Origin of the sequence: Endozoicomonas sp. ALB032 (assembly GCF_049310125.1) — a bacterium.
GTDB lineage: Bacteria > Pseudomonadota > Gammaproteobacteria > Pseudomonadales > Endozoicomonadaceae > Endozoicomonas_A.
In genome coordinates this window covers 6,895,188-6,952,858 of record NZ_JBLYNW010000001.1, presented here as the reverse complement: position 1 = coordinate 6,952,858, position 57,671 = coordinate 6,895,188, and the positions used below count along the sequence as shown (strand labels likewise).

The window sequence follows — 57,671 nt, the reverse complement described above, 5'->3', positions numbered from 1 at the left end:
TTTACGATCTGCTCGTGGCCGAATTGGGCGGGCAGCGTAAGCGTTATGATCTGGCGCTGGGATATTATCTCAAACAGGCTCATAAGACGCAGGACAAGGGGGTTGCCAAACGGGCCTATCAAATCAGTCAGGTGGTTGGGGCTCGCCAGGCATCTCTGGATGCGGCGTTACTCTGGGCCAAGCTGGATGATAAAAATGCTGCCGCATTGCAAGCTGGTGCTATTGAACTGATCAGGGCGGGTCAACTGGATCGAGCCGTTGAGCAGATGAGAGACGTTCTGGCTTTGGAAGGTGAGGCTAATTTTGATTTCCTCGCAGCCAGTGCCCTGGAGCTTCCTGAAGATGAAAGGGTGCAATTGCTGAGCACCTTTGACAGCATTCTTAAGGATTATCCCGGTCATCGGTCGCTGAAGCTGGGTAAGGCCATTTTGTTGCTTCAGGATAATCAGTTGCAAGCAGCGATCAAGATCTGTGATCAGCTTCTTGCTAAGGAGCCGGACTACGTCAAGGCTATCATACTCAAGGGTCGCATCCTCAATAAGATGGACAAAGGTGATGAGGCTGAGAAAATGCTGGCTGATGCCGTCAAAAAGTATCCGGATATTCCTCGTCTGCGTCTGATTTATGCCAGTGTACTGGTGCATCTGGATAAGCTTGGCGAGGCTCGCGAACAGTTTCAGGTGCTCCTGAATCAGTCACCCTTCGATGTTGAGATGTTGTTGTCTCTGGCTCTGATTTCACTTGAGAGCGGGATGGTGGCAGAGTCTGAAAGCTATTTTAAACAGCTATTGGCTCTGGGACAGAGAAAAAGTACCGCTCATTATTATCTGGGATGGATATCAGAACAGAAAGGGCATTATGAACAGGCCCGGAAGTCTTTTCTGAACGTGATGCCAGGTAAGGAGTTCATGATGTCACGGGTCGCGCTTATCCAGATGCTGCTCAAGCAGGGTAAAATGGCAGAGGCCCGACAGCAATTGGAAGAAGACCGCAACCGATTCCCGGTACATGCTGTTCAGCTTTATTTGCTCGAGACAGAAATTCTGGTGAATGCCGGAGAACTTGACGATGCTCTGAAGCTGTTTTCAGGCGCCGTATTGCGCTACCCCGAGAATGTTAACCTGCTCTATGGTCGGGCCATGGTGTTTGAGAAAATGGGAAGAATCAAGGATCTTGAGTCAGATCTGCGTGCCATTATCAAGTTTCAGCCCGAAAATGCGGCCGCTCTGAATGCGCTTGGCTACACCCTGGCGGATCGTACTGATCGCTTTGAAGAGGCAAGAGAGTTGATCGAGAAGGCTTATGTCCTGGATGAAGATGATCCTGCCATTATGGACAGCATGGGTTGGGTACAATATCGTCTGGGTAACTATCAGGCTGCTCTTGTTTATCTCAAAAACGCCTATGATAAGTATCCCGATCATGAGGTAGCGGCTCATCTGGGCGAGGTGCTTTGGGCCCTTGGGCGGAAAGAAGATGCACGAGCTTTGTGGGACGAGGCTTTGCAGATGACTCCGGACAGTGACGTTCTGAAAGAGACCCGAGAGCGATTGGAAAAGCAGCATAAAGAGGCCGATGCTTTAGCGGACCCCAAGGTTTCCATCGTCAAGTAAGCCTGCTGGATTATCTATCATAACGGGCCTGGCGGCCCGTTCACTCAACGCAAAAACTGGCAAGTTGTATGCAGATACCGTTTTCAACTTCATACCTGACTGACTCTTCATTAACAACAAAACTGTCTATTCTTGTGATTTTTGCCCTGCTTCTCTCTGGTTGCGCCACGGCTCCCAAACCGGAAAAAGGGCTTTCAGAAGCTCAGCGTCAGTCATTGTGGAAAGCTCATCAACAGCAGCTCTCAGAACTGGATTATTGGCACTTGACAGGGCGACTGGGGTTGAGAGTCCCTGGAGACTCCGGAACCTTATCTCTGGAATGGCAACAGAGTAAAGAGAACTATCTTATCTATCTGGATGGTCCCCTGGGACAGACAGTGGCAAAAATTAATGGTCAACCGGGCTCAGTAGAACTGGAAGCCTCAGGTAAGCGTTATCCAGGCCAGAGTCCTGAGAAATTGCTGTTTGAGCTGACCGGTTGGGATTTACCTGTCAGTCTGCTGCGATATTGGGTCATGGGGCTGCCCAGTCCTGATACCAGAGCCACTATCCGGTTAAATAATCAGGGTTATCCTGTGCTGATTACACAGCAGGGGTGGCAGGTTGAATATTTGCAGTACGAGGACTTCTCCGGAATAACCTTGCCTGTCAGGATAAAAGTCCGACAGGGTGAGGTGCAGGCAACTCTGTTTGCCAGAAGATGGCAGCTAAAATAGGCTTTCATCTTTAATTTCTCTTCTGCTATCGGGCAGAAGTTGCTTGATAGTTCATGATCGCAATTTCAGGATGGTTCGTTGATGTCGTCTTCAACTCTGGTTTTGCCTGCTCCGGCCAAGCTAAATCTTTTCTTGCACATAATCGGACGTCGAGAAGATGGTTATCATCAGCTCCAGACCGTTTTCCAGTTTTTGGATTTTGCCGATGAGCTGACCTTCGAAAATCATGACGAGTTATTACTGGATTGTAACCTTCCAGAGCTGGTCGCTGATGACAATCTCGTTCTCAAGGCTGCCCGTCTTTTACAAACTCATACAGGCTGTGAAAAAGGCGTCAGAATTACGCTCCTTAAACGTCTGCCCATGGGCGGTGGAATTGGGGGCGGCAGCTCCGATGCGGCTACAACACTCCATGGTCTGAATCTATTGTGGGGGTTGGGACTGGACGAAGACACACTGGCAGAGCTGGGACTGAAATTGGGAGCTGATGTTCCGGTATTTGTTCGGGGTCATGCTGCTTTTGCTGAGGGGGTTGGCGAGAAGCTTACTCCTGTCAGTCCTGAGGAGAATTGGTACCTGGTTCTCAAACCTGACTGCCATGTCAACACTACCGAAATGTTCCGTCATCAGGAATTGACAAGAGATACTCGTCCCATTAAAGTTTCCGCCGCATTGAACCGGCTGCATGGAAATGAGCTGACCAATGACTTTCAGCCATTGGTTCGAAGGCTTTATCCGGAAGTTGATAAATGTTTAGTGCTGTTGGATAATTCCGGAAATTCGAGCGTGGGGCAGGCCATGATGAGCGGTTCGGGTGCCTGTGTGTTTATGCCGTTTGCCAGTCGTAAAGAGGCGGAAGCGACTCTGGCAGAAATCGACTCTGACGTTGATGGTTTCGTTGCCAGTGGTGTCAATACATCTCCGCTTCACAACTCGATCAGTCAACTGCGATCATGTGTGAATTAAACTCCATTATCCCGCTTACAGTGACTGTAAATTATGTTACTGGGGTGTCGCCAAGCGGTAAGGCAGCAGGTTTTGATCCTGCCATGCGGGGGTTCGAATCCCTCCACCCCAGCCACTGTTTAGAATCCTATCTTACAGATAGCTCTCTCCACTGTTTTATGAGACGTAACGCTCAGGACAAAACATTCACCTTCGAAACATTCGATGGTAATGGTTCCAATCCAGGCAGACAAAAACAGGATGTGACGCTCATTGCTGTCGGCGATGAGCGGTCAGCTCCTTTGGTGAAGAGCTACATCCACCCACGACTACGACCAGAGCAAGGTATTTATCCGTGTCCAAAATGATGGTGTTTGCCGGCAACTCAAATCCGGAGCTGGTGCACAAGGTTGTCAATCACCTGCATATTCCCCTGGGCAAGGCCTATGTTGGCCGTTTCAGTGACGGCGAAATTGCAGTAGAAATTCAGGAAAACGTCCGTGGTCGTGATGTTTTTATCATCCAGTCCACCTGCGCCCCTACCAACGACAACCTGATGGAGTTGTTGGTTATGGCAGACGCCATGCGTCGCTCCTCTGCGGTTCGCATCACAGCGGTGCTGCCTTACTTTGGTTACGCTCGTCAGGATCGTCGTCCGCGCTCTTCCCGTGTACCAATCAGTGCCAAAGTCGTCGCTGACATGATTGCCGGAGTGGGTGTGGATCGTGTCCTGACAGTCGACCTGCACGCTGACCAGATTCAGGGCTTCTTCGACATTCCTGTGGACAACGTTTACGGTTCTCCTATTCTGCTGGATGATATGGAGCGTCAGGGTTACGAGAACCTGATGGTGGTATCACCCGATCACGGTGGTGTAGTTCGTGCCCGTGCTGTGGCCAAGCGCCTGAATACCGATCTGGCGATCATCGACAAGCGTCGCCCTGAAGCCAATAAATCTGAAGTAATGAACATTATCGGTGATGTTAGCGGCCGTACCTCTGTGCTGGTCGATGATATGGTCGACACGGCCGGTACCCTGTGCGCTGCTGCAGCTGCGCTGAAGTCCAAAGGCGCTACCAAGGTGATTGCCTACTGTACTCATCCTGTTCTGTCTGGCCGTGCTCTGGAAAATGTGGCTAACTCCGAGCTGGACGAACTGGTAGTGACCAACACGATTCCTCTGAGCCCCGCTGCCCAGGCTTTGGGTCGGATTCGCCAGCTGGATATGTCGCCTCTGCTGGCTGAGTCTGTTCGCAGAATCAGTAACGCTGAATCCATCAGTGCGATGTTCCAGTAATTTCAGGGAATTGGCAAAAGCGCAGTAAGCCCTCGCCCAGGTGAGGGTATCGCAAGGCTCTAGCAGCCAGTTCAACGGACATTCAGTGCTTCGTCACGGTAGCGCAAGAATGGTTCCAGAAAAAATGCCAGCAGTCGGCGTCTACCGGTTTTCACCTCGGCAGAGACCATCATATCTACATGCAAAGGTTCATTCTGACCGTTAACATTGACAAATTGCTGGTTCAATCGGATGTATACCGGATACATCAATCCCTGCTCGCCCTGGTTCCGGGCATCTTTGGAAACCAGCTCAACTACGCCGTGTAAATAGCCAAAAAATGTATAGGGAAACGTTTCTATTTTGATATCGGCCGCCATCTGCGCCTTCACAAAACCGATGTCCTTGTTTTCCACCATAACTTCGGCCTGCAGCTCCGCTTTGTCCGGAACCAACGACATCAAAGTCACAGCCGGCTGGATCACCGAGCCGTGACCCAGCGCCGAAAACTGTTGTATCGTACCGTCTTCCGGTGCCCGGATATAACAATTCTGGTTGTGTTCCCTGGCTTTGATAATGCTGTTTTGTAGTTCAGTGATCTTATCACTGAACTCATTAAGTTTTTCCATGCGTTCATGACGAAATGCTTTTTGTCTACTTTCTTTTTCACTGACAAGCGCTGCCAGCTCTGCCTTTGCTTCATTCTGGCGACTCTGTTGGACCTGCAGCTGCTGGCTGGTATCCAGCTGTTTTTCCCTGGTGGCCAGCCACTCCAGTCGTGACACAAGACCTTTGTCTAATAATTGCCGGGTCGCTTTTTCATTTTCCAGATGCAGGGGGTTAAGTATCTGCAGTCGGTCAATTTCGGCCTGAATCGCCATAACCTTTGCCCGACGCTGATCGATTTGCTGCACTACGGATTGATTGCTGCTCTGATAATGCTGGTAGTCATAATCCAGTAACTGTTGCTGGCGAAACCACTGGTCAGGGCTTGGCTTTCCCGAGAGCGGCAGCTTAGCCTGGCTAATCCATTGCTGCAGGTTGGGAGGTGGCGCCAGAGGCGTTTCCGTTGCCGATTCAAGCAACAATTGCAATCGCCTGACATTGAGTTGGTTTTGCAGCAACATGGCTTCAATCTGGCGAATATCAGCTTCTGGCTCGGTGGGGTTCAGCTTGATCAGTAATTGGTTTTTATAAACATGCTCACCTTCTGTGACATAGATGGTATCCACTCGGCCAGCAATCAGTGATTGTACTTCCTTGACCTTGCCCACTGGTATTATTCTGCCGTTGGCGGTGACTTCGGTGTCAATAAAGCTGAACCAGCTCCAGAGCAAAACAAAGGTCAGCAGGGCACAAATCAGCAACATCAGGACATGAGCGAACGGTGACGGTGGTGATTCGAGAATTTCAACAGCGGCCGGCAGAAACTCCAGCTCATCTTTTTTGCGCCTGACCCGAGGATGTTTTTTCTCATGGTGCAGGCTGTCTCTGATCAGCGTGAGAATGCGTCCCAATTGTTTAAACTCTTTGTGTTACATCAATTTGTGAAGACCACAGCTGGGCATAGCGTCCCTGCTGTTGAACCAGCTCATCATGGCTGCCATCTTCTTCAATAACCCCTTTTTCGATCACTATAATCCGATCACAACGACGGATAGTTGAGAGTCGATGGGCGATGATGATGACGGTGCGGCCTTTGCTGATAGCCCGCATGTTGTCCTGAATAATTTTTTCTGACTCATAATCCAGAGCCGATGTCGCTTCATCAAAAATCAGGATATTGGGCTGGGTGGCCAGTGCTCTTGCTATGGCCAGGCGTTGAAGCTGACCGCCGGACAGCCCTGCGCCGCGCTCACCCAGCTCAGAATTGTAGCCATGGGGCATTTCGATAATGAAATCATGAGCTCCGGCCAGTTGGGCTGAAGCGATGACCGACTCCATATCCAGGGTTGGATTCCCAAGAGCAATATTGTCTCGAATGGTGCCATTAAAGAGCACGCTGTCCTGAAGGACGACACCAATCTGGCGTCGGATCCAGGCTGGGTTTAATAGTGAAAGGTTGGCACCATCAATATAAACTTTGCCACTTTCTGGTATGAAGAGCCGCTGGATCAGCTTGGTCAGTGTTGACTTACCAGAGCCTGAACGGCCAGCAATGCCGATCACCTGTCCTGCAGGAATGTCCAGGTCAATGCGGTTCAGTACTGCGGGGTTTGCAGGGCTGTAGCGAAAAACAACATTCTCAAGCCTGATGGCTCCTTTCATTACCGGAGGTGAGGATTGACTTAAATGACTCTGGGGTTCGGTAGGAGCATTGATGATGTCACCGAGGCGGTCGATAGCAATGCGAAATTGCTGAAAGTCCTGCCAGAGCTGGGCTAGCCTCAGGATGGGGGCAGAAATCTGTCCTGAAATCATATTGAAGGCGATCAGTTCGCCTACCGTCATATGCCCGTGAATGACCTCCAGAGATCCTTGCCACATCAACAGAGCGGTGACCAGCTTGCTCACCAGCTGCACCGACTGACTGCCGTACATGCCGGTCACCACCGAGCGAAAAGAAGCCTGAGCAAAACCGGCCAGCTGATGTTCCCAGCGCTGGCGCATCTGGGGTTCGATGGCCATGGATTTAAGGGTCTCTACCCCGGTCAGGGTTTCGGTCAAAAATGCCTGGTTGATGGCACTGCGGTGAAACAATTCCTCGGTTCTCTGGCGCAGGCGGGGAGTAATCAAAATAGAAATGATAATATAGATCGGAATTGAGCCAATCACGATCCAGGCCAGCCGACTGGAATAGAAGAACATGACAACAATAAACAACAGGCTGAAAAACAGGTCTATGACCAGGGTGAGAGCGCTGCTGGTGAGGAAATTACGCACGTTTTCCAGCTCACGCACACGAGCCACAACCTGACCCACTGGTCGACTCTGAAAGAAAGCAACAGGAAGTTTCAGCAGGTGCCGGAATAACCGGGTACCCAGTTCAACATCAACCCGGTTGGTGGTATGTGAAAAAACATAGGTTCTCAAGCCATCCAGCATAACCTCAAACAGGGAAATAGCCAGCAGCGCTACAACCAGTACATTCAGAGTCATTTCTGCCCGGTGAACCAGCACTTTGTCCATCACCACCTGAAAAATAAGCGGTGTCAGCAGGGCGAATAGCTGCATGAAAAAAGAAGCAACCAATATGTCCCTGAACAGTTTTCGAAACTTGACGATAGCCGGTATAAACCAGCTGATATCGAAGTGTTGATTTTTGCCTGGCAGAATACTTCGATCAGTAATTAAAATGGCCTGGCCATGCCAATGACTCCAGAGTTTATCCAAAGAAACTGACTCAGGTCTCATTCCCTCCCGTTGAATCAATGCTTTGCCATCGCTGATGGCGGCAATAATGAAAAACTGCTCGTTTTTGTCTATGGCAATAAACGGGCAGTGTATTTTAGTTAATCGCTGCCGCCTGATTCTGACTTGTCTGGCTCTTAGTTTCAGTTGTTTGAAGGCCCTGAGCATCGTCAGTGGGGTCAGGTCATCTCCCTCGGGGCAGAACTCATGTTTAATGACATTAATGTCAATGGTTTTCTTCAGGTATTGCATCATCAACAAAAAGCAAAACAAGCCACTCCCGGCAGATGGCTCGGTATCGGCATCTATAGAGTCCATTGGCAATATCCTTGATCCTGATTGTGTTGCTAAACGACAGTTCAACCTGAAGATGCAATCCTCTAATACGACAGCTGCTCAGTTGAGTCTCACAGTGTAGACTTCTCCGTTGGTTCCGTTACAAATTTTTTGCAAATCACAAAAAACTGTCTTCAGAGCACAGACTGGCGTTCTTTTGCAGGCAGATTCTCATTTAAGCGTGCTACTTTATCGAATGAGCGTAAATTCCGTCGTTTGAAAGGGTGTCAACTTGAATACTGATATTGTACGTAAAGTTTCTGCCTGCTTTGCGGCTCTCGTGGGCCGCACCTGCTGTACTGTTATTTTTCTTGTTCTTGGGATGCCTTCACTCGGGCTTGGACTGACATTGATTGACAATGTGTTGTTGCGTGAAACCTACCAGTTTGCAAATGAGACCCAATGGTTTGGTGCGCCTGCGGGCATTGCATTATTTGCCAAAAAAAACAATGTGATAGTGGTTGTTATTAATGACAGGGGGCTTTGTCTTGCGTTCCAATGTTCAGAGGATTCTGACCAGTGTGTTGTGCAAACGACGACCCAGATATCACCCAACTCAAGACAACATCGAAGTCTGGTTAAAAATAAAAACTGTTTCTATGTATCCAGCGATTCGGGTCAAGAGGGAGGAAGTATTGGCAGCTTCAGTTGGGAACAGGGGCAGCTGACCACGGGCCCTTTAGTGGCGTTTGCTGGTGTTTCATCTCTAGGGGTGAGCCCGGATGGAAAATGGCTCGCCGCTTGCTCTCTGCTCATGGGTGAGTTGCGGGTTTATCAGCAGGAAAAAAACTGTCAAACGGGATCATTCCAACGCTTTGGTGGACAAAGTCACTATCTTTTTCGCCAGGGCTGCTCCTCTGCCAGTTTCAATAAGGACAGCACGCAATTGTGTGTCAGTTGGGCGTTTGACAACCAGATAGCCTGCTTTGAGCAATTGGCTGAAGACTGGCGGCCTGTCACCATACTGACACCGGCTATTGGTGAGGTTGTTATTGACCAACCTGTAGGGGCTATCTTCGCAGATGCATACTTGTTGCTTATCCATAGGGGTGGAGAGATAGTTTTATGCCCTCCTGAGGTTGTTAATCAATTCACTGACACTGGTCCTGCTCACTATTCCTATCAGGCCCTTGGTTGTCGACTGTATTCCCATCAATGCCAAACCGCTACCGGCAAGCAGGCAACGACCCAACAGGTTTGCTCGTTAAGTGCGTGTGAGAATGCCATTTTTTCATCGGACGGGGAAGGCGTCGAGAATACCATCGAGTCAAGCTGGCCAGACTTGGGAAAACTGGATGAAATCCGGCAATACGACAATAATACTTTTTTGATTGCTGGCGAGCGGGGCTTGCACGTTGTTCGGTTTGACAATGGTAGCCTCTGTTATCAAACAACTCTGACCAGTCGCCAAGGAAGTGACGGTTGGCCAGGAAACCGAATTACCTTTGACTTCAGCAGTGGCCTGCTGGTGTTCGGCAATCGCTTTGATCGTTCCGTCCATCTCCTGAGGATTCATCAAGCGGGTCTGCCCCTTGAATCGTCTTCACCATTACTTGTCGCTTCGATGGTGCCGCTTCTTACCACGTTGTTTAACGCTGTTGCTATTTTGCGATGTTGGTGACTCACTTTCTGTTGCAAAACGATGATGGCTCGTTATCCGTTTTTGTAGGGCGGGGAATACCTCGTATGCCGAACCTGGGATTCCCACATTGCTTATTGACTTAGTCCATAGGTGAGCCAGGATCATCAGTATCACGGCCCCTTTCGATAGAACTGCTTGCAGGGAAATCGCTAAGGGGTTTTTTATTGCCTTAAAATCAGGCACCACATGAGATCAGTGCTCTTTTGTTTTGTTATTTTTGATATCAACACCAAAGTATTTAAAATAAATTTGCAGTCCTCGTTGGTTAGGATATGTGTTTCCAGGACCCTTCGGTATTCTGAGAGCATGATGTGGAATAGTTGGCTCCCCATATCCATATGCGCGATCTACAGAGGCATCTGCAGTGGTCGTATTTGTAGCTTCAGGGTCATCTGCAGTGGTCGTATTTGTAGCTTCAGAGGCATCTGCAGTGGTTGTATTCATAACTTCAAGAGGATCTGCAGAAGTCGTATTCATAACATCAGGGGCATCTGCAGTAGTCGTATCTATAACTTCAGGAGCATCTGCAGTGGTCATATCTATAACTTCAGGGGCAGGCCAAGACAGGGATAAGCTTAAACTGGAGCCTGTATCACCTGGTGCCGGGTGCACCAGCGTTTGGGTTAATCCATTTGATTCAGGATCAAAGTGAACCATTAAACCGGCTGGCGGAGCTGGTTGATCATTGCTTTCAGGGCGATCAGAGATATTTTCTGTGTTATCGTCGGATGGATCTTCTTGATTGAGTTCATAGTTTCTCATCCTTGATCTGTAACATTTAATCAGGCCGTAACCACCCAGGCCTGCTACGCCCAACGCTGGCAACACACCAGCGAACACCCGTTTCAGTAATCGGGAGGTGTAATCAGCTGGTTTTACGCTGACCACTGTTCGTATTTGACTGAACTGCTTGTGTGGGTTAGTTGCTGTTACCGTCAGGGGCCATCTTTCTGAGAGTGCCCAACCTCCGCTCTTTTTACTCAAAGGGGTATCACTCTCTGGGTTGACCACTAAACTTTTGTTTTGCCAAATGAATGGGCAATTGCCTTCATGGCCTTCACAGTCAACCCTGACGATCAATTGAGAATAATTCTCGTTGTCTGACTGATTGGGGTCCGTCACATTCATAAGCCCTACTACGAACTGGTTATTTTCCATATTGGATTCATCGTAGTCATATTCAGGAGGGTCCTGCCATTCTGCGAATAAAGGGGGAGAGATGAGTTTCAGGGTATGGAGGCTACCTCGTCTGCCAATCACGGCTATTTTTCTGCCATCCGGGCTGGAGGCTATGCTGGTGAGTGCCTGAGGCATGTTTCGAAGGCCAATAAGTTGAGCCTCCTGAGTTTCCCACTGATCTTCCTTGTTTAAAACCACCAGATGGACGAACCGGTCGGTAGAGGCAATAAAGGCGGTGATGGAGTCACGGGGTAGTCTGGCAATGGTTACATCGTGCACTCCAAACCAGCTGTCAACTTTCTCAAGATCTTCCGGGTTGGAGACTGATTGCATCAGATGCAATTGTCCCTGGTCGTATCGAAAAATCAGCAGGGTTTGGGTTTCGGCAGCGACTACTGCAAGGAACTGTCCATCCGGTGACAGTGTCATACTAACAATGTCTTTCAGAGCCGGAATGTCTGAAGATGAAGCGAGAGTGCGATTCCGCCATTGATTCTCCTGCCAGTCTTTGTCCACTTTAATCAGCGAGCTCATTATGGCTATACCATTGTTGCCTTCCTGTATGTCATTCAGAGCTGCAATGTATGTCAGGTTTGACTGTGGCACAGGAACCACAGAGCCTGCTTTTTGAGCCAGGTATTCGGCTAACGGCTCGCTGAAGAGAGAGTCTTGCTCGGGAGGTGAAGTGGCAAGAACATCTGACCATTTTTGAACAACGTTAAGGTTATTGAAATCAACTAAAAAGCGAGATCTGGAATCAGTAGCATTATTAACAGTCAGCAGAATATGGGAAGTGTTATAGAACGAAACAGAACCCTCATAGATATTCAAGGTTTCCTCCCTGGCAGCCAGCCCGCTGGAATTCATTAATAGCAGGCGATGTTGCCGGGTTTCTTCCGCTGCAGCGGAGCTGGCAATCCATGCAATAGCAATGAACATAAGAGCAAAGATGGGGAAAGACGCCTTTGTTCTTATATTTTCAGATCTCATAATTAAAAACACTAGAGGGTCAGCGCAGACTTGATTCGTATCGCGGTCTTTTCGATAGATACGACGAGTTCGGTAGTTCATAGGCAATGCCCCCCTTAATCATGTCATCAGCCAGAAAATAAAACACATCGGCTGGCAAATTAAACCCTGTTGTACTGTAATCAATCACCAATAAGGTTGCCGTAATATCCGGATTACATAGCATCAGGCAAAGGTTCCTGGCCCTCGGGAATGATAGCAGAGATTCATATCAACCTGAGTAACTCATAAAAATAAGCCTATTGCCGTATATATTTTGTCTTATTCAGCATGGCAATCCCTATCACGAAAACGTAAAAGGGCTATCGCAAAGGGTTTTCAAAAATGTCTGGTAAGAATGCTAAACGTCCTCAAGTATCAGAGCCTGATTTCAGCCAGTTTCTGGAAATGGCCGACAACGGGCTTTCCCTGGAAGATCGCAAAACGTTTCATTACCGCAAGTTAATGGAGAGTTATAGTGTTTTCGATTCCATCCAGGAGAAAAATTCCGCTAAAGGCTGGCTGGCTGCCAGCCAGATAGAAACCTGGGCGAAGGAGTACCTGCAGCAGGAACCCTTTAAGAAAGACTGGGTAGCCTCAGTGTTATCTCCCGTTCAGGCTTTTCTCAACCGCACCCTTGAAGAACCCCCCAAAACCATTCACCTGTTATTGCTCCAGCCACTGGACAGGGTTGGCCTGGATTATTTGAAAGCCTGGATCAGGGCTAACCCCGATTATCAAATCCATCTCTGGCAGGACTACAGGGTTTCTCTGGCTTCTCTGATGCGAAAATACATCATAGAGTGGGCGCACGCCGATGTTGCCAATGCCCGGGACCTTGAGCCATTTGCCGGACAACTGATCCGTCGAATAATCGATACCCAGCGCCGTGCCGTCAGTCATGTTCTCAATAGTTTCAATAAGGGGGCTTCCATTGACCGGGCAGTGCAGAATTTTCTGGTTTCCTATACCAATGCTTCTGCCAAAGAACTGGCCGCTGAGAAGGCGCGTTTTAATCAGCAGATTCTCTATGCCAGGGAAGAGTTGAGCCGGTTAAGTGACCATGGGAATCAGGCGCACCGGGTTAACGTTCGGGATATTGCGTCACTGTGGCCAGAAGGGAACATTCTGACCAGTGATTACTTCAATGAGCTGCTGCGAGGAAATATTAACGGAGCGGAAAATCTGGCCCGTTTTCAGATCCTGTTCAGTGCGGGTGGCTTTATTGTCAGGCCAGATAGCCTGCCCGGCATCAATCGGGATTGGTTAACGGGGATTGAACTGGATGGCCTGCCAGAGGAAATGCTGGAAGCCGGTATTGTCCAGGCGATTTTGGAGAGCCATCCGGACGACTTCCCTCACCGCCTGGACAAACTCCGGCAACCGCTTCGCAGTGGCTACATTGACAGCCTCAAGCTGCTGGATGATCTCAGGCCGGGGGTTCGTCAGCAACTGCTGGCGGCAGCCAGAGAGACCCGGCAACCCTTTCGGTCAATTAACCAGACGGGTTTGATTCCCGGTACTGTTCAGGCCGGACAATCCCGTGGGCGTCTGTCCGCCAGCATGATGGCCGCCGGTAAGGAGTCGCCTGTCGCACAACGGGTGTTGGCTTTGATGGTAAAAAGGTACCGGTTTTTAGACAATGCCCTGGGGGGAGCTGAACCCTACAACTGGCAGGAGACCCGACGGTTTTATTTCAGCCAGCTGGATGCGGCGAAGGATCAGGGTTTTCCCCTGCATCTGGCCCGCATTGGTACTTACCGGTTGGGACTGCTGCGCGGGGATGAAAGCCTTAACCTGTTTCTCAATGGCGATGAGTTGCTCAGGGAGGCGATGACCGACTATATTCAATCGCTGGGCGAACAGCCCGTGCCCCCGGAGCAGCACCCGATAGGGAAACAGCTGGCCAGCTGGGGGACTTTGTCCACCGAAGAACACCTGGCTCTGGCGGTAGATCCACAGCAAAACAGCCTGTCATTTCATCTTGAAAAGAACAACAGCAAGCTGAAGCAATATGTTCTTCCCCTGGGTCAGGATGACGACATTCAGGCCATCGCCGGATTCCTCCATCGCAGTTACCCTCAGGCGACACAGCGGCTGTCAGCGCTTTCCCCGGATGCTGATCATGCCCTGGATTTTTTTACTGAGCCGCCATCATCTGGGCTGTTGGTTTTGGTTGGCCGATTGACAGCAGATGGTCGTTTATCAGGCTTTTCCGGGTCAGACCTGGCGGCCGGTCTTGCCAGCCAATGGCTGCGTCAGTCAAGCCACCGAATAAAGATCTACTGTCTTGCCGATCCCGCATTGGGTAATGAGCGCATTGTCGGATTTTTCCGGGAGGTGCTGGCCGCCCTGCCAGAAGGGCAGGCGAGATTGAATACTCTGGAAGTGGCACGGGAGCTGACCCAGATTGATGATCTTGGCCAGCCCTGGGTCGCTGCTGTTGATGATCGTGGAAAGTTGCTATGGCAGCAGGGGAATGGACAGCACTGGGCCTGTTACAGAACCCCCGGGGGGCACTGGAAAATCCAGTCCTCAGATTTTGCCCCGGGAGAAACGGAAGTTCTTCCACGCAATGATATTTCCCGAGCCATTGACCTCACCAGAGAGCATTATCGTAAGGTGTTGCGTGAGCTTGGATATGATAATGAAAGCGGTTATGTATTCAGTAAGTTGATAAACAAAGGCAAACTGTCTATTCAGTTGCTGCTGGATACCGTGACGGCAGATCGCAGCAGCCAGTCTGAGTACTTTTTATCATCCAGGGACATTCGCCAGATCGAAAGGGACGTCAATCTGGCATTTACCCAATTGCTTGGTTATTCCGGCTTACCGGATGACATGACTGACCGTTTCACGGTGCTGGTGTCTCTGAGTCCCTGGGTAAAAAATGGACTCTATTTTACCAACGAGGGGGTCAAGCTGGTTCTGGGTGGCAGCTTCCTGGACTCTGATCTTTCCCCGTTTCAGTCCACCGCTCTGGCAGAACTGGCTCCAGCCAGCGACCGGGGTAGCTTGATTCTCCTTCATTATTTGTCCATGGTCATTTATGAGCGACTGCAACCGGAGGCGTTCTGGAAGGATTTCAGCATCTTTCACCGCGATGCAACAGGTTGTCAGCCGCTTGGGGAGTTGACGCCTGCTCCCGACACTATTATGGATGACACTCAGGCTGTGTCGCCGCTGGCACGTCAATCCAGACTCCATTTTGTTACTAAGGATGACACTAAGGCTGTGTCGCCGCTGGCACGCCAATCCAGACTCCATTTTGTTGCGGAGTCACTGGCGGCTCTTATACAAAACCAGATTTTACCTCGGGCTTCATTCTCAGCTCTGAATACGCTGCTTTACCGACAACTCCCCGGCAATGACTTAGCAGGCGATCGTCGTCTTTTTCTGTACCAGGGTTGGAGCCATCGCTTTCAAGTGATTGCCACGGCCATCAAACAGCAACAGGAAATCGCCGATTTACAAATCAGTCAGGCGAAGGCTGAAGGTTGGAATCACAGCGGCGAGCGCGAAGTTCTGGTGAATGCTTCAGGCCAATGGTTTCAGTTGACCCGCACCCGATATTTCACCCTGCTCCAGGATTACCCGACGGGTGCCATCCTTGAATTCTCACGCCATGACCCGATAGCCGAGAGTCTCCGGCAAAGTGACAGACAGCGTCGCGCGCCCCAGGAGCCGGAACCGTCGGAAGTACGTCCGGTCTCCCTGGAGCAGTGGGCGGGAAAGCTGATCCAGGGTGACCAGGCTTTTGCAGCTTCTGGTGTACCGCAAGCCCTTTGGGAAGGATTCAGGGAAATTGCCCGGAAAAACCAGGCACTGATTGCCATCAGGCCCATTAATCCAGATGCCTCCGACCTGCTCAATCATGGTCTGGGTGACGGTATCAAAATTGCCACAAAAGGTTTAAGTGTCAAGGGCAAAAGTGCGGACTGGGGAATACAGGCGGGATTGATTCCCTTCGATTCCGCTTTGTCTAAGGTCTTTGGCAAAGGCGGTCTGGAACATCGGTCGCAGATCGAAAAGGGGGACTACCAGAATGTCCATTCAACCCACTTGCCGGGCATGGCCGCCGTTCAGCTGCAACTGGACTGGAGCGCCATTGAGCGTCGGCTGGAACAGGGCAAGCTGGGTTCGCTGACGCCACTGGAGGATGGCGGTTATCTGGCAACGGTAACTCGTTCCATTGAATCCAGTGATGGCAGAGCCGGTGAGCGCCCGGTGGTGTTTCAGTATCGTTTGACCCGGCAGTCTAATGACCTCTGGAAAGTCGAGTATAAAAGTGAAGACTATGGCATTGGGCATCCGGAATATAATGCTTTCCGTCCCCTGATGGTCATGGCTGAAGTCAATGACGATGGCTCCCGTCGATTGTTTACGGCAGACATTGACCTGTTTGCCCTGTTCAAGCGGTTGGACACATCTTCAAGCGACCTTATGACTGGCGTGAGGGAAGAGGCGGATCGAATTGGGCGGTTATCATCAGCGAACAAGGGCGCGGGTCAGTTTTCCAGCGAACTGGCCAGGGCTCGCTGGCTGTCTGCCTATCGTCGTGTTACCGAAGCATTGGGTACGCGTGAGCGACGCAGGTTTGATCCCGATAAGGGAACCTTGACTCATTTTCAGGAAAACATCATTGACCAGATCAATGAAGCGGCGGCGAAAAAGGGGTTGCCTAAAGTCTGTCACCATGGCACAGAACAGGACAACATCAAATACCCCGAGCGGGATGACAAAATTTTATTTATTGATCCTGAAGGTCGGGTTTATCAAACGGATACCTTTGAACAGGTGTCAAGTATCGAGAAGTACTACGATGTTGTGGATGGCTTCCTGACCTATCGAAATCGTTCATACAAGCGTATTGATGAAACACCAACGGAGATCAGTAACAGGCTGGGAGCCGGCAGCCGGATTAGTTTTCGTGAACGGTTTAGTCTGGCCCCGCTGTTGCAAATCCTTGAGTCGGGACAGCTCAATGAACCTGAGCGCCCAGCTATTCCAGACAAGGCTCCGGTGTTAATCATAGGAGAGGAAGAACTTTCCTATCAGAAGTTTGGTGCAGGTTATCTGACAGAAAAAATTCCGGGAGGACTGGGTATCCTTTTGTATCTGGAAGAGAGATTTGACCTTCCTGCCCGATATATCGCCGTGGAGTTTGATATTGCCGAGTATGACAGGGGGGTTCGAAATAACGATTTTCCCGCTTCACGGCTTCAGGATGATATCAGCAAAGTAACCGACTTGTTTTTGAAAGGGCGGTTAAATGACCAGCTCAGGGAATTGGGCAAAACCGCAAAAAGTATCCGCTATACCAGTGAGGAACAGGTTCGTGTCCTGGTTCATCCGGATAAACCTCTGTTTGAGAGTCATGTCGTTATCCCCGAAGGCGGCAAACCGGTTATTGAAATAGGTACAAAGGGTATTGAGAGCATACCCGATTCAACGCTTCGGGAAGCCGTTTCCGGTTTGTTTGGTTCGGCGCTGTTAAGGTCTATCCAGTTAGCAGGCAAAGATGATCTGGGGCCGGCAGGGAATATCTGGAAATACAGCAATAGCCAGTTAATGAGCCTGGGTCTCTACTATGGGTTGGATGAGAGCTTCAGGCTGGCCCCTCTGTATAATCTTCCCGACGCATCGCTTTATAGTGATTTAGTCGCCAAGGGACCAGACTATATCAGAATCCGGTCCGAACCTCATTCCGATATGTTTCGGGCGGTAAGAGCCGTTTATCAGTCTGGAAGGCTGCATGCAAGGATTGAACACATTCATAAAAATCAGGCTCGGTATTCACCGCTTGAGTTGTCTGATTTTGCCGGAGCGATTTCTGATTACTATGACACCATCAAATCACCGGATGACCAAAAGACATTCAGGCTGGCTCTGGGTGTCTATCGTGTCAGATGGCTGGAATCCCTGGATAAAACCAGAGCTAAATTCAAACGCCTTGACGTTGATGCTAAGCAGGATATTGCCCTCATCAAAAATCGGGCGGTCAGTAAACTGGAAGACGTGGCCGGGAAGTTGCAGCATGATGTGCGTCACTCTCTGATCATTGACCCGGCCCTTCTTGCTGGTCTTCCGGTGTCGTCAATGGAAAAGTACCAGGACGTCATTTTGCGGCAGGCAAAGAAAGAGGTTGATTTAGGCAAAGTCCTCCACAAAAAATCCAACAGGGTAGAGCAGGCCCTGCAGAAGATCTATCAAACGCTTGAGAAAGAGGATGCCATTCATATAGCTCGGGAAAGAATGACCCGGCTGTTATCTGAATACATATTAAAGGACGATAATATTGTACCCAGCCTGATGAAAATAGGGCTTCAGAAAAATACCGTTGGTCTCAAAAAACTCTTCGACACCCTGGTGCTTAAATACGGAAATATCTTCAAAGAAACGCTCGGCTTTACCATGCCATCATTAACCCTTGAAATAGATCTTTCAGGTAATGAGGGCAAAGCAAAACCCGTTTACCATGACGGAAAGATAACCTGGTTTAGCCGCAACAAGGCCAGTAATCAAAAAGAACAGCTGGAGGCTAACAAGGCATTTTTGAATGCCATTGCTGACGGTCTGTCGCAACATGCACAACACACCCTGTCAACTCAATGGCGTGACCAGATCCCGGAAAAATTAAATATTCAGGGCGGGGTAAGAGTATTCAAGGCCGGAAATCAACTTTATGCGGTGGCTTCGACGGATAAGAGTCCTCAGCAACCGTCTGGTGACGAGTCGGTTGACTTGACCGGCAAAGGCAGTCAACCACCGCTGGCATTGTCTATCAGAAACCCTGAGTCCGGGCACTCTTTTTTAATACGACAGTTGCCGGAAGGTTTTTTGAAAGCTGTTCGCCCGCAAGCGGTACGGGATATCACCGCTTCACGCCCCTTAGCCATGGGGATCACTGATGTCCAGACTGAGCGAATCAGTGCGGACCTGAAGGATATTTTTCAGTCTCTGGATCATCGTTCTGACCAGAGTGGGTTGCTGGTTCGGGATTACAGGAATCTCCATGAGCTTCCCGGAACTGCTCGAATACCCGGCCAGCCGGATGAGAACGACTATACCGGCCTTTATCCTTTCAGAAGGTTGAGCCAGGATGTGGATGGTCTGGGTAATCTGGTTGTCGTCTGGGTTTCACCGGAATACCAGAAAGCTGTCGTTGATTCCGGCGGCAATGTCAGGGACGAACTGAAAAAGCTGAATACCCTGGCCAGCCGTTTTGCGGATTGTCCGGAGCCTTTTCGGCAATACTCCCGGCTGCTGTCTGCTGCTACTGATCCTAGCAAACCAGTCACTCTGGCTGAGCTGGTCCAGTCGGGATTGATGGCAGGCGACTCGCACCGTGAAGCGAAGATAGCAATCCCTCAGGAAGCAAGGCAGCTGATTGTCCTGCAGCACTCAAGCCAGAGTAGTGAAAGCCAGAGTAGTGGAAAACCACTCAATCAGGCGGTGCCCTTTGACCGGCAAGCTGCCGATGATCGTCAGGGGTCACTCAGTATTATTCACGTTGACCCCGGTTATGCCAGTGAGAGGGGCATGACCGACAACTGGTTGTCACAACATACCCGGCTGTTCTCTGAATGGACGGCTTCAGCTTTCCAGGTCGCAGGCAAGTCATCGGCTTTTCCAGAGCAACGGCGAGCAGAACAGCAGGCGCTGATCAGAAAAACGCTGGGTTTCCAGGCATTGAACCGCAAACCTTTGTCATCAGACCTGTTGCCTGTGCCCAAAACAAGTGCCCGGGGTGTCCAGTGGTTTGAGGATGTTATTCAGGGAATTTCCCTGACCAGCGAACCGGGGGAGGGTTACCAGCGGCTGCTCACGGCTGCGGTCGATACTGGCGAAACCACGAACATCCGCTTCGGATTAAAAGCTGAACCGGGTGATAACGGAGGGAAAATTATTCTGGTCGTTCCGGCCAGCCAAGTGGCTGATAAGGGCTACCAGCAGGCCAGACAGCTGCTACTCAGCAGTTTTCGCACTATAAGACTGAAGCCGTATAAATCCCTAAGCAGGGTGATTTCCGATTACAACCAGAAGCTGAAAGAGGCAACAGGGAATGATCAGTCTCCCTACCGGCTGGGAAATATCATTGGCACCGACATCGCTATACAACCTTATGAATGGCATCCGCTCAGTTATGTTCCGACCAGCTATGTAGAAACCCGTTATGAAAACCTGGCCGATTCATTTTCGGTTCTTGGCCGATTGAACACGTCATTAATACAACAGGATCTGTTGTTAAGAGCAAAAACCATTGCGACAGGATTGGCTCGTGACATCAGTGGCAAGACGCCGGGCCGTTCCCTCACTGCCTTTTTAATGCACTTTTTACTGACTGAGTACTATTTCACTCTGGAAAAAGTAAGCCCCAGAACGGATGGCCTTGGGCTTATGGTGTCGCCTACCGATGCCTTGGTGTCAGTTTTGCCAGAGAGCGATATCGAGACGATTAAAAGCTATTTGGACAAGGGAAAGCTGACGGATCTTACCGGGCAACTGTCAAAGGCGTTGGATGAACTCTCTCTGGGTCGCTTTGATCAACTGCCTGCCGGGCATTCAGTAAGGCGGAATTTTGATACGGCGGTTGCTGAGGTGTTTGACCATGCCCTCAGTCTCAGGTACCGGGATGGAAAGGTGCTCCCTGCCTTTCAGCTGGCCGTTACCCATACCGGTAGCCCCTGGCAGCCGGTGACGCCGGGAAGCGCGGAACTGGTGCTTCACAGAATGATGCCCCAGACATCGCGGCAGCCAGTCATTGGGGCTACCGCTTCGTCCGCCAATATATTGATGCAGTTTTGGGGTGAGGGCAGTCCGTTAAATCAACGCTCTGGCACCGGGATTTTGCCTGACGACTTACTGCCACAACTTTCTGCCCTGAAGGAGGGTATCAAACCGGGAAGTGGGCCGGATCAGAACCGGCTGTTTCTTGAGCAGGTTGACCGAACCTATAAGCGCCTTGCGGAATCAAAAGAAAGTTTTAGTGTTGAGCTGAGCAATGTGATTTCAGGGCTTGACCAGGAGAGCCTGGAAAGCCTGGGCAGAGAACTGCTGAGAGTGGTCAGCGCTGACCAGGACGGGGTGAATAATCGTCCGGGGATGAAAAAGCTGGCTCACAGAATGGTAAAACCCCTTGCCAAGTTTGTTGTCGGGCAACGGGCTGGCAACAGGGTGACCAGGGAATCGCTGGAACCCTTAGCCCGCCTGATGGAGCTGTCTGCTTCGCGGAGCCTGACGGTTAAGTCACAGGATAACTTAACCGTCAACAGGGTTGTTCTGCGCACAGACCTGCCACTGGGTACCATTGACTTTGCGCGGGGGGCACCAGGCCAGCCTGACACGCTGGGAATCGGGGCCCTTGACCGGTTTGGCATCAAGCCCGGAGGTGGCTACCTCATTGAGCCATCACAGGGCACCCCCTCCAGCGTCCTTGTTACGGGCAGTGCTGACGATGCCATGGTATTCCCGAAAACGCGGATTACCTGGGATTCGGGTATTTATAAAGAAAAGGCTATTTCCCCGGGGTGGTCCGGTTCGTTACAGGACGATATCAGCGCCCTGATTAAATTGAATGGTCCCGGGGAGCTGGGTGGAAAACGTCGCCTGGCCCAGTATCTGGCCCATGAGCACAGGATTGACTTAACCACTGGTCGGAACATTGAGATCGTTCTGCGCCCGGATCTGAAGCTGGAGCAAAGCCAGATTATTGCCCCGGCTGCTGACCGCCCAGGGGAGCCTCCGGTGATCGTGCGACTGGGGATGGCAGACAGAAAGCAGTTAACTGAAAAAAAGGTATTTGGCAGCACCGTCAGCCGCTTGTTCGGGTTGGCCGCCACTCATAGTTCAAAACTCGCGACGCTACCTTTCCAGAGTCAGGGCGACCCCATGAAGGCCATTCATTCTGTGGGGGAAAAATCTAAACTGTCGTCTGATTATCAGTCGGTGGTGTTGACCAATGATCAAATTCCTCCGGTAGATCAACCACCGGCCAGCCCGATTGGCAGAGTCCTGAACGATCAGATTTATGGTTCAACGGATGACCGTCGTGACATTGATCTGTCCACGAAATTACTTCTTGAAGAAGCCGTTAGAAAAGGCAACTCGGAAAAGATCACACTGGACGGGACCGGTGGCAGGCTTAAGGGGTATTTTCATCATGGCAATGGTGGCCCGGCAGCGGATAAAAAGGTCGTGCTGTTTCTCCATGGAACTCATTTATCCTGTGAAACCCAGGTCAAAACCACCTGGATGCATTACCGTAATCAGGGTATGGATCTTCTGGCGGTCAACGGACGGGGGTTTGGCAAGAGTGATGGCTCCCCCAGTATGAAAGGGCTGACGGACGATGCCTGGACCATGCTGTCGTACCTGATTAAGGATCGAAATATAGACCCCAGTCGTATTGTGATTCACGGCTATTCCATGGGAGCGGCTGTCGGAGCGCATCTGGCCAGGACGGCTGCGGTCCGGCAACAGTTGCCAGCGGGGTTTATTCTTGATCGTCCCATGGCCAGTCTTGGGGCGGCTGTCGTGGCTCATGGCCTGGGTGTTGTTCCCGGTTCTGGCCGTATGATCAACAGGCTGGCAAAACGGTTTAATATCAGAGAAAACCTGCGCAAGGTGTCCACCAAGCTGCCATTGATGTTGTTTTCAGATAACGAAAATCTGGGTACACACGCTGAAAAACTCAGAAAACAATTGCAACAGGATGGTTTTCGAGTGGTTGGTGAGGCTGCCAATGTGGAGCATGAAGACATCAACCGATTGATGGCTCGTTACAAGGACCAAATTGGTTTATTCGTTCGCTCCTCTACTGAAAACCCCAGACCTGAGAATAGAACCCCGCCTGAGCGGAAGCCTTCCTATGAGGGACCTCAGAGCCTGATTCAGGAGGTTTGGGGTGAGGAACCGCGCGATTTTGATGAGCTGGGGTCACGGATTGGCTTATTCAGTGATTTGAAGCCAACGGCCTTGCCCGATGAACAGGATAACCGCTTATACCAAACCCTGGTGGCTGAAGCACCCCATGACCTGAAAATGCTCAATGGTGACAATACCGGCTTTAAGGCTGCCCTGAACTGGCTTTTGCGAGAATATCCCTCTACCAGTGCCAGTAAAGCAGTCGGTCAGATTCTTGAATACATCAGACAACATCCCGGGGACAGCGCCATCACTGAGTGGGCCAGGTTTTTGCTGGTTCACTACGATGGGACGGCCGCCTGGGATAAGCAGAATTTCAGTGTCGCTCTCGGTAAGGAACTCTGGCAGGAACTGTCCAAGACTCAGCTGGATCAGCCTGCCCGGCAACGTATGGCTAAAATGGCTGAGTTGGCAGCGAAGGGCGAGCGCAAAGGGGACCTGGTAAAAGCGGACGGTCTGGGAGACCTTGTCGCTGACAAGTCAGGAAATCCCCATACCATCCTTGACCCCTCGGAAACAGACTTTGAGCCTGTGGTCAGAACACGATCCCGGGCGATTGTTCGCAGTGATTCGAGGAAGGATTTTTTTCTAGTCAACGGTGAGGACTACCAGCGTTCCGGCACGAAAATCATCCGTGCAGACGATGGTAAAGATTCTGTTGGCATCATCCTTTCCAAAACCTGCAAAAGAGTGGTGGGAGCTTCCTGTTCAATGCGGGTTCTGCTCTCTGACCAACCGATAGAACGGCGGGTTATTGATGTATCGCCGGACATGGTTGGAAAGGATGAATCTGCCCGGTTCCAGCTTTACCGCTATGGGGCTTTCAACGGTGAAATTTACCAGATCATCAATGAGAGTGACTCACTCATCAAGGGACGCCGGGTAGTCGGTGCGGACTCGGTGGTTGCTACTCATCGCCAGATAGAACAGAAAAAGCGCGATGGCGGCTTAGGGCGTCCCATCTCGATACCGGTCGGCTCTGTTGAGATTAAGGATATTCTGGTAGAGAAAGAAACAGGCCTGATATTTCAATGGGAAAAGGAATACGCAAAAGCCATCCAGCTGGCGGATGCTGACCCGATACTGAAACTGGAGACCGTTTCCGGCCAGAGTGTTGACCTGGTTCGAAGTGAAAGGCCTGACCGCCTCCTTCCTGATACCCCGGAATCCGCAGATATTTCTCCTTGGGTCATGGAAAAACTGAAATTCATTGAAGACGTTCAGCGACGTGTGCAGGCAGATAATGGCGAGTCTCTTCCAGCCGTTTTGCCGGGGTACGATCAACAGGCGATTAAAAAAGCGATTACGGCCAATATAAGGGAAACGCTGATCGGCTCGATTTCTGCAAAAATTCTGGATAATTTTATGCTCCCTCCCGCTTTAGCAAACGAGGCTGAGGCTAACAGGTTGGCATCACTGTTTGTGGACTCCTTGCTGGAAGGCAGTTTGCCAAAAAGAGGGGTATTGATTTCCGATATGGAACGTTTGGGATTACGTTTCGATGCAGGCGACCAAAGCAACGCAGCATTTTGGTATGGAAAACGCCGCGATCATTTGCCTGATTATAAAAAAATGGTCGAAAGGCACACAAATCAGAAAGTCGTTATTGATTTGGATTTGAATGGTTTGGCCTGGCTACATTCAATGGGTTCCGAATTTTGGAAATTAAGCAGGGGGGCGTACCCAGAAAAAACTAAAGATATGCTTTATAAGTTATTTAACAGAAATACTGCCATTACGAGCTCTTTTTATGCTGCGGGTGTTCAAGGTAGAGTTTATGTTTTTGCAGAGGGTGGGCTGAGGTACGACAATTATTTCTGGAATGGTGTGCTGCCGGTTTTGAGGGACTTGCAAAAGGAGGAAAGGGTTACCGATATTCGGGTAATGACTGACCTAACGCCGCCATCAACCGGCCAGCCGCTGGGACAGGGTTTGATCGACGGTATCACCATGAAGGCTCGTTATGGCAGCCTGAATGCTGAGTTAAAAAGCAGACTGCCCTCTGGACGGGTTTATAAAGACAATGAATTTGTCGATGTGCCGGTTAAGACCGATCTGGTTGAACGGGTATTGCGGAAAAAAATACCCTTCTATCTGCTGCGCTCAGAGCTGAATATCATTGTCGTAAAAGAGGCTGACGGGTTCAGGGTCAGCTCCTGGGCAGATGATGGGGGAGCGAGAAAAATAATTAAGGTGGATGATCCGAATGATCCGAAAAAAATATCAGCGATCCAGAATTTTATCCTGGCAAATTATGAACGATTTGATCGGCTTCCTGATCAAATCGAGCTAACCGGTAATAAGATTTTTACTATTGATGGCAATGACAGGACATCCGTTGCGCTAAAACAGGATGACCGATGGGTTTACTTAAAACAGCCCGACGGGCTCCATTCATTTGGTGTCAGGATTAATACTGGAGACGCCAGCGATGTTGTCCTGTTCGATTCCGGGCAAACCCCCGATGCTCTTTTAAAAGCAGCTGAAGCCGCCAGTGATTTTGATTCAAGAAGTGATTCAGAAAAAATATCTTACCTGGCTGTCATTGAGGAAAGTGGCGGCACGATTGGCATACTGGCCAATTCACCTGAATTTACAGACAGTGATAAGTATGATGATTTTGTTGACCGGTTCACAGACAAGCTGATTTATTATTTAAGCAATAATGAGATCGGCAAACGTTTCAATCAATACCTTCAAAACTTGACAGGGAGGCTGGCTCATCCTGAAAAGTTAAGTGACCTGGATCCCGGTCTGCCTGAGATACGTTTTCCAGAAGAACTCAAGTTAATACTGGTTCTTGAGACTCCGGAAAGCCTTGCCAAGTTGCAGTCCGGGGAAAGGAAAAGACGAGTATTACCCTTCGACCCTAAGGCTGGACAAGGCAACAAGCCGGGCGTATCTGGTTCAATTACCCGCTTGCTGGTCGACCCAACGCTGGGTAAAGCATTTGGTCAATTGAACTATAGCTACAACTTCCCCAAAGTCGCTATGGAAATAATGGCCGCGACTGCCCCTGTCGCCGGTAAAGGTATAGGCAGCAGAGGCCTGGAAGAAGTTGCCAAAGAGGTACTCAATAGCCGTGAAAACCTGAGCCCCATTGATATCAGAAACGAAATACTCCGGAATTATTACCTTTATTTTGACGATATTCCTAAATCTTTCGCGCAGGTGTATGGAGAACTAAAAGCCAAGGCCGTTATTGCTCCTGTTGCCAGGGATAACCAACCCAACCGGATTGGCTTTGAGCGAGAGTATCTCAATATACACGTCCTTAATGAACAAGATGGTTCCCTCCTGGACGCAGACAAACGAAGGAGCCTCGCCTATTCGAAATTAGGTTCTTGGGGCTACCCTCTTCTCAATATTTCAACGGATACCCATCTTGGTGGAGCGATCATTGAGGTCGTCACCGCGCCTCTGACCCTTGATCAGTATAATGAGAAAACCTACTACCGGGTTATGGCAAAGCTGAAAAAAAGCTTCAAGGCGATTCCCCAGGACGGAGCGGAGTCGGTGCAGGGATTTGTTGACCGGTTTAATAAAAGCCTGGAGTCATTAGGTGATGAGGCCGCAGATTACAAGCTTCGTCCTAATCCTTATTTTTCTGGCGATACCCCACTTGAAAACATAAGGTTCACTCGTAACGAACAACGGGAACAGTGGACTGTCAGAGACCAGGGAACATTAAATGCCAATTATCGAGCCATTGGTGACCCGTTTACCATGATGGCCGATCTTATTTATCCAGACGGCCTAAAATCAGTGCTCCCCGATTTCCTGAATGCCCAGGTCCTGGCTCATGAATACGCAAAACGCATTGATACGGGTCAGGTCACCGAGAATATAAGGTCTTTCCTTGTCCATTTGTTCTTCGAAGGACGTATCGTCCATGGAGCGCCTGATCCTAAGGAAACAAAAAAAACGAGAGTGAATTTGCTGTTCAGGTTTGGGGAAGTCGAGGCAATTACCTCCATTCTAAGTAAAAAGGAAGTCGACACACTGGATCGTTATTTTTCCCGGGAGACTATTGAAAACCTGACGGATAAGATACATCAGGATATTGTGTCGGGATTTTCCGAGGAAATAACCTTTCCAGATCTGAAAAAAACCATGCTACAGGAGCGGCTCGAAAGCGTTTTGGAAGCCATTGTGATAAGAAAGAAATATGGCGCTTTTCGGGTTCCGATTCCCTCTTCGGATATTTTAAGTAGCCGCCGTGTTTTTCCTATCGGGAAAGGCACAAGTGAGCTGATCAATATCGGAACGCTTAACCCAGGCTCCAGACTACCGATTGTGAAGACGGCTGATGGTCAACATCACGTTAAAATAGAAATCAGGCATACTCAATCGCAGATACTCTCACTGATCCGGCAATCACCGGAAAGTTCCGGCATGGCCGGCTGGCTGGCACTGATGATGAATCCCGATGCCCTGGGTACTAAGCCCGAGGCAACCCGGGACTTTATTTTAGGCCTGGCGGACACAGCGGTGAATTACAACGGGATTAATCAGGCCGATTTTTTTCATGAAATTCTGCGGGACAAAGTTGTCGGCCTGACGGATGAGCGCATCCAGCAAGTGGAAGACATTTTCATTGACCTGAGCCGGAAACAAGACCCTGGCTTTATCGGTGATGCCAGCAGGCAAGATTTGCTGGCTGAGCTGATCAAGCGCCGGGCCCGTGAGTTACACTCCGATCTGCTTTATGGTCAGCAAGATACCGGTGAACAGGTTATCAGGCTGGCGCAACTCCACGCGCTTTCTAAAACGCCTCCTGCCGGGTTTGATACTGCTGACGGGAAGACCATCGGGCTGGAATTTGATGCCCAGAGGTCCATGAGGGATTTTGAGCGGAAAGATCAGAACGGTCTGAAAACCCTGACGGTGGGTGTAAGGGACGACCTTGCCTATGACAGGGACAAGAGCAACTACCGGGTAACCTATGATGGCCCTGACCTTAATGAGATCAAAATAACAAGGGAAGCTCTCCTGCCCAAAACGATTCTGGTGATTGATAAAAACCGTTACAGGCAGGCACTGTTATCTGGAAGCCTGATCAAGCATCAGTTGCAGTTGGATATTGACGAGATTGTCCGCCAGTTTTCAGAAAGGGGGATAGCGGAAAAACTGGAGGCATTGGGCATAAAAGCCGGGGAAAACCTTGGTTTGAATGTTGGCAGGGGTATCCGCATTGAATTGATGCCAGAGTGGTCGCCGGTTGAGAGCAGGGTACTTATGTATGACCGGGATGACCCGGCCCGGCCAGTGCGAGTGCAGTTGGGAACCCTCCGAGCCCAGGGAGAGAACCTTCCTGGCCTCGTTAAAACCCTTTACCCGCTAGCCCTGGCCGCCAGTTACACTGACGGGCAACCGTCAGAACAAGCCACCACTGACCCCAGAAGAGTTCTGGTTAATACTATCTGGAATCAAAATAACCGATTTCTGGATAAGCTCGGCGATACCGTTGGCTTAACCGCTCTTTATGACCCGTTGCCGGTATTGAGGTCAACGGCAGACAGCCTTTATCACAAGATGCTGGTCGGTCAGGAACACGACTGGCAAATTCGCCCCGGCACGGTTGCTGATTTCAGGGATGTCTTTAACCGTTTACCGTCAGCAGAGCTCAGGCAGGTGTTTGCCCAGGCCTTTCAATACTTTGGTGAGATGCCGGAACAGGAGCGTGCCCGCTTTATTTTTGCGGTTACCAGTACTTATGAAGCCCTGAATCACCCGGTTAATGGCGACCGGGAAAAAGTAGACGCCTTGTTAAAAGCCATAGGTCCTGAGCATCTGACCCGAATGAAAGACTACGGGGTTTCAGGCCAGGAAAAAACGCTTATAGCCATGACAGGCGCATTGAACTCAGTGCTAAGGCAGGTCAGAGGAAATGATGGCCTGGCGCGGGTTGAATTTCCATCGTCCGGCCAGTCAGTGCTGGTTCTCGATCCTTCCGAGTTTGAATACAGCGGCAGGCAACCTCTTGAATTCGCCATCAGTCATTATGACGGTAAACAGATACAGCCTGTTTTCAGGAGTGAACCCGCCGCTTACGAGCGGCTAGGGTTTAAGCTGCTGATTGACAATGCCAATGCTGAGTTCAGGCTGGTCAGGACGGATGCTGATTCAGGCACTGACCGCCTGGTTTTGAACCTTGATAAAGCCGCCTTGGTACGGTCTCAGCTCAGCCCCTTATTGCAAAACCTCCAAAATATAAAGACAACGGAAGTCGTCAATTCGGGAGAGAACCAGCGTTTCTGGCTGGTCAGGATGAAAGACAGTGGTCAGTACGGGGTTCTTCTACAAAATGCTAAAAGTGATGGCGAGCAACCGGATGTAAGTAGTGTGCCAAAGAATGTGCGGATCGTGCCTTTCGGTGAGACAACCACCGTCAGTCACATTCAGGACGCTGTAGCAATAGACAGCAAACTGAATCCCTCAACAGGGGAGCCGGAGGCAGGCCGGTTATTCACTGCTTCTGATCCGGAACTGAGGTTCATTCTCTTTCACCTTCCCCCAGGATCGGCTGACCAGGAAGCTGATGGCCTTCGGGTATTAAAAAAAATGCGTCATTCGCTGGCGCTTTTTTTCAAAAGTACCGATGAAGGAAAGGCATTAAAAAAACGCTTAACCCCACTGGTCACTGATCTGGCCCGGCCTGTTTCTTTGAGTGACCTCCCGCAGATTTCCCAGGCAGCCGGAGGTAAAGTTTCCCGCGTTATTCCCGATCAGGCCAGGGTTCTGATGACGCTGGACAGCACCAGCGACCAGAATCTACGCCTTGAGCGTTACCAGGGACAAAACGGGTTTGTGACAATAAAAATAGACCCGTCAACCATGAGGCCCGGAGCTGAAGTCAGTGATAGCACCCAGCTGTTTCCCAGACTGGCCAGTATGTTTCCGGAGGTGTTGCCTGCCGGCGGGGAGCTTGAGTATGAAAACCGCATCAGGGAGAGTCTGGGCCTACCCGCCATTGAGCCAAAAACCTCGGACGCCATCGCTAAGGGAGATGAGCAACTCGTCGTTCGATCCATTGAGGTAGCCCAGGGACTGCGCCTGACCATTAATGAACAGGGGGCTTATGACCAATTCAAACGACAGGTTGTTGTTGCTGAAATGCCTCCGGGTAAGAGTGGCAAGCCTTATGCGCGGCTGGTGATGGATGCTGTGGACTCCCTGCGGTTGGAAATCAGTGATCCTGAGTCGTTTAAGGCCGTTTCTGGTCTGGATGAGGAAACAATCAGCCGGGTGTTAACCGAAGCGCTGCGTGATGACCAGGCGAACGGTCGCTACCTGGTTCAAAACCTTGAGCGTGTTAATCAAGTACTGGCGGAACGGGCTTCAGGCGAACTGCCGCCTTTCAAAGTGGTGAACAATGAGCTGATTGAAAAAATTAAGACTTCCGTATCTGATTTTGTCAATGTTGAACCAACGTCCCCTGATGGCTCACCGGGCAAGCAGCGGGAGTTCGTCAACTTACAGACCTGGGGAAGCCCGCTGTCCGGCCTGGATCGCCTGATGTCCAGTGAAAGTGAGCAACGGTTTCTTGCCAAGTGTCGTTCAGAAGCAGAGAAGCTGGTGCTGAAATACACGACTGTTGATAGCCAATACCGGTCTCATATTAAGTCCCTGTTTACCAACTTCCTTTTTCAAAGCATTACGAAAATTGCCAGACAGATGACGCCTGATTTTTCTGCAGGGTTCTTGCCCCTGACGGGTGTCAGTGACGCAGTAGCCGGTGAGTTACCGCAAAATGCGGCAAAAGAACTGAACGAGGCAGTGAATAAAAACCGGCTTGACTCTTTCACCGCCACTATTAAGGCGGCTGCGCGTCGCATTACTGATTTTGCCAATATTGATAAAAATGCTCTAAAGGGTCATCTGTTTGATAAAACCGTGTACAGCGTTTTTGCGGAAACTCTGTCCCTCAGGGTGTCAAAAGGAGAGGCGTTCCAGTTACCTGTTGTGCCCATGTCGCTAAGCCCGCGAACCAGCGACTCTGTCATTGACCCGGTAGCCATTAACGAAGAGCAACGCCAGCCACTGGTAAAAAGTGGTGACCAGGTGTTTGGCATGGTGAGTGTCGATATCGAGCGAGTGGCCGCCTGGCAAAACCTTGAGTCAGGGGAAGTGGATGGGATATTGCAATTAACCCGGCAGTCGGGCATTGGTGGCTCAGATTTGGAAACCCTGGCCTTTATTAAGAATCTGGAAACGGTTTTCAGCGATGTTGCCGAACCCCCGCAGTCCCTGTCTGAAGACATTGCCAGACGAGTCGGTGCGCTTGCTCCCAATGATCGGAATCGACTTGGGCAGGCATTGATTGATCGGGTCAGTGATGAGCAAAAAACAGACATTGTTGCTGATCGTAACCAATGGCAGGCGCGTTCTGAACTTGCTCGTGAGCTGCTGAAACTTGAGCTCAGTGATATTGCCGGACAGTTGGCAGCGGATGAACGCCTTGAAGACGTTCAGTGCCGGCGGGTGGACGCTTTAAGCAGGCTGACTAATGTAGAGATTTTGTCGTTGGATTTCCGGGGCACCCGGGTTGAAGTGGAGTTAAATCCGACGCTGACTCTGGATGCCTCCTGGGTGGATACCCGGCAAAACCGGATGGTTATTGGCACCACAAAGACGCAGGGGCTGGTGGCAGTAGGAGCCTTAACGCTGTTTAAGGTGCTGGACAAAGCGATTGGCGGAGAACACACCGGCAGCGACCTGGTAGCTCTCGGGGTTCGAAATAATCCTGAAGGTCTCGCGATCAACGACCCGGGCAGGGTCAGGGTAATGCCAGCCCGCCTGGACGTGGCGGCCAAACTGGATCGTCTGGAAACAGCCGCCGGGTTAGTAAGAGAATTGGACGCATTTGGCAGTAGTGACAGTGCAGACAGTGCGCGGTTACTGAAACAGAAAATTTCGAACAGCGTTGAATTACTGAATCAGAGAATTTCAAACAGCGTTAAATTACTGCAAACCATGTCCGGCGATGAGAGCGACTGGAATATCGGCCAGGAGCCTTTTCGCAAACGGCTTAATGCTTTTAGCAGAACACTGAACCTGCCCAAGCCGGAGCCGGATATAGCCAAGGTTATTTGTCGCAGGGCTACGGGTGAGAGCTGTGGTCGCTCTGCCATCCAAACCCTCGATCAGGTGGATGATGAGCTGGATAAAGCCCTGACCAGCAGGGAGTTGGAGGCGCTAAAACAGCAACTGATGGCATCGGGTACTGAGGGTAAGGCGGCAGAGCTGCTGAAAACCATTAATCTCTTTGCCAACCAGAGATTTGCTGCCGTTTCGGGAGTCAGCCCTGCGGATGATAGCAAACTCCAGCAGAAGGTGATGACGAAGCTGGTGGAGTTGTTGTCGACGGGTAAAGCCAGTTCTGTGGACGCGGCTATAGACAGTGTTCTGGAGATATACAGCAAGGAAGGTTTTGCCAGCAAGGAAGTTTTTGCGGAAGACATCAGCGACTTGAGGGAGGCTATCAGGGGAAGCGACGAATTCAAGGCCATTGTTGAGTCCATGGTGGATCAAAAAGGCAGCCATGAAAGCAGTGATGCCCTGAAACAGGCTGGAGCTTTGCGGGAAAACATGATTGACCGCTGGCTCAGGAAACACAAGGTTGACCAATCCCTGACCCTGAAAAAATTTCAGAACGTTCAGGCAAAACTGTCCGCCAAGCCCTGGTTTGGCAAGGGTCAGATGGCGTTCGGTGTGGGTATGGGGATAACCGGCCTGGCCCAAAGCTCGGTGTCGCTGTACAACTTGAATAAATATCGGGACTATCTGTCACCAGAAACCTATGCCACGGGGATTGCCGGGGTGGCACTGGGATACACTGGCAGCATTTACGCTTTGTCCAGAACAGCGCACTCGGCACTGTCCAAAGCTGCCGGCTTTGCCGATGAAGGGCTGGGTCTTGCCGGTGCGGCCATTGAAAATGCGCCAAGGCTGGTAGGGAAAAGCGCCATCAAATTATCGGCGAAAACCACATCCCGTTTGGCCAGATTTGTTCCCATGGTGGGAGGCTTTGTTGCCGTGGCGGCAGGTGCGGCCGCCCTGGCTTCCAGTGTCATGGCTGCGAAGGATGCCAGTGAGGCAGGCAATAGTGCCCAGGTGGCATTTTATGCAGTGAATGCTGCACTGGACTGCATTGGTCTTGCTTTGGATGCGGTCAGTACTGTTATGGAAGCCTCGGTGATTCTGGCACCGGTTGGTTTTTTACTGGATATCATTTCCACCCTGCTTGGACTGGTTCAGACCATCATCGGTCTTTTTATCCCGCCCACCAATGCCCGTCAGGACTTTGATGCCCTGATGACGAGTAAGGCGTTTACAGACTTTATCGATAAGTTGGCCGGGGACGCAGCAGAGGAAGGCTATAGCCGATTTGCCTGGAGGGAAACGGCAGATCAGCATCTTAAAGATCGCTTTAAAACCTATGAAGTGGATTTGCGAACTTTACGACACCAGGTCGTCAGGGATCTAGAGAGCAGCGGTGAAAAAGGCATCAAAATCTGGGATATGGATGCACTGTCCAAAAAGCTGTTGGCGCGCACCACGGATAAAGACGACTATGTGGTGGCAAAAGGCGATAAAGAAGTTCATGGACTGGGGGGCGAAGATAAGATTTTCCTCGAGATGCACCAGGGGAAAGCCTTCGGTGGCGCTGGTAATGACCTGCTGGTGGGGGGAGTGTTTCAGAGTGGGGGTGCCGGTGATGACAGGCTCGTGCATACTCTCGGTAAAGTAGTTCAGGAGGGAGGGAAAGGTAACGATGAAATAAGCCCCGGTACCGGGTTTGCTGTTATTGACGGTGAGGCCGGTAAGGACACTCTGGTCTTGCCCAGCCCTGTGTTTGAGACCCATTTTAAGGGCATGTACCAGGTACAGTGCCTGAAAACTGATTTGGGGGTACGGAAGATTGATGATTTCTCAAAGCTCCAATATCACTGCGTCTTCTGCTATGAAAAAGCGACCTTTAGTTCTTCTGGTGTGGTTGCCAAGTTTAATCAGGAAGCGCTGAAAACGGGGCAGGATGGTTTCCCCTATCTGTTTGAGGTAGATCTCTCAAAACAAACGTTCACCAACCGGTTGGTTGAACTGTTAGAGCGGAAAAAGCAGGAGGGCAATGACTTCGGTATCTTGAAGGACCTGTATGGTTTGCAGAAGAAAGGTAAAGATAGCCTGCGGGTTCACGATTCAGGTATTAACTTTATCAATTATGCGGGTGACCCCACGACCTTCCTGGTTCATAGTTATTCCAGTCTGAAAAACTGCAAAGGTAAAACTGACATATCCCGAAGTCGTTCAGGTTGCCCTGATGATGAGGATGTGGTGCCGTTCAGTGAAATTGGTACTGATATTCAACCTTTCAAAGAACTCCCTGCAAAAGAAGTTTATAAAGTGGGTGATGTTGTTATCGCCCTTCTTCGCAGAGAGGAAGTTAAGCACTGGGAAGCTAAAGAGCACAAAAAGCTTTATAAGTCCCAGTCTAAAAAAGACATCTTTGCCCTGAATGTGGATAAGCATCGTCATCATTCTTACAACAGCCTGAAGGCTGATGCAAAAGGACGAATTTATGGGGTTGTAAATGAAAAAAAAATGCCCGGTGGCGGTTGTCAGTTGCTTCATCAAAAGACCCGTTGTGCAGACAGTTCAGCATATAAAACTCTTGAAAATTGCTGTGTTTTTTATGGAGTGGCGGGCATTGATTATATTAAAGAAAACCAAGTGTACGAGGGAGCTCTGTATATACATACCAAGGGGCTCAAGGAGGAGAAGAAGGATCGTTCAATCACTATGTACTTTTTGAGTGATAAAGAGGATCGCCTGATTGAGTTTAATCATACACAGTTGCTTGAATATGCCAACCTTAAATCCTTTTACGATAAGAGTAATAGCAGGCGTTACACTCACCTTAATAACCCGGTGGTTCGATTTTACGCGGGTCTTATGGATTTTATCGGAACCCAGGGGGAGGTCAAAAATATTGAAAACGTAGTTGGCAGTGCTTACAGCACCAAAATAATCGGAGATGACCAGAACAATCTGATGGTAGGTAAGAGTGGCCGTAATTTCTTCAAGGGATCATCTGGCGATGACCAGATTGTCACCGGGAGTGAGTTTGATGAAGTCTATGGCGGAGCCGGGCGGGATACCATATCTATTAAGGCCTCAGAGAAAAGCCGGAAATACGTCGACGGCGGCCCAGGTGTTGACAGGGTCTCATATGCACAAAGTAACCAGCGAGTGACCATCGACCTCACCAGAGATAAAAGCCAATTGTCGTATGGTGATGTGTATGTCAATGTCGAAATCTTTGAGGGATCAAATCACGACGATATCATGAAGGGGAATGATGAAAGCACTACCTTTATTCCCCGGGCTGGCGATAACATAGTGTATACCTACGGGGGTGATGACACCGTACTGGCTGATGGTGGAACCACGACAATGCGGTTGCATGAAGGGAGTAATAAGGTTTTCCTGAAGGCTGGGCATCATACTGTCGAGGGTGGCAAAGGCAATGATGAAATTTATTTTTCTGATACCACTCACACCCAGCATCTGATTAAGGGTGGAGGAGGCAGGGATCAGCTAATCAGTACTCTGAGGCCCATTGTTACGTTGAAATTCAAACGGCTGTCGACTTCTGTCGTTGTTCCGAGTACACAGCCAACAACGAAGTCTCCAGTGTTGTCATTCTTAGAATCTATTTTACTTGAACATTTTGTTAAACCGACATCGTTGCCCCTGACGAAATTCCAGTGCTTGGATTTTGCACCTGTCCGCCTGGTGGTGGATCTTGCGAATAATGTATTAAAGCTAAAAGTTTCAGGTGTCTACGATGCCGTCAAAGGCGAGACAAGAATAAAGCGTGAAGACAAGTTTTCCAAGGACAGCGGCTTTCAGTTGTCATTTGATTCAGCTGGGAAGCAGATAGTAAAAAAAGTAGCACTGGGTGACTTCATAAAAGGAGAGGCAACGATAAGCTGGGGAAGCATTGTTCAGGGTGTATCAATGGACTCAAGTTTGGAGTCGTTTATTTCTAGTGCCGTCGTTGATGTTGATCTGAAGTGGGCACCTGAATACAAAACAAAAGTGATCACTAAAGATGGAAAAATAACAGAGCAGGTAACGACAACGTATAAGGAAAAATGCCAGCCTACTCAATGGTCGGTCGAATTCTCAACGATTGATTCGCCATCAGTGACCATCGATTTAACCTACAAAAAAGATGGGCGCTTGCAGGTGCAAGATGTAACGACCCTGGTCGCTCAGGACGGTGATGACAGGATTACCGGAAACCCCGATGAAAATAATAGAATTATCGGAGGCAGCGGTAATAATCGTTTAATTGATATGGGCGGAGATAACCAGTTCTCCACAGGAATGGGAAGTAACACCATTACCGCCGGTCCCGGATACGACACGCTTTTGTATCAGGTGGCGACCCGGACCTGGCTGAAAGGTCGGCCCTTCATTCCCTACACGCTGGATGCTATTTCGGTGGATATGGCCAGCGGAAGAGTTCTTCATACATGGAAAGCCAATAACAGACAATCTCCAGACAAATCATTTTCAGATCAGTTTACCGGAATTGACCATATTGTTGGTACTGGCAATAGCGATCATTATTCCGGATCGGACGATAACGAGCAATATACCACGGGCGGTGGCGACGACACTGTGGATATGGGCGGAGGCGATGATCTGGTTATTGTTCTGGATTCCGGGCAGGAGGCGGTAAAACCCAGCCTCAATGGTGGTAACGGCATCGATACCCTGGTGTTTGAAACTCGACAGGGCGTCTGGTTAGATCTGGAAGCGGGCAAGGCCAGGGTTGGAACCGGGGAGCTATTTCATGTCGCGGGATTTGAGCGGATCACCGGCAGTGTGAGTAGCGATACTCTTTACGGCGATGAGCTTGATAATGTTTTCACTCCCCGGGCAGGCGACAACCAGGAAGTCCATGGCAGGGAAGGCAACGATCGCTTTCTACTGTTTGAGGGAACCCACCTGGTTTCTGGCGGCAATGGCACGGATACCGTCGATTATCAGGCCCTGGTATTACCCCCCGGTACCACGGGTATTATGATTTTACAGGATTATCAGGCACTGTCAGACGGTCAGGGCGGGTTTAATGGCACCCACTGGTTTGACCCGGATTGGTCAGACTATGTCGAACAGGCCGGCTTGCCTTGTCCAAATGACGACACCCTTGGCAGGTCAGCCAATGTTTCGGTCACTTGTCGTTCAGGCTTTGTCGTCTTTCGTTATGAGGAGAGTTCGACTTTACCCAGATCGCGAGGCATCAAAGATCAGTTATACGACATTGAAAACCTGTTTGGCAGCCAGGGTGACGATGTCCTTTTCCTGACGTTGGCCGAACATTTAGCCAATGGGGCTGATGGCAATGACCGCCTGGTGGATCTATCAGAGGGAGCAACCCTGAACGGTGGCAAAGGCGATGACATACTCCATGCCAGCCTTCGTAACGATAGCCTGGGCACTACCACCGTGGGTGGGCCAGGTTCCGATGTTCATTATGGCGGCCCTGGCGATGATAAAATGATTGCGGATCAGGGTCCTGACCGGTTGATGGGCGATAAAGGCAAGGATTTTTATCTCATCGACTGGCAAGCCAGGGGGTCAGAGATTGCTGACCCGGATAATGGCAATATGCTGATGCTCAGAGGCAAAGGGGCCACCTCTAAGAATATTGGGCTGGTACTGAATGGGAATTTCAGTCAGCTGGCCTTTCAAGACCAGGGACAGTACTGGGTAAACATCACCATGGACGCTGTGCCAAGAAGGGTTCGTCCTGATGGCAGCCTGGACACCGGGCATTTTGTCGAAGCACTCCATCAGCATTTTCCTTATCTGCGCATTGAGGATACTGAAAAAGGCAACAAAACGTCTGCGGCTCCCCTGACCAAGCAAGATTTAAAGCTTTTTTATCAGGACCGGTTGATAAAGGATCCCCGTCTGGACAACATCCTGATTGCAGAGGCTGACGATCCGGTGCTTCATGCAGGCATCGGCAATGATGACCTGATGGCACTGGGCTGCCGGAAACCCAACCAGACGGAAGGAGTTTCTGGCTGCCACTACAAGCTCTTCGGTGAAGAGGGGCACGATACTTTCCTGGTTCGCAATGCGACAGCGGATGTCTACCCGGGGCCCGGCCATAACCAGCTTGCTGTGGGTGAAGGGGCCAGGGTTTTTGTCAGTTTTGATCCGGGTCAATCACAAACCTTCGGGCTCTCTTTGCCATCTCCGCCAGAACAGCTCAGGTCCATTTCCTGGCAGTCCGTTGAGCCAGGGCAACTGGTCAGCCATGGCGGGCCCCTCTCTGGTGAAAATAGTGCAGGCTTCAAAAATGCACGGAAGTTAACTGAAAGAAGTCAATGGCTGGAAATACCGGGCTTATTGACGGGTGGAGCCATGACACTGTCCTTGCAGTTGCGGGTTTCTGGTCTGGATCAGGCCTTGCTTCCCATTATTTATTTTGCTGATGACGTTGGTCGTCATGGCATCAGGGTAGATAAAACGGGCCGTGATGATCTGGAACTGACCCTTTCCGACGCTGCTGCTGAAACCAGCTTTCATGGGCGGGTATCTGATTTTTTTCAGGATGGCCAGTGGCTGCATTTGGCGCTGCGGGTGAATCGTGAGGGCCTGGTGGGCATTTATAAAGATGGGAAAAACGTTTTGGAAGGCGTCAGGGTTGATGTGCCAAAACGGATGATCAGGCCCGTGAATTTTCTGGGTCGGGAAGCGCTGGCGGTGAGCACTCAGAATCCCAGTAACGCAACCTTGACCGTTGCCGGGCTGATGGTGGTCGATCATCCGATGGCTGATGAGGCCATTAGTCAGCTGGCCAAATCCCCCAGCGGAAACCTGGTGAAGCTGTCGTCTGAGTGTGATTCAGTTGAAGTGGCTCTGACTCATTATCCTGACTATCTGGAGTTGGGTGCCAGGTACTACCTTGATGGTCAGGATACGGTTCGTGACTGGCTCCAGTCTATTGAACGTTTGCCGGGTATGATTCCTGAACCGGATGGACGACAGGTCTTTGTTGCGGATAAAAACAGCAAAAAAGGGTTGTTTCAGCAGGGCGATGGTTACAGTGAGATTGTCGAGGCGCCGGGGCGCGCCGATTTGTTGGTGGTGAACGTTAATCAAGATAGTCAGGTTGTCTTTCGTAAAGAGAATGATGACCTGATGATTTATCTTTTCAAGGATGGCGAAAGCCTGAAAACGACTTCTTTGACCAGCGTTTCGGATCGGAGACGATATCAGAATTATTTTAATAGCAACCATTCGGATCGGGTTGAGCGCATTGAGCTGGATCATAGAGTTTTGCGGTTGGAAGACATTTGGTCGCTCACCCGCGATTTTCCACAACCCTCACAAATCCTCAACAAGGCAAGACTTGAGGAGGTCAGGGTGCTGGAACGCCAGGGACAGTTGCTGCTGTTCTTTGGCGGGAACCATTTTCCCCTGGGAATGACGCTGGGCCAGTTGTGGCCGGTTGTCTGGGATAATTATGAGAATGATCCGCTGGTCACATTAAGCTGCCCAACCGTTCAGCCCACCAGAGGGACAAAGGCAATATGTTCCCTGTCGGCCATGGATTGGCGCGGGTTGGCCCGGGCCTACGGACAGGTGTTGCTTTCCGGGTCAAACAAGGACATCAGTGATGAGCACTTGCTGCAGCTTAGTGCCCGTAATGTGTTTGAGAAAACGGCTGGGTTCTGCCCATTGACTGACATTGCTGCGTCCTCGTCAGATTGTATAGTACGTCTGGGTACTCCGGGTGCTGACAAGTGGCACTCATCAGGGGAGACAGGTGCCTTTTTTGGGCTGGGCGGTGATGATCAGTTCACGGTAACGGATTTACGCTGGGGTTATCTCGGAGGCGGTGAGGGCTATGATTCGCTGGTGCTTGCCCCCAAAGTCTCCGTCGGTACGTCGTTTATTGTTGATGGCAACCAACAGCACATTGCTGTGGATGGGCAGGTAAAAGGCTCAGTGTCCGGATTCGAGTCTATCCACTGGCAGGTATCCGGTTCTGGCCAATTTATCCCATCACCGGAGGTGAAACAGTTAACGGTTACCTTGGGAGATGTGCAGGTTAAAACCGGGGCCAGGCTTGAAACCATTGTCGTTGGTGACACCGGAACTGTGCGACTGCTGGATACCGGTTGGAACTCGGTGACTATCTCCTGCAAGGAAGATGGAACCGGGCTTGAGAACGTCCATTTTAACTATCCGGGCATCAAGTTGTCCGACCTGATGGTGCAAAAGTTTGAGCCAGCAACAACGTTTGAGAATATTCTGACGGGGGGACAGATGACACTGTCCTGTTTTGTCAGTCCTGGTGTGTCTGGAGATGTGTCTGGATCTGCCGAGGTTGAGTTGTTTGATTTTTCTGACTTGACGGACAGCGACAAGGGGGCAATGACCCTGCTGGTCAGTCAGGGGAAGGATCTGGTTATAAGGGTATTGTCGTCTGAAGGGAAAGAACGAAGGATTGACGCCAATGACTTTTTCCCACCGGGCAAAAAAACGCACCTGCTGGTGTCCCAGAATCAGAACGATTTGATGATTTATCAAAATGGCCAGCTTATCCAGTCTGAAGTGCTTGCTCCTTTGCCCAGGGCTTTACGCAGCAGAACGCAGATTGGGGACAGTGCCAGAGGTTGGCTGGACGCGGTGGTTTTGGTGGCTGGCAGAGTTAACGCCAGAACCGCAGCTTTGCTGGCAGAAACACCCAGCGGAAAGTTGACTCGGTTAAAACGAATCGATTCCCCTGAGCTGGGTGTGGTGGTCAAGGGGGGCGGGCCAAAGACTGTCACCGTGGGTCAGCAGCGCTTAACTCTGGATCATACCGACTTTGTTGAGAACCAAAGTATGGAATCTTTGGAAAACTTCCGGAAGGATGCTGAATTAACGGAGCCAAAGGTTAGCCCCAATGCTACGGGTTCAGTGACCACCATCGCTCCGGTACCTGCAACTGCAAAGCCTGCGGCTACTGTCGAAAATCGACTTACCCCCACAAAAAATACTCAGTTTACTCAGGTAACACCGACTCCTACCCAATTAAAGCCAAGTGTTCAGCCCCTTGTGTTTCCTAATACTTCATTGACTGTTCTTAAGGAGGAGGCGCCTGAATTAACCAAGATACCGGGGGGGGAAGATCTGCTTGCCAGGGCAAACAACTCCACTGAGCCTGAGTTCAAAGAGCTTGAATCCCTCCCATGTTTTTCCAGTGGCTCACCTGCAGGCAGTGGGAGGGATTCGAGTACCAGTAATAAACGTCAGTTTTCGTACAATGGACTTCAGTGCAATGAAAGTTCTGTCGAGTTGCTTGATTATCACCAGGCACCGCAACTGCAGGTTCCTCTGGGTGATCAATGGTCGGTATTGGGAAACTGCTCTGCGCTTTGCTTGCCTCTGGTGCCTACTGGTGCCTCTCCTATCCCGACTGTTTCTTCTTCTTTGCTCAACCAGACTGAATGCTTTTTGCCTTGTAATGTAACAGGTTTAGTATGGGATACCGAAGGGGGCAAAAATTACAATATAACCGAGTTAACACCCTTTTCTTATGGAGAAGCCATTAACTGTTACACGCCATGCCAGGGCCCGGCGGCCGCAATGGCAACCGAGTACAATCAGACAGTTAAGGTCGATCTTGATCTTGATCCGCAACAGGTTACCTCTGGTCAGACTTTGAACGTGCTTCTTAAAGAGATCAGGGATTTTAAATGGAACAGTAAGACTGATGTTTTATTAAAGGGAGATGACCTTGATAACACCTTTGAGCTGGGCTCATCCGCCTTAAATGGGCGGGTTGAATCGGGGGCTGGGGATGACCATATAAGGCATCGGTCCCGGGGGACAATGGTTTATCAATACGAACAATGGGGCGGCATAGACCTTATACAGGTATTGGGAGAGGGCAATCTGGAGTTGGATTTTGGCGATGTAGCTATCAATGACATCACTTTAACGGAAAGTCTTGGCGTTGTTCAAGTTGGAGTCAAATTCAAACATGAGGGTAAGGAAGTAGAAGACCTGTTTTATATCACCGGGAAATCCAAATCAGGAAAAGACAGTTTTGACCAGCCGCGCCTGACCGGTATTCGTTATAGAGATGGCAGCATTCAACAGGATGACCTGAATATTCTTATTCAGAGTATTAACCAGTTTGAAAATAAGTTTCAAACGTCGGTTTCTCCATCAATCTCACCGACTGCCACCCGGAGTGTGCCGCTGGTTTCGACTTCCTTTGCCGGGTGAGTAGTCGAACTTACGCAGGTAAGCCGAGCTGGTCAAAGAAAGCCCGGTTCCTCTCTTTTGCTGATTGCAGCAGGCGATCATAAGAAACGACTTCAATGTAAGCATTTCGAGGCTTGTTATAACCAAAGAAACCCATTCCATCATAGGTTTCGGTCAGGCTCGCCAGCTCGCATCGTTCTACCATGGTTGGGGTCAGGTCGCTAATGACGTAGACATAGCCGGGTATTTCCTGACTGTTCCTGATAGGTCTGCCTGATGTGGTTTTTACCTTACCTTCACGGATGCGCTTCAGGTAGCCAAGAGCCTGCTCAATAGGGTTTTTATCTTCTCCCTCTGAGGCATCATTCCTCATAGGTCGCTTGATCTCAACCACTGTCAGAGAGGCTAAGGGCATTGATTTTTTTTCAGAAACCAGAATGGGATTGTCGTTAATGTTCAGTGCACACAAGTCAGGCTCTTTCGCAGAGCTATCATCCGTAATCGGCATGGAACGAAGTGATTTATCGGAGGCCAGAAAATCATGGAAAGTCAGTCTTTTATCAATAAGCCAGAGGTTGAGGCATCTGTGGAGACTTCTTCAGAGGTTTTCCGCATGGGCATAATAAGCTGATGAATCAGCTCTTCATGAACATATTTCCCGTTGTCCATTTGTCCAATATATTTCTCTAACAAATCAAGAATAACACGTCGATGAGAGACATAGCTGGCCAGGTCTGACTTCTTAAAATCCTCTGCTTTTTTGAGGTATGCTTTCAGTTTCTTCTGATATAAGTCCATGTCACTTTCAATGGCCGGATTCTCTCACGACCGGCCTTCAGGTTTTCACTTAGATAATTGTTCAGGTACTGCTTGCTTCTGGCCAGAACATGACGTTGCATATCTTTGAAACTGACTTCGACATCTTCAAGAATACCCCCTATATCATCAGCTATATCAAATGCAGTGCGCTCCGGACGAACATGGTCGTCCAGATAGTCGGATGAAACGTAGCAGGTGTAGATGAACTCACCAGCCTCATCCGATATTTTGCCAAACAGCCCCGGGATTTAATGACTAATGGGAATTTCCTGCTCCAGCCTGTTAGCCGTGCAAAGGGCGAGAGAGTGCTTCTTTTTGGTCGAAGCATGAAATTTTATATGGGTCAGCCTGAACGCATAGCCTTTTATATCAATACATTCTTTACTGGCTTTGCTATGCATGTACTGATCAAACAAGTTTTCCAGGGCAATAGTTTCTGTCCCATCCTTTATAGTTATGCGGGGTACAGAATCTTCTCTGACAAAATACCAAAGACAATGTTCTAATAAAGCATTAGCGATGCTGGTCGCCGTTTTTGGGCAGGCATCACGATACTTTTTATCGAAGCCAGATAATGTGAGGATAGAGAAAGGCCCTTCGCCATTCGGGTCAGGCTCAGGATCCTGAGTCTTTATCCCTTGAGCGGCACTGAACGAGAATTGCCGTTTAACGATACCTGACGAGTTTGATTTGAAGGCACTGGTAACATCCGCTCTATCGAATGCTTTGAGCCACAGTAAACGACCCACTCCCCGGCACCCTTTTCCTATCTTATGATCAGAGTCAAGGGTTTCAAACGATGCCATGTTTTCTTCGTTGAAGCCTATGCCATTATCATGGATTTCAAAGCCGACTATTTCTGAGCAGTGCCCAGAGTCGTCAAGTTCAGAGGAAGCCTGCTGACTACGTAGTATTTTTAGTGTCACAGTGCCGCCTGTGAGCAAATTGTTGTTTTCTTCAAGAGCTTGCAGAGAGTTCACAACGGCTTCAAAAACCGGGAAAAGTCCATGGCTCTTGCGCAGATTGGTATTCCTTAACCTTCCTGCCAGATTGGTATGCAGGCTCATTATAAATAGGCTCCTCAGGCAGGAAGTGCTTTTTACCAAAATTCAGCGAACTGGAATATTTTATACAAATAGCCAGAGGGCTGCTGACTTTATTATTGCTCAGGCATTGTGGAGCTTCCCGGTGCTGGTCGGAATTAACGCTTTTTAGTTGATAGCTAGTGCAGCTAAGCTCTGATATCCATACACCCCTCGTTCCCACGCAACAGAGGGTGTCGCAAAACCCGTTCCCCTCCCGCCATTTCCGGCCTCACTCCCGTCATTCCCGGCTTCATTCTCGTCATTCCCGGCTTCACTCCCGTCATTCCCGCGAAGGCGGGAATCCACACTGACTCACCACCAGAACCATACTGCCCGGTGCCCCCCTGGCCTTTTCATCCGCGAGAAGGCAGAGACCCGCTGTTGGCGCTGGATTCCCGCCTTCGCGGGAATGACGACCTCAGAGTATCGGAACGAGTGGCCTGTATGGATATCAAGGCTTGGCTGCACTAGTACACGGTTTCAATGTAATTGATGGGTTCCCTCTATTAATGACACTCAAGCTCCGTTCACCCTGAGCGGAGATTGTTCACATCAAACTCATTGAAACTATGTGCTAGTTAATCAGCATCAAAGAAGCCTTTGGCCCAGTTTAACCCTTTATTGAGCAGTGGGCTTGCATGCTCTATAACTGAAAGTGTGCTGTCCAGTGCCCCGAGGTTCAACAGTTGAGAACTGAATTAATCTCAAGGCCGTTAGTGGCGTTAGCATCATCAGTGTATATATCAGGCGTATACGCAGCAGTCAGTCGTTCGAGGCCCGCTTTGTACTGATCGGTTTTTTTGAACTCTTCATTGACAAATGTGGTGATGACTCGAGGGTCTAATGTCTTTTCACCAAATTTATTGCGCCAATCCCGATTATTGGCCAGAGAGGTCAGGCGATTCAGAATGAATTCTGTACCCTTAATAGCCTGCTCGGCCAAAGTGGTCACAACAAATCGCTCCACCCTCGGATCAAATAACAGCGGGCTCGAGAGTTCACTGAGTCCGGCTCTCAAGTCAATCAGAACCAAATCCGCTTGAAGTTGATTTCCCAGCTTTTGTAGCATATCGGTACAACGCCAGGGTTGCTCGTAGGTTCGGGCAAGGTGTTCTGGTCGGACAGAAATGTTGATTAATTGAGCCATTCCCGATTTGCTTTCACTGTGTTTTTCAATATCTGCTTCGCTATCGGAAAAGGCAGGGAGCAGGCAGTATTCAAAACCGGCTTCACTTTTTGTATAACGATCAAGCTCTTTGGCAAAAGTAGCAATCGTGGTTGACTCATCAACCGCAGGGTAGTGACTGGCTTCCAGAAACTGAATCCATGATACATCCGGTTTGTCGCTGTCTTTGAACAAATAGGTCAGCCCCGGCGCTTTAATATCAGCATCGACAAGCAACACTTTTAATTTCCCACGATTGCTTTCACGATGGTGGAAATTCACCTGAAGCGCCTTAAACCATGTCAATAATGAAGTGGTGCGGCCAACACCTCCTTTAAAGGAGTGAAAGGCTGCAAGCCTGCACTTCCCTTCGAAAGGTTCAGGGCTTTTTGGCAGTATTGACGTTGCTCCATCATAACCAAGGTCTTGCCAAAGCGGTCTTGGATGGCGTGGGTTCTGTTCTTCACAGTCCGTGATGATTTCAACATCTATCGAGCTTTGTGAGCCATAAGCCAGCTCAATTTTTCGTTCATCATGATGCCAGTTATTTCCAAATACTGTTTTTACAAAATCGAAGGCAAGGGTTTGATCGTCACCTTCAAGGTCTATTTCGATCGCTTCACTATAAGCACGGATGTCGGCTATACCCTCAGGAAAGTGTGTGAAGTTCTGAGTTTTGGATGCCAGCAGTCGTTCGGCATCCAGCCAGCTATAGAGGTTCATTAATACTGCTCCTTAACCCAATGACAGATATTCTCGAGGGTTTGAGTGATATGTGTATGATCTGCCTGATTTTTAATTTTAACGCCATACCGCCAAACCTGGTTCAACTTACTCTGGTCGGTATCACGGTGAGTATTCGGTTTGCTCGTATCAAGAGATATATTCACAGGTAGCCTCAGCTTTTTTCCACAGCGAAGATGACTCAACATCTTGTTAATGTTGTGTTCAAACCCGTAATGATCGATACCCTCAGAAGTTTGATGCCTTTCACGCTCAATAATAAGTGATTTCAAGCCACACTCAACAGCGTAAAAAAGGCAAACCAGTTTGGAAGGGTTACACGATGATGGTAGGTGACGTGTCGCCTCATGGTGGCTTCTGAATGCACGATCCATTTCTCTTTGAGTAATTTCAATCTTGGACATAATGAACAAAATCCAGCCCGGCTTTGTTAGCACAAACTATGGCTGTCAATACCCCCAATCCTCATACTGCACCGGCAAGCTATTCAGCTCATCCCGATAAGACCGCCAGTTCAGCATATAATGCGTCATCAATTGCTTAAAGCGTTCATTGTAGAAGGGGTCCAGCAAGTGCACCACCTCATGCACCACCTCATGCACCACAATGTACTCCATCCTTCAGGGGCGGGTAGTTCACTGTACTTGCCAAACACCTCAAGGCTGGTGGACGGGTCAGTTCTACTTTGACTCAGCTGTTTGCATGACAGAGCCTCAGTCCTCTGCTTCTATTACCAATGCGACTTTCAGTAACAACCCGGTTTCCACTTCATCAGCGGGTACAACCCCAGTGACCAATGCTTTGGGGGTCATAGCCTCGCTGGCCATATTGTTGAATCTATAGCCTGAGCTGATTCCTCGGTTAATATCCGTCGGAAAGTGAACATTGGTTTTTACGACGATGAGGAGGCTAAAGATGAGCCCGTGTGGGCATCTAGTTCAGCAGCTACACGGGTTAGTCTCTTTGCACGACGTTTATCATCTAATTCTGCGCAACTCGAAAGTATGTTCAGCCCATTGGAGGGTGTCGCAAAACTTCAACAGCTCGTTCTCACGCTCTGAAGTCGTCATTCCCGCGAAGGCGGGAATCCAGCGCCAACGGTGGATCTCTGCCTTCTCGGGGATGACAAGGCCAGGGGGACACCGGGCAGTATGGTTCTGGTGGAGAGTCAGTGTGGATTCCTGCCTTCGCGGGAATGACGAGATGAAGCCGGGTATGACGAACTCAGAGCATAGGAACGAGCTGTTGGAGTTTTGCGACACCCTCATTGTTGAGGAGACAGTGGAAGCATGGTCTTGACTCGTCTCAGAGAGGTTAAGCCCAGTATAGAATTTGTGACTAAGTGATAGCCGATTGGGCGAGGGTTGACGACGATTTTGCTAAATTTCCTTTGTGTCGTTTTTTGTCTTTGGAATTTTATGGGTTTGAGGATAATTGAAAAGCACTGCCCTGATAAGTGACTATAATTTTCGCTGCGAACGAATAGTGTTAGCTCTTTCTCTTTACTCTGTTTTTGGAAGTGCGATGTTTGTTGTGTTTCCGTACCATTTCGGGAGTGTAGCTTGTGATTTCCTCTGTTTCTCGCTTTCTTATATTAGCTATAAATCTACTGAGCTATTTGTCAGTACATGCCAGCTCTGTTCTCAACACTAGACCTGATTATTTAGTCTCCTTTTCGTCGTCCTCCATCTCGGAAGTCCGACCGTCTTCTGAGAGCCTGCCCTGCCAAGGTCTTTTACTTTCCTCTGGCCATGTTGCTACTGCGCCAGCCTGCGCTAAAACCATAGCTGAACAGGTTAGTATGGGTGGTACAGTAAACCTGTTGGATAACAGCCGACAAAGCATTGGGCATCTATCCGCTATTAATACCGATGAAACAGCGAAAGGGATTCTTTCCGCTTCGCTACACCGAGCAGTAAGCCCAAATAGCTTGTTCTCTGTTACAGGGCTTGCTGCTTCTGGTAATGAACCACGGGCTTATTTCCTGCAACAGGGGGAGAGCCTTACTGTCGGGCACGCAACCGTTCGCTTAGGTGATATAGAGGTGAAACATGGGGGGCAGTTCCAACCGCTTCACTCTGATACTAACCTCCCTCCTGGAAGCCCTGTTATATCAGGTGAGAAGGTGGTTTGTCTGGCTGATGGGGCTGGTGCTTGTGTCGGAAATACTCATAAACAAGCAACACATATTAGTAAGCGGTCTGCTAGAAGCAAAAGGGAGTCTAGCGGGAAAGCAACTGGTTGTACGTTCAACGGTGTCAGCTTGGGTGGCGTAGAAGTTGGCACTTGGACTTGTAGCGATTGCACAGCCTGTGGTTGCTTTGGTGAATGTAGCATTAAAGACGGCAAAGCTGGAAAATTGCAGACAAGTACATGTGTCTGTAATTCAGGTGGAACTTGCAGCGGAAAGACATGCACAGCTACTGCTGGCGCTGCTTCCTTAACAGCGGGAGTCTTTAGCCTTTTGGTTGTATCTGTGGCTGCTATTGCAGCGAGCTTTTAAAGCCATCCCTCTTTATAAAAAGCCCTGATTGGGTAAAATTGAGTTAGTTTCAGGTGTCTACGATGCTGCCAAAGGCGAGACAAAAATAAAGCGTAAAGACAAGTTTTCCAGGGACAGCGGCTTTCAGTTGTCATTTGATTTAGCTGGGAAGCAGGGAGTAAAAAAAGTGGCACTGGGTGACTTCATAAAAGGAGAAGCAACAATAAGCTGGGGAAGCATTGTTCAGGGTGTATCAATGGACTCAGATTTGGAGTCGTTTATTTCCAGTGCCGCCGTTGATGTTGAGCTGATGTGGGCACCTGAATACAAAATAAAAGTGATCACTAAAAATAAAAAAGAACAGAGCAGGTAACGACAACGTATAAGGAAAAATGCCAGCCTACTAAATGGTCGGTTGTATTCTCAACAATTAGTCCTGGGTCGCAGTGGCTGTTCTTTCGGCCTTATCAGAAGTAGTAGTCGATAATATTATCTCGCCTCAGCTATATGCCGACTGCAATGACTGATAGTAGCACCCTGATATTCCGGAGCATCAAATCATGGCCCCATGTTTAAGAAAGGTATAGCCTGCTGTTTGATATTAATGGGCGGAGTAGTAATGCACAGCTCCGAAGCGGTAGATATAGAGTGGCATCCGCCAGGATTGACGGGGGAAGGGTAGAAAGAACGATGGTCCATATAGGTCATGTTTTTATTCGGATTGACTTAACCCCTCAATTTCGCTCTTTAGTTCTTGATAATCTTCCATTATGTCTAAATCACTAAATAACTTCATAAATTCACTACTTTCATCAATTATTTTCAATTTTCTTATCAAGATAAGCTTCAACCGCTCCTCTAAATATTTGTTTTTTTGCATGTTCTGAAATGTAACATCAAGCACACCACCTGGTCCAGATATAGGATCAAGAGACATCGTAAAACTAAAACAATTAGGATGAGGATGTAAAGAAACCTTTGGTGATGCCTTTAATTGCTCAAGATATAGATCTTTTGGATCTTTTGAGTCATGTTCGGTTTCACTTGAAAGTACTGCTATCATCATTCGAATTGCTGGCTCCATTCCTGAAAACCCAGGGCTGTCAAAAGCTTTCAAAAATGCTTGATGACTGTCTGCGCCTTTATGAAATGAATTTGTAAATCCATTGTCGTAGAGTTTGATGAAGCGAGAAGCAGCTGAAAGTACCGTCGCATTCAAATTACATGAAATTGAACATATTATTAACAGTAAAATCGTATTTATGAGTCTCATAGTGAACTAATCTCATGGTTTTCTTAGTTCAAGTAAAATAGCACTGTATATTTGCAAAAACAAAAAATGAGCGAAAATTGTCAGTAAAAAGTCAGAATATCTACAAAGTTTCTAAACTAGCATATAATCCGTCGTACACAGAAGACTGCGATATGCGTTTACTGTGAGCAAATAATTTTCAGTGAACTATAACAAGCAGAACCAAAAGCTATCACTAGTTTTTCTGACTTTCTTCCAAGGTCAGAATTTTGCCCCTTGAAAGGATATATGGCTTATATGTGTGATTTTTTTTCACCTTCTCTTAACTTTAAAATTTCATTTATTATTTCTTGAAGGTCTTCCAGCAGGTCTAATTCACTAAATAAGTTTAAAAGATCACTGCTTTCATTTATAGCTAAGCAGAGCCTGTCATTCATTTTCCCGATCAGAAGGAACCTATTAGTGCAAACCTGTTAATTCAACAGTGAAATAAAAGTTTATTGAAGCCACTATGGATCAACCGGTATTTTACCCAGGGAGTCCTTCAACATCGCCTGAACTTTTAGTCGGCCTCCTTGACATAGTGAAACCAAGCCCTTGCCGATAAGATTCTGGCAGATAGTAACGATGGGGCTCCTTAATTTTTTTGTCTTCATAGACAATTCCATATTCGATTTTATTTTCCCTGTTAAATACATAACACCCTTATGATGAACGCTGTCATTAATTTGAACATTATCGGAGAATACCCTGTTGATGATGATCTGGCTGATTCATTTTCTGATGGCAGTATCGAGCTGGATAACGAGTGGCTTGTTTTTTCCGGAGATGTCCTGCTTACTGTTATTTCTGTTTCTCCGGAATCGGAGTTAACAACCCCCATTAACCGAGTAACAAGTGCTGTTGAATTAAAAAATAGTTCAGTACCCTTTCCGGGGCATGACGTTTGTGTTTTTTCATTAATTGTCACTGAGGTTATCGTAATATTTCCTTTATAATTTCGTAATGCATTTGGAATAACGATGTTTGTTTTTTCTGTATAGTAGCTGTCACCATCAAAATTAATCATGAATAGCTCGGCATCAGAGGTTGCCGTCCATGATAAAACAGGCTTTTTTTCGAAGTATTTTATTTCCGGGTGATAGACATGCCCAGGCACTGAATGATTGAATTTAATATTTTTAAATGCATTGCACTCAGACTCGGTGGAACTTTGAAAAGAACCTGAATCGTGCCTGTCTCTACAGCATTTAATGTTATGAAATTCGATCAAACCCTCAGGCATCAGTGTATTAATGATTAAATCACTGTAACCGGCATTAACAGAACCTTTTTGAGAGGGGGAGCAACGAGAGCAAGAATATTTTTTAACGCAAAATGCATTTGCTTTATCGCGATCGTAGCGATCGTTGCGATCGTAGCAACGACATCGACGATTGATCGAATGACCGCAGTTATAATCAGGAAATTCATAGGTTTCTGCTGCCAGCTGCTGGAAATCAGGTATGTTTTGTCGCTCATCCGTGTAACTGTAATTTAATATCGGGCATGAAACACTGCCATTATCTGTTTTCTCCAGGCATCTGTGAGTTCCATCCTTATGTCTATAAAGGGTGCGAGAGCAGTCAAAATGTGTCGTACAACCACCCGCAGCTGTTCGGGTGGTAACGGAGAATTCCGGATGCTGGTCTGTGCCACACTGTAATTTCAGAAGTATATGGTCAACTCCGGGACAAAGCCGGTTGGAACTCAATGGCGTAAGGGTTTGGGAACGGGCAGGCATTATTATCAACAGCATACAGGCATAAATCCAACCCGTATTAAATAATAATGAGCAAACAATTGATTTGTTATGTAATTTTTTCTTGACCGTTGGATATAATAAACTGTTCATTGTGCATTCGCCTTTAACGTAGCCACTCGAAGTGATCCAGTTTAATGACAGGAGCCTGCATTAAAGAATACGCTTGCTTCTTTACCATATCTTTTGCCTTCTCGTGTAAAGAAGATGGTTTTTAGCTTGATCAAACCACTTGACAGAGATCGGCTTTCTATGAAATCAAGAATTTGCAACTCGGTTTCACTGGCAGGCCTTATCAATGAATCGACTTGCCCTGGAAGATCCACTGAAATAAATCCAATATTAGCAGGATCAATCTTTTGCCATTTCAATACAGGGTTGCCTTTTTCGCCACAACTGATATTGATCCCGGTTATTGTGCTGGAAGAACTGTCCTCTATGACAAAGTTTTCGATTTTTGTCCTGCTCGAACCTGTATTTTTTTTGCAATGGAAGTTGCTCAGCGTCACAGAGCCTTCTGGCATCGTAAAATCAAAGCTGATGTGACTATGAGCAATATAATCAACCGTTTTGATGACACAGTGTCCTTTAGGGCATTTCTTTTTGGGGCAGCCCACTTCATTAGGGATAGAACAATAAGCCTGCGCATACGTGCATCTCAGACACTTATTATTTGAACAACCATCTCCAGAGACACAGCTGACTTGTGAATAGTCAGAATTAATCTTTTTCGTTTTATAAACAGGGTAATAGCGATGATCGATTGATAATGCTGCGCAATTATAACCTTCTCTTTGCATCAGGCTCACATTGCATCGGCCATCCCGACTGTTAGAGCAGTCAAAAGAAAATACGCAGTGATCACCGATTTTCAGATCGAGCTGGATCGACTCATCCAAACCGCAGTAAAGGCTGTATGAGATATTATCTCCTTTGTAGGCACTGTCCGGGAGTGTCAGCGACAAATCCTCCGCATAAGCCTGAATACAGATAAACGTTAAAAGAACACAGGCTACACCGAAAAATCTGGCGAATGAACTACCCCGAGGCAAGCCTGCGGTTATCGTGGGCCGACCGCACTCCGATGCATTAGTATGGGAGCGAGTTGAAAGGTTACGGATGTTAACGCTGAGCTGCATTGGCTTCCCCATGTCCGCTTATGGTTTTCTTTCGCGGTTAACATAGTAGCTGTCATTTACCACTCCGGCTGACATTTAGCAAAATCGTCGTAAACCTTCGCCCAATCGGGCGGAGATATAAGACGGGAACGCAGAGCGTTCCGCTTGCGTGTTTGTACGTAGCTGGCTATATTCTCTGTCGGTCTGTCCCTATGCAGGGACTCACGGTGACGAAAACCAAGCACTGTTAAAAAAAATCCATAGCAGAGTTAGCTGCTTGTTGGGCTAGAAGACTTTCGAAAGTCGTTATTGCAACGCATCGACTGGAACCGTATAGATACTCAACAAATCAAACAAAAGACCAACAAAATAACCGAGGGGCACCCGGTTACTGCTGATGGAGGCTTCTGTGTAAGTCCAGTCGCTACAGGCTGGCTGTAGCCCGTGAAGTCAGAAGCCTCGCCTGACAAGGCGGGGAGTGTCACGGAAATATCAATCCTTGTTTTCAGGTTTGCAAGCGACACCACTCGTCGCAGGGTTGTTTTACAGAGGCTATTCGCATTTTTGATGAGGATGTTGGTGACTTGCTGTAAAACCCAAACTTTTTTTTGCAATTGCCCCGATTGCCGGTATGATATGGCGCCTTTGTTAAAGCCCCCGATATCTGGTCGCAAGATATTGGGGTATTCCTCTGGAGAAAGAAAATGTCTGAAGCTATCGCTCTGAGCGCTGTTGCACGCAAGGACGTAGGGAAAGGTGCGAGCCGCCGCCTGCGTCGTGCAGAACTGGTACCTGCCGTTATTTACGGCGGTGAGCAGGAACCTGCTCAAATTACTTTGGAAGCACGTGCTATTCGTAAGGCACTGGAATCTGAATCTTTCTACTCCCAGATCGTTACCCTGGATGTAGAAGGCGCTTCCCAGCAGGTTATTCTGAAGGATCTTCAGCGTCACCCTGCAAAAGACTATGCTATGCACCTGGACTTCCTGCGCGTTGACGCTGCTCACGCGGTCACCACGCACATCCCACTGCACTTCCTGAACGAAGATAGCTGTGTCGGTGTCAAAGCCGGTGGCGCTATCACTCACGCTCGTGTTGAAGTAGAAGTTAAATGTCTGCCTGCTGATCTGCCTGAGTTCATCGAAGTCGATATGGCTAATGTCGAGCTGGGTGGTCATATTCACCTGACCGACCTGACCGTGCCTGAGGGTGTTGAACTGGTTGCTTTGCTGCAGGGCGAAGGTCATGATCTGGATGTTGCATCTGTTCAGACTACCCGTGGTGGCAAAGAAGAAGAAGCTGAAGAAGCAGCCTCTGAAGAAGAAGGCGGCGAAGAGTAATCAGCTTTTTTTATGGCCCCGCGCTGTTAACGCAGGTCAGGGCTATGGAGGATATTATGGCGAAGGATCACTCGATCAGGCTGGTTGTCGGACTCGGCAACCCCGGTGCTCAATACGATGATACTCGCCATAATGCCGGATTCTGGTATGTGGAGCAGTTAGCTCGAGCCTACGGCGTCAGCCTGCAACCCGAGAAAAAATTCTTTGGTCTGACTGCCCGCATTACCATCGCTGGAGAGGATGTCCGTCTGCTAAACCCGACCACCTTCATGAATCGCAGTGGTCAGGCGGTGGGTGCTATCAGTACCTTCTTCAAGATTCCCCCTCAATCTATTCTTGTTGTTCACGATGAGTTGGACTTGCCAGCGGGTATTGGTCGCCTGAAACAGGGCGGTGGCCACGGCGGACACAACGGCCTTCGGGACATTATTTCAGCGCTGGGAAATAACAGGGACTTTCTGCGTTTGCGTCTGGGGATTGGTCATCCGGGTCAGAGCAAGGAAGTGATTAATTATGTGCTGAACAAGCCCTCCGTGTCGGATCGACTGAAGATCGACTCGGTGATTGACGAAGCCATCCGCATCTCCCCCGAGGCCTTTAATGGTGCTCGTGCCAAGGCCGTTCAAGAGTTACATACCTTTAAAGCCTGACTTCACGATGGCCTGATATTCAGTTTCGGGATTGGCCAGTACTCTCTTCTTTTGCGAATGCTTTCTCCCCGTTTCAAAGCCTGATCCACCAGTTTGCAGATCAGGGTATCAAAGGGTATTCCTGCATGTCTGGCACCGTCCGGAAACAGGCTGGTTGGGGTCATTCCCGGCAGGTTGTTGAGTTCTGCAAAGACTGGCTCTCCTGATTCAGGAACGATAAAGTCAGAGCGACTCAGGTCCTGACAGCCCAGAATCTGGTGTGCCTTCAGTGCAATCTGCTGAACTTTTAGATACTGCTCATCCGAGATTCTGGCGGGAGTCACATGATCACTAAGACCGGGTGTATAGCGGTGAATATAGTCATACCAGGCACCGTCTGGTGTGGTAATTTCGGTAACAGGCAGGATCTGGTAGTCATCCAGGTGGAGGATACCGGCAGTGATTTCGCGTCCGGCAACAAACTCTTCAACCAATAGTTTTTCATCCATTTGCAGGCCGGCTTTCAGCTTGCTGAAAAGGTCTTCATAACCCATGGCAAACTGGATGCCAATACCGGAACCCTGACCAGGCGGCTTGATGATGACTTTATGCCCAAGGGATTCGATACAGTCGAGAGTAGCATCTTCATAGTTTTCGCTGCGATAGACGACTCTGTCTCTGGCCATTGTGATGCCGACAGGCTGAAGCAAACGTTTGGTAACCACCTTATCCAGAGAGCAGGCACTTGCCAGGGCTCCGGAACCTACGTAAGGAACGCCCATAATATCCAGAAGACCCTGCAGGCGGCCATCTTCACCATAGGGACCGTGGGCGACCGGGAAGGCAACGTCAACCTGTTGGGCTACGAGTTGTTCCGGAAGGGTTTCGTCGAGTTCCAGGTGGATGGCTCTGCCATAATGTTCTTCCAGACAGGGGGTGATTCGGCTTGCGGAGAGTCTGGATACATCGGCTTCGGGAGACAGGCCGCCGCAGATGACGGCTACAGTTTTGCTTTTGTTGGGCATTCGTCTGATGGCTTTTGTTAGGGCTATGATCAGTCAAGCCTAGTACATAAGCCAAATCTGACCAGTCAGGTTAATGAATCTATTCAGACCCTTCCTCTGTCCAGTTTTACCCTGAGCCATTTAAAAAATTCCGGTGTCGCCTGTTTTAGCCAGAGATGCTGGTATTTCAGGGTCAGCTTTAGCCAGCCTTTATCGTGATACTTTCTCGCACTGGTACCCAGTCTGGTGCCACAGGAGTGGAGGAGGATCCTGTTTTGCCGGGCTTTCCAGACAAATGCATGATCTTCACCGTAGAAAGTGTCGGTGGGATAACCCTTGAGGTCGAAAAATTGTGTCCGGCTGATGCAAAACCCTTGATCACCATAGGGGCATCCCAGAATATCGGAGCGGAATCTGGCTCCCCATTCGTTGATGGATAACCAGCAAGTGTCTTTGTCGTAAAACCAGAGATCAAAGTAGAGCAAGTGTCTGGGATATTGAGCAATGGCATTCAGTAAGCTTTGGATGTTCTTTTTGTCCAATACTGTGTCTGCATGCAGAAACCAGAGGTGATTCCCTGTAGCTTTCTCTGCACCTGCATTGAGCTGGCAGGCACGTCCCTGTTCTGCAGTACACCAAATCCACCTGAGGTGAAGCAAAGGGTCCGGAAGCTGATCCAGATTGGCAGGCCGCTGATCGTCGTCATAGCCAACCAGGATCACCTCGTTGCCTGCGGGAAGAAGACTCAATTGTTCAAGAAGCGTCGGCCACTGCGTCTCACCAGGGCCCAGTGGCACGATTACAGATAGGCTGGGCATAATTATCTTTGCAGCACTTGCAGCAATGCTTTCTGCTTCTGGCCAAGCTTGTTCTCAGGAGAGAGTACTGCTGATTTCAGTGCGCTCCTGCACTGGCAATAAGTGCTGTCATGGGGTGTTTCTTCCTGCTGTTTCAGATATTGCCCTAACAACGCTTTAGCCAGTGTCAGGCTTTTGCCGTATCTGGCAATGATCTGCTCAACGCTGGCGTGGGCTGAAGGGTCATCTTTCCAGCAATCGTAATCAGTGGCAATAGCGATTGTTGTGTAACAAAGCTGAGCTTCCCGTGCCAGAAACGCTTCAGGCACATTTGTCATGCCGACAACATCGCACTGAGCGGCGTTTTTCAGGAACAGACTCTCTGCACGGCTACCCAGCCTGGGACCGTCAACGCAGGCATAGGTTTTATCTGTATGCAGTCCTATTTCTGCCAGGTTAGCAGCATTGAGCAGTTGTTCTGATTGCTGATGACAGCTTGGTATTGCGGTGGAGACATGAGCGATAAGACCGTTACCAAAAAAGCTTTTTTCCCGGTGTCCTTTTACGAAGTCGAAGTACTGACTGACCAGCGATAATTCGCCCGGCGCAATCTCCTCCTGCAGACTGCCAACCGCAGAAAGGCCTATCACCCGGGTCGCACCCAGACTTTTTAATGCCCAGATGTTGGCCCGATAATTGATTTCATGAGGCAGAAGTTGGTGGCCGCTTCCATGTCTGGGCAAGAACAACAGCTTTTGTTGATTAAAAAGACCTGTTGTTATTGGACCTGAGTGAGGGCCATAAGGTGTTTCAATCGTCTGCTCATTTAATACTTCAAGTCCATCCAGGCTGTAGATGCCTGTTCCACCAATCACTGCCAGCATTGGGTTTCCTTTTCATTGTGTTTTTCATCAGACATCTGTTGGATCAGGCTGGGAAGCTGATTGACCCATGCTCTGATCTCGTCTCTTACACGACGATAGATTGTTAATGATTCTTCTTCTGTTTTCACCGATTCAGCCAGCCGGGGAGGGTCATCAAAACACTTGAGAATGATCTGCCCCTGTCTGGGTGTTGGACAGGTTTTGTGGGCGTGATCACAAACGGTGATAATAAAGTCAAAATCTTCCTGACCCAGATCATCGAGGGTTTG

29 protein-coding genes and 1 tRNA gene (2 of these 30 cut by a window edge) are annotated in these 57,671 nt (G+C 49.1%); 13 read left to right on the top strand and 17 right to left on the bottom strand.

The genetic code is table 11. The features are described 5' to 3' along the window. The 5 genes from ACO6VG_RS25195 to ACO6VG_RS25175 form a co-directional block, all read left to right on the top strand. Window positions 1-1,613 carry the 3' portion of a tetratricopeptide repeat protein gene (locus ACO6VG_RS25195; protein ID WP_422134834.1) on the top strand. The gene continues 160 nt to the left of window position 1, outside the view, so 1,613 of the gene's 1,773 nt are visible here — the last part of the coding sequence; its start codon lies off the left edge, out of view; it ends in the stop codon at window positions 1,611-1,613. Window positions 1,614-1,681: 68 nt separating this feature from the next. After that, window positions 1,682-2,329 carry a lipoprotein insertase outer membrane protein LolB gene (gene lolB, locus ACO6VG_RS25190; protein ID WP_422134833.1) on the top strand — a complete coding sequence of 216 codons (648 nt, stop codon included), beginning with the start codon at window positions 1,682-1,684 and terminating at the stop codon, window positions 2,327-2,329. Window positions 2,330-2,410: 81 nt separating this feature from the next. Next, window positions 2,411-3,295 (top strand): 4-(cytidine 5'-diphospho)-2-C-methyl-D-erythritol kinase, encoded by an 885-nt coding sequence (gene ispE / locus ACO6VG_RS25185; RefSeq protein ID WP_422138680.1) that lies wholly within the window; start codon window positions 2,411-2,413, stop codon window positions 3,293-3,295. A gap of 40 nt (window positions 3,296-3,335) precedes the next feature. After that, window positions 3,336-3,410, top strand: a tRNA-Gln gene (locus ACO6VG_RS25180). 219 nt (window positions 3,411-3,629) lie between these two features. Beyond that, window positions 3,630-4,571, top strand: coding sequence for a ribose-phosphate pyrophosphokinase (locus tag ACO6VG_RS25175; RefSeq protein ID WP_317145524.1), 942 nt, complete (start codon window positions 3,630-3,632; stop codon window positions 4,569-4,571). 71 nt (window positions 4,572-4,642) lie between these two features. Here ACO6VG_RS25175 and ACO6VG_RS25170 read toward each other — a convergent pair whose 3' ends face one another. Both ACO6VG_RS25170 and ACO6VG_RS25165 read right to left on the bottom strand, forming a co-directional pair. Beyond that, window positions 4,643-6,067, bottom strand: coding sequence for an HlyD family type I secretion periplasmic adaptor subunit (locus ACO6VG_RS25170; RefSeq protein ID WP_422138679.1), 1,425 nt, complete (start codon window positions 6,065-6,067; stop codon window positions 4,643-4,645). 4 nt (window positions 6,068-6,071) lie between these two features. Beyond that, complete coding sequence (locus ACO6VG_RS25165) at window positions 6,072-8,219, bottom strand: type I secretion system permease/ATPase (RefSeq protein WP_422134830.1); 2,148 nt, start codon at window positions 8,217-8,219, stop codon at window positions 6,072-6,074. Window positions 8,220-8,469: 250 nt separating this feature from the next. Here ACO6VG_RS25165 and ACO6VG_RS25160 point away from each other — a divergent pair, with 250 nt between their 5' ends. Next, window positions 8,470-9,858 carry a hypothetical protein gene (locus ACO6VG_RS25160; RefSeq protein WP_422409683.1) on the top strand — a complete coding sequence of 463 codons (1,389 nt, stop codon included), beginning with the start codon at window positions 8,470-8,472 and terminating at the stop codon, window positions 9,856-9,858. 213 nt (window positions 9,859-10,071) lie between these two features. Here the strand turns inward: ACO6VG_RS25160 and ACO6VG_RS25155 are convergent, their stop codons facing one another. Beyond that, window positions 10,072-12,129, bottom strand: coding sequence for a hypothetical protein (locus ACO6VG_RS25155; protein ID WP_422476175.1), 2,058 nt, complete (start codon window positions 12,127-12,129; stop codon window positions 10,072-10,074). A gap of 282 nt (window positions 12,130-12,411) precedes the next feature. On the opposite strand from ACO6VG_RS25155, the gene ACO6VG_RS25150 reads away from it, so the two are divergent. Beyond that, complete coding sequence (locus tag ACO6VG_RS25150) at window positions 12,412-42,303, top strand: anthrax toxin-like adenylyl cyclase domain-containing protein (protein ID WP_422476173.1); 29,892 nt, start codon at window positions 12,412-12,414, stop codon at window positions 42,301-42,303. Between the two features lie 10 nt (window positions 42,304-42,313). Here the strand turns inward: ACO6VG_RS25150 and ACO6VG_RS25145 are convergent, their stop codons facing one another. The 4 genes from ACO6VG_RS25145 to ACO6VG_RS25130 all read right to left on the bottom strand — a co-directional run bounded on the left by ACO6VG_RS25145 (window position 42,314) and on the right by ACO6VG_RS25130 (window position 44,492). After that, window positions 42,314-42,790 carry a hypothetical protein gene (locus ACO6VG_RS25145; protein WP_422476171.1) on the bottom strand — a complete coding sequence of 159 codons (477 nt, stop codon included), beginning with the start codon at window positions 42,788-42,790 and terminating at the stop codon, window positions 42,314-42,316. A gap of 41 nt (window positions 42,791-42,831) precedes the next feature. Then, window positions 42,832-43,080, bottom strand: a complete 249-nt coding sequence (locus ACO6VG_RS25140; RefSeq protein WP_422476169.1) for a hypothetical protein — start codon at window positions 43,078-43,080, stop codon at window positions 42,832-42,834. A gap of 269 nt (window positions 43,081-43,349) precedes the next feature. After that, window positions 43,350-44,168, bottom strand: a complete 819-nt coding sequence (locus tag ACO6VG_RS25135; RefSeq protein WP_422476167.1) for a hypothetical protein — start codon at window positions 44,166-44,168, stop codon at window positions 43,350-43,352. Between the two features lie 144 nt (window positions 44,169-44,312). Further along, a complete protein-coding gene (locus tag ACO6VG_RS25130) occupies window positions 44,313-44,492 on the bottom strand; it encodes a hypothetical protein (protein ID WP_422138674.1) in 180 nt (59 codons plus the stop codon). Between the two features lie 30 nt (window positions 44,493-44,522). Between ACO6VG_RS25130 and ACO6VG_RS25125 the strand changes: the two genes are divergently transcribed. After that, entirely contained in the window at window positions 44,523-44,657 is a 135-nt protein-coding gene (locus tag ACO6VG_RS25125; RefSeq protein ID WP_422134823.1) for a hypothetical protein, read from the top strand. Window positions 44,658-44,865: 208 nt separating this feature from the next. Here ACO6VG_RS25125 and ACO6VG_RS25120 read toward each other — a convergent pair whose 3' ends face one another. The 3 genes from ACO6VG_RS25120 to ACO6VG_RS25110 form a co-directional block, all read right to left on the bottom strand. Then, complete coding sequence (locus tag ACO6VG_RS25120) at window positions 44,866-46,074, bottom strand: KGGVGR-motif variant AAA ATPase (RefSeq protein WP_422476165.1); 1,209 nt, start codon at window positions 46,072-46,074, stop codon at window positions 44,866-44,868. Next, the gene (locus tag ACO6VG_RS25115; RefSeq protein WP_422476163.1) at window positions 46,074-46,367 is read right to left on the bottom strand and encodes a hypothetical protein; all 294 of its coding nucleotides are present in this window, start codon (window positions 46,365-46,367) and stop codon (window positions 46,074-46,076) included. Before ACO6VG_RS25115 ends, ACO6VG_RS25120 begins: the two co-directional genes overlap by 1 nt. 620 nt (window positions 46,368-46,987) lie before the next feature. Next, window positions 46,988-47,101 carry a transposase DNA-binding-containing protein gene (locus ACO6VG_RS25110; protein ID WP_422476326.1) on the bottom strand — a complete coding sequence of 38 codons (114 nt, stop codon included), beginning with the start codon at window positions 47,099-47,101 and terminating at the stop codon, window positions 46,988-46,990. 17 nt (window positions 47,102-47,118) lie between these two features. Here ACO6VG_RS25110 and ACO6VG_RS25105 point away from each other — a divergent pair, with 17 nt between their 5' ends. The 3 genes from ACO6VG_RS25105 (at window position 47,119) to ACO6VG_RS25095 (ending at window position 48,950) form a co-directional block, all read left to right on the top strand. Continuing rightward, window positions 47,119-47,394 carry a hypothetical protein gene (locus ACO6VG_RS25105; protein WP_422476161.1) on the top strand — a complete coding sequence of 92 codons (276 nt, stop codon included), beginning with the start codon at window positions 47,119-47,121 and terminating at the stop codon, window positions 47,392-47,394. Between the two features lie 265 nt (window positions 47,395-47,659). Then, window positions 47,660-48,598, top strand: coding sequence for a hypothetical protein (locus tag ACO6VG_RS25100; protein ID WP_422409694.1), 939 nt, complete (start codon window positions 47,660-47,662; stop codon window positions 48,596-48,598). 28 nt (window positions 48,599-48,626) lie between these two features. Next, entirely contained in the window at window positions 48,627-48,950 is a 324-nt protein-coding gene (locus ACO6VG_RS25095; protein WP_422409696.1) for a hypothetical protein, read from the top strand. 339 nt (window positions 48,951-49,289) lie between these two features. Here ACO6VG_RS25095 and ACO6VG_RS25090 read toward each other — a convergent pair whose 3' ends face one another. The 3 genes from ACO6VG_RS25090 to ACO6VG_RS25080 form a co-directional block, all read right to left on the bottom strand. After that, on the bottom strand, window positions 49,290-49,850 hold the full coding sequence (locus tag ACO6VG_RS25090) for a hypothetical protein (RefSeq protein WP_422476159.1): 561 nt from the start codon (window positions 49,848-49,850) through the stop codon (window positions 49,290-49,292). A 667-nt stretch (window positions 49,851-50,517) separates the two neighbouring features. Beyond that, window positions 50,518-51,723 carry a hypothetical protein gene (locus ACO6VG_RS25085; RefSeq protein WP_422138669.1) on the bottom strand — a complete coding sequence of 402 codons (1,206 nt, stop codon included), beginning with the start codon at window positions 51,721-51,723 and terminating at the stop codon, window positions 50,518-50,520. A 41-nt stretch (window positions 51,724-51,764) separates the two neighbouring features. Next, window positions 51,765-52,430, bottom strand: coding sequence for a hypothetical protein (locus ACO6VG_RS25080; protein WP_422134814.1), 666 nt, complete (start codon window positions 52,428-52,430; stop codon window positions 51,765-51,767). A gap of 1,022 nt (window positions 52,431-53,452) precedes the next feature. Here ACO6VG_RS25080 and ACO6VG_RS25075 point away from each other — a divergent pair. Beyond that, a complete protein-coding gene (locus ACO6VG_RS25075) occupies window positions 53,453-54,088 on the top strand; it encodes a 50S ribosomal protein L25/general stress protein Ctc (protein WP_422134813.1) in 636 nt (211 codons plus the stop codon). A gap of 56 nt (window positions 54,089-54,144) precedes the next feature. Then, on the top strand, window positions 54,145-54,738 hold the full coding sequence (gene pth / locus ACO6VG_RS25070; RefSeq protein WP_422409702.1) for an aminoacyl-tRNA hydrolase: 594 nt from the start codon (window positions 54,145-54,147) through the stop codon (window positions 54,736-54,738). 2 nt (window positions 54,739-54,740) lie between these two features. Here pth and ACO6VG_RS25065 read toward each other — a convergent pair whose 3' ends face one another. The 4 genes from ACO6VG_RS25065 to ACO6VG_RS25050 all read right to left on the bottom strand — a co-directional run. After that, a complete protein-coding gene (locus ACO6VG_RS25065; RefSeq protein ID WP_422476157.1) occupies window positions 54,741-55,742 on the bottom strand; it encodes a D-alanine--D-alanine ligase family protein in 1,002 nt (333 codons plus the stop codon). 83 nt (window positions 55,743-55,825) lie between these two features. After that, window positions 55,826-56,539, bottom strand: coding sequence for a glycosyltransferase (locus tag ACO6VG_RS25060; protein ID WP_422476155.1), 714 nt, complete (start codon window positions 56,537-56,539; stop codon window positions 55,826-55,828). Between the two features lie 2 nt (window positions 56,540-56,541). Then, window positions 56,542-57,402 (bottom strand): MTAP family purine nucleoside phosphorylase, encoded by an 861-nt coding sequence (locus ACO6VG_RS25055; protein WP_422476153.1) that lies wholly within the window; start codon window positions 57,400-57,402, stop codon window positions 56,542-56,544. Next, window positions 57,390-57,671: the 3' portion of an arsenate reductase ArsC gene (locus ACO6VG_RS25050; protein ID WP_422476151.1), read on the bottom strand. It continues 192 nt past the right edge of the window; 282 of the gene's 474 nt are visible here — the last part of the coding sequence; its start codon lies beyond the right edge, outside the window; it ends in the stop codon at window positions 57,390-57,392. The genes ACO6VG_RS25055 and ACO6VG_RS25050 overlap by 13 nt, the downstream gene beginning before the upstream one ends.

What these genes read in the sequence shown, in the direction of transcription:
- lolB (WP_422134833.1), top strand. Translation starts at nt 1,682, where the DNA reads ATGCAGATACCGTTTTCAACTTCATACCTGACTGACTCTTCATTAACA.
- ispE (WP_422138680.1), top strand. Translation starts at nt 2,411, where the DNA reads ATGTCGTCTTCAACTCTGGTTTTGCCTGCTCCGGCCAAGCTAAATCTT.
- ACO6VG_RS25165 (WP_422134830.1), bottom strand. Translation starts at nt 8,219, where the DNA reads ATGGACTCTATAGATGCCGATACCGAGCCATCTGCCGGGAGTGGCTTG.
- ACO6VG_RS25155 (WP_422476175.1), bottom strand. Translation starts at nt 12,129, where the DNA reads ATGAACTACCGAACTCGTCGTATCTATCGAAAAGACCGCGATACGAAT.
- ACO6VG_RS25150 (WP_422476173.1), top strand. Translation starts at nt 12,412, where the DNA reads ATGTCTGGTAAGAATGCTAAACGTCCTCAAGTATCAGAGCCTGATTTC.
- ACO6VG_RS25145 (WP_422476171.1), bottom strand. Translation starts at nt 42,790, where the DNA reads ATGCCGATTACGGATGATAGCTCTGCGAAAGAGCCTGACTTGTGTGCA.
- ACO6VG_RS25140 (WP_422476169.1), bottom strand. Translation starts at nt 43,080, where the DNA reads ATGGACTTATATCAGAAGAAACTGAAAGCATACCTCAAAAAAGCAGAG.
- ACO6VG_RS25135 (WP_422476167.1), bottom strand. Translation starts at nt 44,168, where the DNA reads ATGAGCCTGCATACCAATCTGGCAGGAAGGTTAAGGAATACCAATCTG.
- ACO6VG_RS25120 (WP_422476165.1), bottom strand. Translation starts at nt 46,074, where the DNA reads ATGAACCTCTATAGCTGGCTGGATGCCGAACGACTGCTGGCATCCAAA.
- ACO6VG_RS25090 (WP_422476159.1), bottom strand. Translation starts at nt 49,850, where the DNA reads ATGAGACTCATAAATACGATTTTACTGTTAATAATATGTTCAATTTCA.
- ACO6VG_RS25085 (WP_422138669.1), bottom strand. Translation starts at nt 51,723, where the DNA reads ATGAACAGTTTATTATATCCAACGGTCAAGAAAAAATTACATAACAAA.
- ACO6VG_RS25080 (WP_422134814.1), bottom strand. Translation starts at nt 52,430, where the DNA reads ATGCAAAGAGAAGGTTATAATTGCGCAGCATTATCAATCGATCATCGC.
- ACO6VG_RS25075 (WP_422134813.1), top strand. Translation starts at nt 53,453, where the DNA reads ATGTCTGAAGCTATCGCTCTGAGCGCTGTTGCACGCAAGGACGTAGGG.
- pth (WP_422409702.1), top strand. Translation starts at nt 54,145, where the DNA reads ATGGCGAAGGATCACTCGATCAGGCTGGTTGTCGGACTCGGCAACCCC.
- ACO6VG_RS25065 (WP_422476157.1), bottom strand. Translation starts at nt 55,742, where the DNA reads ATGCCCAACAAAAGCAAAACTGTAGCCGTCATCTGCGGCGGCCTGTCT.
- ACO6VG_RS25060 (WP_422476155.1), bottom strand. Translation starts at nt 56,539, where the DNA reads ATGCCCAGCCTATCTGTAATCGTGCCACTGGGCCCTGGTGAGACGCAG.
- ACO6VG_RS25055 (WP_422476153.1), bottom strand. Translation starts at nt 57,402, where the DNA reads ATGCTGGCAGTGATTGGTGGAACAGGCATCTACAGCCTGGATGGACTT.